The organism is Salmonella sp. 2020_1395, from assembly GCF_043848115.1.
Classification (GTDB): domain Bacteria; phylum Pseudomonadota; class Gammaproteobacteria; order Enterobacterales; family Enterobacteriaceae; genus Salmonella; species Salmonella enterica.
The window spans coordinates 135,273-192,438 of sequence record NZ_JBCMFH010000006.1 but is presented as its reverse complement, the minus strand read 5'-3'; the positions used below and the strand labels follow the sequence as shown (position 1 = coordinate 192,438).

53 protein-coding genes and 2 pseudogenes (1 of these 55 running past the window's edge) are annotated in these 57,166 nt (G+C 52.5%); 29 read left to right on the top strand and 26 right to left on the bottom strand.

Annotated features, from left to right (window positions below; genetic code table 11):
• The 3 genes and pseudogenes from lpfA to ACH0WD_RS11945 all read right to left on the bottom strand — a co-directional run.
• Positions 1 to 119, bottom strand: the 5' portion of a protein-coding gene (gene lpfA / locus ACH0WD_RS11955; protein ID WP_001747709.1) for a long polar fimbria major subunit LpfA. 406 nt of this gene lie to the left of the window's left edge; only the first 119 of its 525 coding nucleotides appear in the window; its start codon is at positions 117 to 119; its stop codon lies beyond the left edge, outside the window.
• Between the two features lie 360 nt (positions 120 to 479).
• Positions 480 to 593 (bottom strand): annotated as a pseudogene (locus tag ACH0WD_RS11950) (hypothetical protein); the annotation flags it as partial.
• A 44-nt stretch (positions 594 to 637) separates the two neighbouring features.
• A complete protein-coding gene (locus ACH0WD_RS11945) occupies positions 638 to 1,342 on the bottom strand; it encodes an autotransporter outer membrane beta-barrel domain-containing protein (RefSeq protein ID WP_000637073.1) in 705 nt (234 codons plus the stop codon).
• A 156-nt stretch (positions 1,343 to 1,498) separates the two neighbouring features.
• Between ACH0WD_RS11945 and tag the strand changes: the two genes are divergently transcribed.
• Together tag and ACH0WD_RS11935 are read left to right on the top strand one after the other, a co-directional pair.
• The gene (gene tag, locus ACH0WD_RS11940; RefSeq protein ID WP_001188421.1) at positions 1,499 to 2,080 is read left to right on the top strand and encodes a DNA-3-methyladenine glycosylase I; all 582 of its coding nucleotides are present in this window, start codon (positions 1,499 to 1,501) and stop codon (positions 2,078 to 2,080) included.
• On the top strand, positions 2,058 to 2,498 hold the full coding sequence (locus ACH0WD_RS11935; protein WP_000619902.1) for an N-acetyltransferase: 441 nt from the start codon (positions 2,058 to 2,060) through the stop codon (positions 2,496 to 2,498). The genes tag and ACH0WD_RS11935 overlap by 23 nt, the downstream gene beginning before the upstream one ends.
• On the opposite strand, the gene ACH0WD_RS11930 is transcribed toward ACH0WD_RS11935, so the two are convergent.
• Positions 2,467 to 4,800 carry a molybdopterin guanine dinucleotide-containing S/N-oxide reductase gene (locus ACH0WD_RS11930; RefSeq protein ID WP_000148467.1) on the bottom strand — a complete coding sequence of 778 codons (2,334 nt, stop codon included), beginning with the start codon at positions 4,798 to 4,800 and terminating at the stop codon, positions 2,467 to 2,469. The genes ACH0WD_RS11935 and ACH0WD_RS11930 overlap by 32 nt on opposite strands.
• 152 nt (positions 4,801 to 4,952) lie before the next feature.
• On the opposite strand from ACH0WD_RS11930, the gene ACH0WD_RS11925 reads away from it, so the two are divergent.
• Both ACH0WD_RS11925 and ghrB read left to right on the top strand, forming a co-directional pair.
• Positions 4,953 to 5,615: an OmpA family lipoprotein gene (locus ACH0WD_RS11925; protein WP_000747548.1), complete on the top strand. Its 663-nt coding sequence runs from the start codon at positions 4,953 to 4,955 to the stop codon at positions 5,613 to 5,615.
• A 229-nt stretch (positions 5,616 to 5,844) separates the two neighbouring features.
• A complete protein-coding gene (gene ghrB / locus ACH0WD_RS11920) occupies positions 5,845 to 6,819 on the top strand; it encodes a glyoxylate/hydroxypyruvate reductase GhrB (RefSeq protein ID WP_000804680.1) in 975 nt (324 codons plus the stop codon).
• A 49-nt stretch (positions 6,820 to 6,868) separates the two neighbouring features.
• Here ghrB and ACH0WD_RS11915 read toward each other — a convergent pair whose 3' ends face one another.
• Positions 6,869 to 7,579, bottom strand: a complete 711-nt coding sequence (locus ACH0WD_RS11915) for a DUF3053 domain-containing protein (protein WP_000190524.1) — start codon at positions 7,577 to 7,579, stop codon at positions 6,869 to 6,871.
• 438 nt (positions 7,580 to 8,017) lie between these two features.
• Here ACH0WD_RS11915 and ACH0WD_RS11910 point away from each other — a divergent pair, with 438 nt between their 5' ends.
• The 3 genes from ACH0WD_RS11910 (at position 8,018) to cueP (ending at position 9,522) form a co-directional block, all read left to right on the top strand.
• Positions 8,018 to 8,308: an HTH-type transcriptional regulator gene (locus tag ACH0WD_RS11910; protein WP_000455790.1), complete on the top strand. Its 291-nt coding sequence runs from the start codon at positions 8,018 to 8,020 to the stop codon at positions 8,306 to 8,308.
• 287 nt (positions 8,309 to 8,595) lie between these two features.
• Positions 8,596 to 8,808: an RNA chaperone/antiterminator CspA gene (gene cspA / locus ACH0WD_RS11905; protein ID WP_000014594.1), complete on the top strand. Its 213-nt coding sequence runs from the start codon at positions 8,596 to 8,598 to the stop codon at positions 8,806 to 8,808.
• Between the two features lie 174 nt (positions 8,809 to 8,982).
• Complete coding sequence (gene cueP / locus ACH0WD_RS11900) at positions 8,983 to 9,522, top strand: copper-binding periplasmic metallochaperone CueP (protein ID WP_000047148.1); 540 nt, start codon at positions 8,983 to 8,985, stop codon at positions 9,520 to 9,522.
• Positions 9,523 to 9,893: 371 nt separating this feature from the next.
• On the opposite strand, the gene ACH0WD_RS11895 is transcribed toward cueP, so the two are convergent.
• The 7 genes and pseudogenes from ACH0WD_RS11895 to ACH0WD_RS11865 form a co-directional block, all read right to left on the bottom strand.
• Positions 9,894 to 10,379: a GNAT family N-acetyltransferase gene (locus tag ACH0WD_RS11895; RefSeq protein ID WP_000533909.1), complete on the bottom strand. Its 486-nt coding sequence runs from the start codon at positions 10,377 to 10,379 to the stop codon at positions 9,894 to 9,896.
• Complete coding sequence (locus ACH0WD_RS11890) at positions 10,367 to 10,654, bottom strand: DUF1778 domain-containing protein (RefSeq protein WP_000965888.1); 288 nt, start codon at positions 10,652 to 10,654, stop codon at positions 10,367 to 10,369. The genes ACH0WD_RS11895 and ACH0WD_RS11890 overlap by 13 nt, the downstream gene beginning before the upstream one ends.
• A 177-nt stretch (positions 10,655 to 10,831) precedes the next feature.
• Entirely contained in the window at positions 10,832 to 11,299 is a 468-nt protein-coding gene (locus ACH0WD_RS11885; protein ID WP_000702451.1) for a GNAT family N-acetyltransferase, read from the bottom strand.
• Between the two features lie 141 nt (positions 11,300 to 11,440).
• Positions 11,441 to 11,872 (bottom strand): annotated as a pseudogene (locus ACH0WD_RS11880) (transposase); the annotation flags it as partial.
• A 461-nt stretch (positions 11,873 to 12,333) separates the two neighbouring features.
• A complete protein-coding gene (gene glyS, locus ACH0WD_RS11875) occupies positions 12,334 to 14,403 on the bottom strand; it encodes a glycine--tRNA ligase subunit beta (protein WP_001291732.1) in 2,070 nt (689 codons plus the stop codon).
• A gap of 9 nt (positions 14,404 to 14,412) precedes the next feature.
• Positions 14,413 to 15,324: a glycine--tRNA ligase subunit alpha gene (gene glyQ, locus ACH0WD_RS11870; protein WP_001168551.1), complete on the bottom strand. Its 912-nt coding sequence runs from the start codon at positions 15,322 to 15,324 to the stop codon at positions 14,413 to 14,415.
• A gap of 138 nt (positions 15,325 to 15,462) precedes the next feature.
• Positions 15,463 to 15,765, bottom strand: coding sequence for a YsaB family lipoprotein (locus ACH0WD_RS11865; protein ID WP_000605592.1), 303 nt, complete (start codon positions 15,763 to 15,765; stop codon positions 15,463 to 15,465).
• Between the two features lie 165 nt (positions 15,766 to 15,930).
• Here ACH0WD_RS11865 and ACH0WD_RS11860 point away from each other — a divergent pair, with 165 nt between their 5' ends.
• Complete coding sequence (locus ACH0WD_RS11860) at positions 15,931 to 16,926, top strand: acyltransferase (protein WP_001182572.1); 996 nt, start codon at positions 15,931 to 15,933, stop codon at positions 16,924 to 16,926.
• Positions 16,927 to 16,948: 22 nt separating this feature from the next.
• Here the strand turns inward: ACH0WD_RS11860 and ACH0WD_RS11855 are convergent, their stop codons facing one another.
• The 3 genes from ACH0WD_RS11855 to xylA form a co-directional block, all read right to left on the bottom strand.
• Positions 16,949 to 17,302, bottom strand: a complete 354-nt coding sequence (locus tag ACH0WD_RS11855; protein WP_000340935.1) for a YiaA/YiaB family protein — start codon at positions 17,300 to 17,302, stop codon at positions 16,949 to 16,951.
• A gap of 174 nt (positions 17,303 to 17,476) precedes the next feature.
• Complete coding sequence (gene xylB / locus ACH0WD_RS11850) at positions 17,477 to 18,931, bottom strand: xylulokinase (protein ID WP_000275306.1); 1,455 nt, start codon at positions 18,929 to 18,931, stop codon at positions 17,477 to 17,479.
• A gap of 99 nt (positions 18,932 to 19,030) precedes the next feature.
• Positions 19,031 to 20,353: a xylose isomerase gene (gene xylA, locus ACH0WD_RS11845; protein ID WP_001149561.1), complete on the bottom strand. Its 1,323-nt coding sequence runs from the start codon at positions 20,351 to 20,353 to the stop codon at positions 19,031 to 19,033.
• 362 nt (positions 20,354 to 20,715) lie between these two features.
• Between xylA and xylR the strand changes: the two genes are divergently transcribed.
• Entirely contained in the window at positions 20,716 to 21,894 is a 1,179-nt protein-coding gene (gene xylR, locus ACH0WD_RS11840) for a D-xylose utilization transcriptional activator XylR (RefSeq protein ID WP_000459824.1), read from the top strand.
• 60 nt (positions 21,895 to 21,954) lie between these two features.
• On the opposite strand, the gene ACH0WD_RS11835 is transcribed toward xylR, so the two are convergent.
• Positions 21,955 to 22,779 carry a protein bax gene (locus tag ACH0WD_RS11835; protein ID WP_001575119.1) on the bottom strand — a complete coding sequence of 275 codons (825 nt, stop codon included), beginning with the start codon at positions 22,777 to 22,779 and terminating at the stop codon, positions 21,955 to 21,957.
• A 315-nt stretch (positions 22,780 to 23,094) separates the two neighbouring features.
• Between ACH0WD_RS11835 and ACH0WD_RS11830 the strand changes: the two genes are divergently transcribed.
• Entirely contained in the window at positions 23,095 to 25,122 is a 2,028-nt protein-coding gene (locus ACH0WD_RS11830; RefSeq protein ID WP_000761309.1) for an alpha-amylase, read from the top strand.
• A 174-nt stretch (positions 25,123 to 25,296) separates the two neighbouring features.
• Positions 25,297 to 26,547: a valine--pyruvate transaminase gene (gene avtA / locus ACH0WD_RS11825; protein ID WP_000144377.1), complete on the top strand. Its 1,251-nt coding sequence runs from the start codon at positions 25,297 to 25,299 to the stop codon at positions 26,545 to 26,547.
• A 36-nt stretch (positions 26,548 to 26,583) separates the two neighbouring features.
• Here the strand turns inward: avtA and ACH0WD_RS11820 are convergent, their stop codons facing one another.
• Together ACH0WD_RS11820 and yiaJ are read right to left on the bottom strand one after the other, a co-directional pair.
• Entirely contained in the window at positions 26,584 to 27,057 is a 474-nt protein-coding gene (locus tag ACH0WD_RS11820; RefSeq protein ID WP_001078818.1) for a 4Fe-4S dicluster domain-containing protein, read from the bottom strand.
• 116 nt (positions 27,058 to 27,173) lie between these two features.
• Complete coding sequence (gene yiaJ, locus ACH0WD_RS11815; protein ID WP_000081338.1) at positions 27,174 to 27,974, bottom strand: IclR family transcriptional regulator YiaJ; 801 nt, start codon at positions 27,972 to 27,974, stop codon at positions 27,174 to 27,176.
• Positions 27,975 to 28,203: 229 nt separating this feature from the next.
• Here yiaJ and yiaK point away from each other — a divergent pair, with 229 nt between their 5' ends.
• From yiaK to araD, 10 genes are all read left to right on the top strand, one after another.
• Entirely contained in the window at positions 28,204 to 29,202 is a 999-nt protein-coding gene (gene yiaK, locus ACH0WD_RS11810; RefSeq protein ID WP_000869008.1) for a 3-dehydro-L-gulonate 2-dehydrogenase, read from the top strand.
• 11 nt (positions 29,203 to 29,213) lie between these two features.
• The gene (locus ACH0WD_RS11805; protein ID WP_000576100.1) at positions 29,214 to 29,678 is read left to right on the top strand and encodes a YhcH/YjgK/YiaL family protein; all 465 of its coding nucleotides are present in this window, start codon (positions 29,214 to 29,216) and stop codon (positions 29,676 to 29,678) included.
• Positions 29,679 to 29,701: 23 nt separating this feature from the next.
• Complete coding sequence (locus tag ACH0WD_RS11800) at positions 29,702 to 30,634, top strand: DUF4862 family protein (RefSeq protein WP_000794991.1); 933 nt, start codon at positions 29,702 to 29,704, stop codon at positions 30,632 to 30,634.
• 138 nt (positions 30,635 to 30,772) lie between these two features.
• Positions 30,773 to 31,246: a 2,3-diketo-L-gulonate TRAP transporter small permease YiaM gene (yiaM, locus tag ACH0WD_RS11795; RefSeq protein ID WP_000832316.1), complete on the top strand. Its 474-nt coding sequence runs from the start codon at positions 30,773 to 30,775 to the stop codon at positions 31,244 to 31,246.
• Between the two features lie 2 nt (positions 31,247 to 31,248).
• Positions 31,249 to 32,526 carry a 2,3-diketo-L-gulonate TRAP transporter large permease YiaN gene (gene yiaN / locus ACH0WD_RS11790; protein WP_000301823.1) on the top strand — a complete coding sequence of 426 codons (1,278 nt, stop codon included), beginning with the start codon at positions 31,249 to 31,251 and terminating at the stop codon, positions 32,524 to 32,526.
• Positions 32,527 to 32,537: 11 nt separating this feature from the next.
• Positions 32,538 to 33,524, top strand: a complete 987-nt coding sequence (gene yiaO, locus ACH0WD_RS11785; protein ID WP_000766337.1) for a 2,3-diketo-L-gulonate TRAP transporter substrate-binding protein YiaO — start codon at positions 32,538 to 32,540, stop codon at positions 33,522 to 33,524.
• 3 nt (positions 33,525 to 33,527) lie between these two features.
• Positions 33,528 to 35,024, top strand: coding sequence for an FGGY-family carbohydrate kinase (locus ACH0WD_RS11780; RefSeq protein ID WP_000074089.1), 1,497 nt, complete (start codon positions 33,528 to 33,530; stop codon positions 35,022 to 35,024).
• Positions 35,021 to 35,683, top strand: coding sequence for a 3-keto-L-gulonate-6-phosphate decarboxylase UlaD (gene ulaD, locus ACH0WD_RS11775; RefSeq protein WP_000089525.1), 663 nt, complete (start codon positions 35,021 to 35,023; stop codon positions 35,681 to 35,683). The genes ACH0WD_RS11780 and ulaD overlap by 4 nt, the downstream gene beginning before the upstream one ends.
• Entirely contained in the window at positions 35,676 to 36,536 is an 861-nt protein-coding gene (locus ACH0WD_RS11770; RefSeq protein ID WP_001244036.1) for an L-ribulose-5-phosphate 3-epimerase, read from the top strand. Before ulaD ends, ACH0WD_RS11770 begins: the two co-directional genes overlap by 8 nt.
• Positions 36,530 to 37,225 (top strand): L-ribulose-5-phosphate 4-epimerase, encoded by a 696-nt coding sequence (gene araD / locus ACH0WD_RS11765; RefSeq protein ID WP_000893168.1) that lies wholly within the window; start codon positions 36,530 to 36,532, stop codon positions 37,223 to 37,225. The genes ACH0WD_RS11770 and araD overlap by 7 nt, the downstream gene beginning before the upstream one ends.
• A gap of 160 nt (positions 37,226 to 37,385) precedes the next feature.
• Here the strand turns inward: araD and ACH0WD_RS11760 are convergent, their stop codons facing one another.
• Complete coding sequence (locus ACH0WD_RS11760; RefSeq protein ID WP_000891808.1) at positions 37,386 to 38,201, bottom strand: helix-turn-helix domain-containing protein; 816 nt, start codon at positions 38,199 to 38,201, stop codon at positions 37,386 to 37,388.
• Between the two features lie 263 nt (positions 38,202 to 38,464).
• On the opposite strand from ACH0WD_RS11760, the gene ACH0WD_RS11755 reads away from it, so the two are divergent.
• Positions 38,465 to 40,420 (top strand): glycoside hydrolase family 127 protein, encoded by a 1,956-nt coding sequence (locus ACH0WD_RS11755; protein WP_001101516.1) that lies wholly within the window; start codon positions 38,465 to 38,467, stop codon positions 40,418 to 40,420.
• A gap of 173 nt (positions 40,421 to 40,593) precedes the next feature.
• On the opposite strand, the gene aldB is transcribed toward ACH0WD_RS11755, so the two are convergent.
• The gene (aldB, locus tag ACH0WD_RS11750) at positions 40,594 to 42,132 is read right to left on the bottom strand and encodes an aldehyde dehydrogenase AldB (RefSeq protein WP_000183988.1); all 1,539 of its coding nucleotides are present in this window, start codon (positions 42,130 to 42,132) and stop codon (positions 40,594 to 40,596) included.
• Between the two features lie 168 nt (positions 42,133 to 42,300).
• On the opposite strand from aldB, the gene ACH0WD_RS11745 reads away from it, so the two are divergent.
• Positions 42,301 to 43,182, top strand: coding sequence for an ROK family protein (locus tag ACH0WD_RS11745; protein ID WP_001188281.1), 882 nt, complete (start codon positions 42,301 to 42,303; stop codon positions 43,180 to 43,182).
• Between the two features lie 274 nt (positions 43,183 to 43,456).
• Here ACH0WD_RS11745 and selB read toward each other — a convergent pair whose 3' ends face one another.
• From selB to ACH0WD_RS11720, 5 genes are all read right to left on the bottom strand, one after another.
• Positions 43,457 to 45,307 (bottom strand): selenocysteine-specific translation elongation factor, encoded by a 1,851-nt coding sequence (selB, locus tag ACH0WD_RS11740; protein WP_000582395.1) that lies wholly within the window; start codon positions 45,305 to 45,307, stop codon positions 43,457 to 43,459.
• Positions 45,304 to 46,695, bottom strand: coding sequence for an L-seryl-tRNA(Sec) selenium transferase (gene selA / locus ACH0WD_RS11735; RefSeq protein ID WP_000200188.1), 1,392 nt, complete (start codon positions 46,693 to 46,695; stop codon positions 45,304 to 45,306). Before selA ends, selB begins: the two co-directional genes overlap by 4 nt.
• A gap of 98 nt (positions 46,696 to 46,793) precedes the next feature.
• Complete coding sequence (locus tag ACH0WD_RS11730) at positions 46,794 to 47,402, bottom strand: glutathione S-transferase (protein WP_000766677.1); 609 nt, start codon at positions 47,400 to 47,402, stop codon at positions 46,794 to 46,796.
• Positions 47,403 to 47,499: 97 nt separating this feature from the next.
• The gene (locus ACH0WD_RS11725) at positions 47,500 to 48,636 is read right to left on the bottom strand and encodes an HlyD family secretion protein (protein ID WP_000364909.1); all 1,137 of its coding nucleotides are present in this window, start codon (positions 48,634 to 48,636) and stop codon (positions 47,500 to 47,502) included.
• Positions 48,637 to 48,638: 2 nt separating this feature from the next.
• Positions 48,639 to 49,001, bottom strand: coding sequence for a DUF3302 domain-containing protein (locus ACH0WD_RS11720; RefSeq protein WP_000479643.1), 363 nt, complete (start codon positions 48,999 to 49,001; stop codon positions 48,639 to 48,641).
• 533 nt (positions 49,002 to 49,534) lie between these two features.
• Between ACH0WD_RS11720 and mtlA the strand changes: the two genes are divergently transcribed.
• The 3 genes from mtlA to mtlR all read left to right on the top strand — a co-directional run bounded on the left by mtlA (position 49,535) and on the right by mtlR (position 53,417).
• Entirely contained in the window at positions 49,535 to 51,451 is a 1,917-nt protein-coding gene (gene mtlA / locus ACH0WD_RS11715; protein WP_000093287.1) for a PTS mannitol transporter subunit IICBA, read from the top strand.
• A gap of 230 nt (positions 51,452 to 51,681) precedes the next feature.
• A complete protein-coding gene (mtlD, locus tag ACH0WD_RS11710) occupies positions 51,682 to 52,830 on the top strand; it encodes a mannitol-1-phosphate 5-dehydrogenase (protein WP_000645395.1) in 1,149 nt (382 codons plus the stop codon).
• Positions 52,827 to 53,417, top strand: coding sequence for a mannitol operon repressor MtlR (gene mtlR / locus ACH0WD_RS11705; RefSeq protein WP_000193201.1), 591 nt, complete (start codon positions 52,827 to 52,829; stop codon positions 53,415 to 53,417). Before mtlD ends, mtlR begins: the two co-directional genes overlap by 4 nt.
• 9 nt (positions 53,418 to 53,426) lie before the next feature.
• Here the strand turns inward: mtlR and ACH0WD_RS11700 are convergent, their stop codons facing one another.
• Positions 53,427 to 53,636, bottom strand: a complete 210-nt coding sequence (locus ACH0WD_RS11700; RefSeq protein ID WP_001062558.1) for a hypothetical protein — start codon at positions 53,634 to 53,636, stop codon at positions 53,427 to 53,429.
• A 290-nt stretch (positions 53,637 to 53,926) separates the two neighbouring features.
• Here ACH0WD_RS11700 and ACH0WD_RS11695 point away from each other — a divergent pair, with 290 nt between their 5' ends.
• The 3 genes from ACH0WD_RS11695 to ACH0WD_RS11685 all read left to right on the top strand — a co-directional run.
• A complete protein-coding gene (locus ACH0WD_RS11695) occupies positions 53,927 to 54,289 on the top strand; it encodes a YibL family ribosome-associated protein (protein ID WP_000665687.1) in 363 nt (120 codons plus the stop codon).
• A gap of 487 nt (positions 54,290 to 54,776) precedes the next feature.
• Positions 54,777 to 55,460, top strand: coding sequence for a DUF3251 domain-containing protein (locus ACH0WD_RS11690; protein ID WP_000549449.1), 684 nt, complete (start codon positions 54,777 to 54,779; stop codon positions 55,458 to 55,460).
• Positions 55,461 to 55,503: 43 nt separating this feature from the next.
• Positions 55,504 to 57,166, top strand: a 1,663-nt coding sequence (locus ACH0WD_RS11685; RefSeq protein ID WP_264128365.1) for an ESPR-type extended signal peptide-containing protein, incomplete at its 3' end; no start/stop codon positions are given.

Genomic DNA, 57,166 nt, shown 5'->3' with positions numbered 1-57,166 from the left:
ACGCATGGCGCGTCAACGATTTCACCGGTGAATTTAATGGTGCCGTCACCAGATTCAGCAGCGAAAGCAGAAGTGGAAACTACAGCGAGAGCAGACAGAGCAAAAACAACTTTTTTCATTAAAAACTCCATTTATGACGGTAGATAACAGAACGCATCCTTAGGGTTATCTGCATTCTGTGAGGAAATGGAGTGTATAGAGATGGGTATTAGATACTATAATTAGTATATATAAAAATATTTTTTAGTTAAGCTTAAAAAAAATGTAAATCAATACGTTACAAATGTAACGTACATAAATGTAAATTTTTATTAAGAATAAATTAATATAAATAATATATTATTTCTTCCTATTCATAAATAAGTTAAATGCATTCCTTATTTATTAGACGTTTTTTTAACTCCAATTGATTAGGTATTTGTGCTAAATAAAAATAAAGAGCACCAAATGGGTGCGCTGTACGCCTGGTGTTGCATGTGTTACGCAGACGCTTCGCTAACCCTCTCCCGCTGCGGCTGGCGAATAGTGGTGGAAACTGCCAGCGAGATGATTAACAGCGCAAAGATAACGTAGAAGGTTAGCACCCTACTTCCGCCACAAGATCTGTTATCACAGCGTTTCGATGGTAGTTTTTAAGTTAAAACCTGGCGCTCACCCCCAGGGTATACAAATAATCGCTATCCGTAGCGCTATTTTCCGCCTGGGAAAACGCCGCATACGCCGCCATGTGCGGGTTAAGTAACACGTCCGCGCCTACGGTGACATCCAGCCAGTTTCCCGCCTGATTTCCTGCGGTCATACGACTCAACCCGGACTGCGCTTTCCAGATATTTTCCCCAAACTGTTGGTTATAGCTAATTTGCGCCCAGGGACGGACATCGCCGAACTGCGAGTTTACCCGCCAGCCTAACGTACTGACGCTGGCGTGCCATAACGGATCGGTAAGCGCTAATGTCGTCGCGCTATCGCCATATTCGTTATACATTGATGACGTCGAACCGTCGTAATGCAACGCCGCGACCGGCCCAGTGGTCACACGTCGGGAAAGCGGAAAATTCCAGCCCATACTGATACCGCTGGTCGCATCAAGCGGGGTTTCATCCGCCAGGCTAAGCACCGGACCCACCGTATTTTGCGTAGACTGAATACGTTCGGCCAGTATGTCGTTGTAATTCGGTTGGTGATCGCTGTCCCAGGTATAGCGTTCCGTCGTATGCCCCGGAGCCGCTTCAGCGATATATTCTTGTTGCCAGGCATACGTGGTATTGATAAAAAACGAGCAGGCCATAAGGCCCGCCAGACAACGCAATGTCCGGCGACCACGGCGTTTTCTTACAATCATCAACGCGACTCCAGAGTAGAGCCGAATTCGGCGATATTATTGTCATTGAATGAAGGATGTCGGGCATCAGCCCTGTATTAACTATTGTCCTTTTAGCAGGCCCGTCAAGGCGGGTTGAAGGAAATTTTCGCGGTAACCACAATAACGAGGAAGTCTATGCAGCGTTGCGACTGGGTCAGCCAGGACCCCCTTTATATTGCCTATCATGATAACGAGTGGGGCGTACCGGAAACTGACAGCAGAAAGCTGTTTGAAATGATCTGTCTTGAAGGTCAACAGGCCGGTTTATCCTGGATCACCGTGCTTAAAAAGAGGGAGAACTACCGCGCCTGTTTTCATCAGTTTGACCCGGTACGCATCGCAGCTATGCAGGAGGAGGAGGTTGAACGCCTGCTGCAGAACACGGGCATCATACGACATCGCGGTAAAATTCAGGCCATTATCAGTAACGCCCGCGCCTGGCTTGCGATGGAGCAAAACGGCGAGTCTTTCGCCGATTTTGTCTGGTCATTCGTTGATGGCCAGCCGCAGATCACCCAGGCGGCCAGCCTGGATAAGATCCCCACCTCAACACCTGCGTCCGATGCGCTTGCTAAGGCATTGAAAAAACGCGGTTTCAAGTTTGTCGGTACGACTATCTGTTACTCCTTTATGCAGGCGTGCGGACTGGTCAACGACCATATTACCGGCTGTTTTTGCCATCCGGGAGAAAAACATGATTCGCAAATCCCAGAGTGAAGACATGGCGTCTATTCTGGCGCTGTGGATGAAAAGTACTATTTATGCCCATCCCTTTATCGAAGAACGTTACTGGCACGAGAGCGAAGCAATTGTACGCGACGTCTATTTACCCGCCGCACAAACCTGGGTATGGGAGGAAAATGGACAACTGAAAGGCTTCGTCAGCGTACTGGAAGCCCGTTTTGTCGGGGCGCTGTTTGTCGCCCCCGACGCGTTAAGACACGGCATTGGCAAAGCGCTTCTGGAATATGTCCAGCAACGTTTTCCTCTGCTGAGCCTTGAGGTTTACCAGAAAAATCAATCCGCCGTAAACTTCTACCATGCGCTTGGTTTTCGTATTGAAGATAGCGCCTGGCAGGAGGATACCGCCCACCCCACCTGGATTATGAGTTGGCAGGCGGATCAAACGCCGTAAGCGGTAGCGCCGGGCCGGTATATTTCTCAAACCAGACCAGCGCGGTGTTGCCCGCACAACCGTTCCCCAGCCGGGAACTGGGAAGATCTTTTGTCAGGACGTTTACCGCGCCGTTTTTGCATATGCCGCCTGCGGTAGGTTCAGGGTCCGGCCATGCGCCTTCGTGAATACAGATCACGCCAGGCCGAATTCCGTCGGTAACGACCGCGCCCGCCAGAACCTGCCCGCGATGATTCCAGACGCGTACCGTATCGCCATCGACGATTCCGCGCGTTGTCGCATCCTGCGGATGAATCGTCACCGGTTCGCGTCCGGCTACCGCATACCGCTCCCGTAATGAACTGTAGTTGAGCTGGCTATGCAGACGGTGTGCCGGATGCGCGGAAAGTAGCTGAACCTGCCCCGCATCGGCGTTCCCGTGCCACTCATCCGGCACCAGCCACATCGGATGACCGGGACAATCCGCGTAACCATAGCTGGCAATGCGCGCAGAATAGATTTCGATTTTGCCGCTGGCCGTTTTTAGCGGATGGTTATCAGGATCGCGGCGAAAATCCGCAAAGCGCACAAACTGCGCGTTGGCGGGATTTTCCGGCATCTCCAGTAAACGGTTAGCCTGCCAGAATGCGGCAAACGGCGGCAGCGTCACCCCCTGGCTGGCGCCACGCTGGGCGGCAATATTGTAGAAAGTCTCCAGCCACGCCAGCTCACTTTTTCCTTCGGTGAACCGAGCGTAACCGCCGGCTTCCCACCGTTCGCTCAGTTCAGCAAAAACGTCAAAATCATTCCGCGCCTCCCACCGGGGCGACACGACCTGCTTCATCGGCGCCAAATGTTGATTGCTATAGTCGCCGGTCATGGTTAAATCGTTGCGCTCATAGCTGGTGGTCGCAGGCAGAACAATATCCGCGTGTTTCGCGGCGGCCGTCCAGAAACATTCCGAGATAACGACCAGTTCCGGTTTTTGCCACGCGCGAATCAGACGGTTGGTATCCTGATGATGAGTAAAGTTCGCGCCGCCCGCCCACCAGATAAAACGAATATCCGGGAAGCGGCGATCCATCCCATTGTGTTGGTAAAACCCACCGGGGTTTTCCAGCGCCTCGACAATACGCGCCACCGGTATTTTATCTACCGCATCGACCCCGCCAGGGATGCTTCCCTGCATCGAGGCTAACACGGCGGCGCGGCGCGTCGGGTTTCCGCCGTTAGCAAAATGATAAGAAAAACCAAACCCGCCGCCAGGCGTACCAATTTGCCCCAGCATTGCGGCCAGCGTAACGATCATCCAGTGCTTTTGCTCGCCGAACTGCTGACGCTGCATTCCCCAACCGGCCATCAACATGGTGGTGTTATGATGAAATATTTCCGCCAGTTCACGAATTTTCACCGCAGAAACGCCGCAAATTTCCGCCGCCCATTCCGCTGTTTTGGCCGTACCGTCGGTCGTGCCCAAAAGATAGTCGGCGAAGCGGTCATAACCCGTCGTGCAGCGGGCAAGGAACGCTTCATCCTGCCAACCGTTTTCCACCAGCGTATGGGCGATTCCCAACATTAACGCCACATCGGTGCCCATATGTGGGGCGATCCACTCCATCTTATCGCCAAAAAAGTCGACGCTTTCCGATCGCATCGGATCGATGCAGATCAGGCGTTTGCCGCTTTGTCGCAGCGCCGCAAAATAGTCGAGCCCCTGCTCATCCGAGGCGTTCCAGGCAATTTTCAGAGTATTCAGCGGGTTCGCGCTCCAGAGCACCACCACATCGCTGTGTTCCAGCACCACCGGCCAGCTAGTCTGCTGCTGGTAAACCTCGTTACCACCCACCACATAAGGCATGATAACCTGCGCCGCGCCGGTGGAATAATCGCCAAGATGGCCGGTATACCCTCCCGCCAGCGCCATGTAACGCTGCAATAGCGTAGCCGCTTTATGCAATACGCCGTTCGAACGCCAACCGTAGGAGCCAGCGAAGATGGACGATGGCCCATAACTTTCGCGAATACGTTTGTGCTGAGCGTGGATCAGATCCAGCGCGTCATCCCAACTTACGCGAACAAACTCATCCTGCCCGCGTATGCCTTGCGGCTTATCGGGAGAAGCCAGGAACCCTTTACGCACCATCGGGAAGCGAACCCGCGTTTTACTGTGCACCTGGTCATGCACAACGGTTTGCAGGGAGTTCTGGTGTGCCGTCGGGAGTTCGCCATACGAGGCAAAAATGCGTTCTCCGTCGGTTTCAACGCGGACTGGCCCCCAGTGTGCGGCGGTCAATACCGAATGACGCGATGGTGCGTGGGTCAAGGTTCGCTCCTGAATTATTGGGATTATTTATTTTGCCGATCAATGTTACTTACAAATTTCAGAGTTTTCCCTGGAATTTTCTTCATGTGCAGACGTCATAATCAACCGCCACGGTCGCTGTGGTAAAAATAAAAAAGTGATAAGGATTTAAGATGAAAAAACGTGTATTTGTGATTGCTGCCATCGTGAGCGGCGCCCTGGCAGTATCTGGCTGCACAACAAACCCTTACACCGGCGAACGCGAAGCAGGTAAATCCGGCATTGGTGCGGGTATTGGATCGCTGGTCGGCGCAGGCATCGGCGCACTCTCCTCCTCCAAAAAAGATCGCGGTAAAGGCGCGCTGATTGGCGCGGCGGCTGGCGCGGCGCTGGGCGGCGGCGTGGGTTACTACATGGACGTACAGGAAGCGAAACTGCGTGACAAAATGCGGGGCACAGGCGTTAGCGTGACGCGAAGCGGCGATAATATCATTCTGAATATGCCGAATAATGTCACCTTCGACAGCAGCAGCGCGACGCTGAAACCGGCAGGCGCTAACACGCTGACCGGCGTGGCGATGGTGCTGAAAGAGTATCCCAAGACCGCCGTCAATGTGGTGGGCTACACCGACAGTACCGGTAGCCACGATCTGAATATGCGTCTGTCGCAGCAGCGTGCTGACTCCGTCGCCAGCTCGCTGATCACCCAGGGCGTCGACGCCAGCCGTATCCGTACCAGCGGAATGGGGCCGGCGAACCCGATCGCCAGCAACAGTACGGCAGAAGGTAAGGCGCAAAACCGCCGCGTCGAAATTACCTTGAGTCCATTGCAGTAAACTACCGTACCGGGTAAGGCGGTATGCTTTACCCGGCCTGCATTACTCCCTCGCCATTCCTTCTCCAGACCGGATACATCGCACATTACTCGGTATTCATTCATTATTTACCACGACACGGCTGCCGACAGCGGGGAAATTGGCTGGTCGATGATGGCTAAACGGGTTAATAATAAGCCTGTTCCGGTTGGCGCATGCCGCGCTTACCTTTTGATTTACGGAGAGTCGCATGAAGCCGTCCATCATTCTCTACAAAACCCTGCCTGATGATTTGCTGCATCGCCTGGAGGCGCATTTTACCGTCACCCAGGTACCGAACCTGCATCCGGAAACGGTCGCGCGACACGCGCAGGCATTTGCCAGCGCGCAAGGCCTTCTGGGCGCCAGCGAAACCGTTAACCGCGCGCTGCTGGAAAAAATGCCGGCGCTACGCGCGGCGTCGACCATCTCGGTGGGATACGATAATGTCGAGGTGGACGCCCTCACTGCCCGCAAAATAGTCCTGATGCACACGCCTGCCGTTTTGACGGAAACCGTTGCCGATACGGTGATGGCGTTGATGCTGACCACTGCCCGCCGCGTGGTAGACGTCGCAGAACGGGTTAAGGCGGGTGAATGGACGGAAAGCATTGGCCCGGCGTGGTTTGGCATCGATGTGCATCACAAAACACTCGGTATCGTTGGGATGGGGCGTATCGGGATGGCGCTGGCGCAGCGAGCGCACTTTGGGTTTACCATGCCGGTTCTCTATCACGCTCGTCGGCGGCATCAGGAGGCGGAAGACCGGTTTAACGCCCGCTACTGCGATCTGGATACGCTGTTGCAGGAGGCTGATTTTGTCTGCGTGATCCTGCCGCTAACGGCAGAAACGCGACATCTGTTTGGCGCAACACAGTTTGCCAGAATGAAATCGTCCGCCATTTTTATTAATGCCGGACGCGGCCCGGTGGTCGATGAAAACGCGCTGATTGCCGCGCTGCAAAACGGTGAAATATATGCGGCAGGTCTGGATGTCTTTGAACAGGAACCGCTATCTGTGGATTCGCCCCTGCTGAACATGTCCAATGTCGTCGCGGTACCGCATATTGGCTCGGCAACGCATGAGACGCGCTACAACATGATGGCCTGTGCGGTGGATAATTTGATTGATGCGCTGCAGGGAAAAATAGAGAAGAACTGCGTCAACCCGCAGGCGGCGGGATAACGCTACAGGCCCGATAAGCGCTGGCTTGCGCTTATCGGGCAGACTGTCATTACTGGGTTGCGTTTACCGCCGCCGTCCAGGCCTGATTAAACGCCTGATGCTGCGAGGCCAACGGCCCAATCAGCGCATTATATTGGCTGGCCTGCTGTGAGGTCGGGAACTGAATGCCGTTCGCGACAAAGCTCACCTGTTCGCCCTGTTGCGCAATATAATCGCCCACTTGTACCAACTGCTGCGTAAAGATCTGCGCCGCCGGGATCAGCGGCTGCAAAGCATCTGCCGGCACGGTGACTACTTTTTTGTAGACCTGATCAAACACAGGTTTCAGGTCATCGGCCTGCTTTAACGCGCCATGCGCGGCATCAGCCTGCAGTTTTGCATTCTGCAACTGTTGCGCCAGCACGCCTAACGAACCATTTGCCTGCCGCAGCGGCTCGCGTTGCGTCATATAATCCTGCGGAACGCGGATGGCGTTAACGCTATCGACCACCGGGCGCAGACCGGAATCCATCGCCTGGTTTACCTGCTGCGAGTAGCCATACAGTATCGCGTAATCAGACACGAACGGACCAAACTGTTTTTTCTGATCGGCCGTCAGCGTTGGTAAACGCTCTCCGCTACGCATTGCTGTATTCTGCAGGAAATCGACAAACGCTTTGCGCTGATCGCCTTCTTTATCAAAACACCCGCTCAGGCTAAACACCATTAATAACGCCACAACAGGCGCAAACCAGCGAGAGCAGGACTTACCTGTCGCCATTGTTAATACTCCTTTCACCCAAAAATGCGCACAACGACACCTGCGTGCCTGACGGCTTACAAGGATAGTCCAGGTCAGGCTTGCAGGATACCCTTTCCACGCGATCTTGTAGCGGAAAATTATGTTTATCTGCATCAATGCTTAATTTGTTATTTTATTGTTAATTTTTGGCCTGACACTGCGATAAAAAACGCGGCAAGAAAGCTTTCCAGCGGGGGATGTAATATTTTTTTAATCTTTACAATTATTTTCTGAAAGACGGATATACCTTCCTGGATCAAATTGTTAGCGTCCTAAAAGTCGCGTAGCGTAAGGCATCGAAACGAATCGATAGCGCTTCCTGGCGGCGCGTCGCCCCCCACCCGCAAATTTCCCGACTATTCTTAAGAGGCTTCGATGCACTTCACGATCCCGCTGTGTGATTTACAGGAGTTCTCAATGGAATATAAAGATCCGATGTTTGAGCTGCTGAGCAGCCTGGAACAAATTGTTTTTAAAGATGAAACGCGAAAGATCACCCTGACGCAAAAACCCAATCCTTTTACCGAATTTGAACAGTTACGGAGAGGGACGGGACTAAAAACAGATGAATTCGCCAGAGCGCTGGGCGTAACGGTTGCCATGGTTCAGGAATGGGAATCGAAACGCGAAAAACCCACGCCAGCAGAGCTTAAATTGATGCGCCTGATACAGGCGAACCCACGCTTAAGTAAGCAATTGATGGAGTAATTTTTACCCCTTTCTGTTTTAACGGTCCTGCGCAAGGACCGTTTTCCCCGCCCGATTACTGGCCTGGAGAAATAAAGTAAAATAAAAGTTGCATCGCCCGGCATTACATGAGTTAATGTGCTCAACGGTTTGACGTACAGACCATTAAAGCAGTTTAGTAAGGCAAGTCCCTTCAAGAGTTATCCATTAGATACCCCTCGTAGTGCGCATTTCCTTAACGCTTAAAAAATCTGTAAAGCACGCCATAACGCCGAAAGGCACACTTATTTTTTAAAAGGTAATACACTATGTCCGGTAAAATGACTGGTATCGTAAAATGGTTCAACGCTGATAAAGGCTTCGGCTTTATTACTCCTGATGACGGTTCTAAAGACGTGTTCGTACACTTCTCCGCTATTCAGAACGATGGTTACAAATCTCTGGACGAAGGTCAGAAAGTTTCCTTCACCATCGAAAGCGGCGCTAAAGGCCCGGCAGCTGGCAACGTAACCAGCCTGTAAGCTTAAAAAGCTCAGAATTTTGAATCCCTGCCTGATGGCGGGGATTTTTTTTTATTCCAATTCCCCCTCTCCCCCCAGCATAACTTTGCATTACTTTACCCTGTGTCCCTTTGACCTTTCCCTTAGGGGAACCCCTATAGTAGGTAAGGAGATTGTTCACAAGGAATTGAAGTTATGTCGAAATCATCATGGTTATTACTTTTGGGTTTATGCGCCAGCGGCTCCGCGCTTGCGGCATCCTCAGAATCCGCTTTTCTGGCGCAACATGGGCTGGCGGGAAAAACGGTTGAGCAGATCGTGGATACGATTGATCAGACGCCGCAGAGCCGTCCTTTGCCTTACTCCGCGTCGATTACCAGTACCGAACTCAAATTATCTGACGGAGAGCAGATTTATACGCTGCCGTTAGGCGACAAATTCTATCTCTCTTTTGCGCCCTATGAATGGCGGACACACCCCTGTTTTAACCACAGCCTTTCCGGCTGTCAGGGAGAAATGCCGAATAAACCGTTCACTGTAAAAGTGACAGACAGTAAAGGCGCTGTCATCGTACAAAAAGAGATGCAAAGCTATCGAAACGGATTTATCGGTGTTTGGCTACCGCGCAATATGGAAGGGACGCTCGAAGTAAGCTACAACGGTAAAACGGCGTCACATGCCATTGCCACCAGAGATGACAGCCAGACCTGTCTGACGGAATTACCATTACGTTAAAAAAATGCCCGATAACATAATGGGTTATCGGGCCTATAAAACGCCAACAAGATAAAATTAACAGAGTGCCTTGAGAATGCATAACGCCACAAGAATGGCAGAGGTGGGCTCACTTTGTACTGACCCCAAAAACCTGGACAGATTAACCGAGGCATCAGAGAAAGAGTCCATTTAATACATGGGCTCTTTTTTGTTTCTGGCTATAACTAAATAACATTGTCCGCAATCGAATTATCCATTCCGTTGCTTTCTTGTATCACGCGGATTCCTGTCTCATCAATATTTTGTTCGTCGTATTCTTCCTGAATTTAACCTTAGACGTTCTATCAAATTATCGCTTATAGCGATTTGAACATAACAGTCTTTGCATTCTATTGAGGGAGCCTAAGGAACAATGTTCGCTGCTGAGTTTGTGATGATTTGAAACCATGGTGAATGTAGAAATTTTTGGCTTCTTCGGTAAGTGCATGAACCATGATTGCACGTACACCAATATTCTCGGCAACCCGATAGCAACGAAGCACTGCATCATGAAGTAAATCAGCCCCAAGCCCTTTTCCATGGAATGAGAGATCGACAGCAAGACGGGCAAGTATAATGACAGGGATGGGATCTGGCATGTTACGCCGAAGGTTGCCTGTCGCTTCTGTATGGTTGACGCTACCGGTGGCCAGAGAGTAAAAACCGGCTACTTGCTTCGTGTCTTTCTTGCACACCACAAATGTTCTGGCCGCTCCGAGAGCCTGGTTTTTGAGGCCCTTTTGCTTCAACCAGTCATCAAGCACAGCTTCACCGCTGACGAACTCAGCTACCTGATGAAAAGCGGACAAAGGTTCTGGTGCTGTTACACGTCCCACTGAGGTTTCCTTGCCAGCAGTTTTTCGATAACGGGATCATCTGCGACCGGTGCATCAAGCAGATTGATGAACTCCTCATATTGCTCATCGTTAAAGTTAAATATACGGCGGTCAAGGATCACATTCTCGGCAGCCCGGCAGGCCGTTTCCAGAATGAAATCTGTACGTGACTTGTGAAGGATTTCCGCAGCTGCATCAATGAGCGCCCGCTGCGATTCCTTAGCTCTAAGGTTAAGTTGAACATCTGATTTCATGAGACACCCTTTGTATAGCATTTGCTTTACAATGATAGCACAATCACCATGTATAGCAAACGGTATACATCAAGTCGTCGTTTTTCATTTTTTGAATACTGATGTCCGCTTTGTGCCAGAAGCGGGCGTTGCTCATTGTAGCGGTTTACTGAGTTCAACAAGGCAAAAGAACAATGCTGCCTTTCTGCAGGCTGACTATTATTTCGCCAAACATTTCCTCATCAGAGCATTTTGTAATGTCACTCCACGGCAAATAGGAAAGCCTCGCTCCACTATATGAAAGCCGTGTCGTAGAAAGAACACTTCCGCAGCCTTACTTACATTTGAAGTAATTTCACTAATTCCACGCTGTCTGGCTTCCTCATGAATGCAATTCATCAGTAGTGTCCCTACCCCCTGTCTTGAATAGGTTCCTGATACAAAGAAATGATCAATGTATCCATTTGGTTGAACATCTGCATATCCAGCTATTTCACCATCCAGCTCTACAACAAAAGGTTGTAATTCCTTAATGTGATTGGCCCATCGCTCCAGGTCGATATCTGCTGGGGCCCAAGCATCAATTTGTTCACGTGTGTAGTAGTGCGATGCGATCGTATGTACAGATGAGAAAAAAACTCTGAATAACGATATTTCATCCCCATTACTGAACCTTCTGATTTTCATAAAACCTCATTGTGAGAGTTACTTGTAGAACAACACTAATTTTTGTGAAATAGGGCGTCCGTTCCTCGCTCATAGCAGACATTTGCGTGAGCGTATCTACCGACGTTCAGGTTTCCTGATAGCATCCCTGTACAGACCTTGTTAATTTCTGCCTGGATAGCTCTTTAGGCGGTATTCAACCGGGCTGAGTCCGTTAAATCTAAGGCTAATTCGTCGGGGATTGTAGTATCGTATGTAATCCTCAATAGCTATCTTAAGTTCATCAATATCCTTAAATTTACTGGTGTAAAAACTTTCTGATTTTAAAGTGCCGAAAAAAAATTCTGCACAGGCATTATCAAGGCAGTTGCCTTTGCGGGACATACTTTGGATGATGCCAAACTCTCGTAACTGATACTGGTACCATCAATGACGGTATTGCCAGCCCTGATCTGAATGAAGAACCGGATTGGTACCCGCATCAAGTCTGGCAAATGCCTTCATGAGTATGTCATCGATCATCGGCATGGTTGAACGTTCTGAAATACTGCAGGAGATCACTTCGTTATTGAAGAGATCAATAATGGGTGCAATGCACTTTTGATTTATATACCCTTCATACTTCAAGTTGCTTATGTGTTGGCTACGGATTACTCGGCCCATCCATGGGCCTCGCCCTGACGGGCCGTCGCACGCGACGTTCAAATCTGCTCCCGGCAGATTTGTCGCTCACCCCAGTCACATAGTTATCTATGCTCCTGGGGACTCACTCCCTTGCCGCCTTTAAGCAACTCGAATTATTTTGGGTATAGTCAGGTGGGGCTTTTCTCTGTCTGCCTTTTGGTGAATACCTGAGACAAACAGTCTCAAGCACCCGCAGCTATTCTAACGCCAATATCCGTACCGCCAGCGTTAATGTATTCCTGAAATATTTCTTGCCAATCAATAGAAATAACCGCGTCTATGAGTTACAGAATTATTAGCGAATCGACTGATACTATTTATGTTATAAAAAAACCTGCCCGAAAGCAGGTTTTTTTTAATTAACTGAACGCTTATTGTAGTAACGAAATATCCGCAACCTGCAGGAACAGTTCGCGTAGTTTCGACAACAGCGTCAGGCGGTTGATACGGATATCTTTCTCTTCCGCGTTAACCATGACATTTTCGAAGAATTCATCCACTGGCGCGCGCAGAGCAGCCAGCTCAATCAACGCTTCCTGATAACGACCATCGGCAAAGTACGGCTGAAGCTTATCACGCAGCACAACCAGATGTCTGGCCAACTCAATTTCCGCCGCTTCTTTCAGTACGGAGGCGTGGACGATATCGTTCAGCGGCTCAGTGGCTTTCGCCAGGATGTTGGAGACGCGCTTGTTCGCCGCCGCCAGCGCAGAGGCTTCTTCCAGGGTACGGAAGTGCGATACCGCTTTCATACGAGCATCGAAATCTGCCGGACGGGTCGGACGACGCGCCAGTACCGCCTGGATGGTGTCGACGGTGTAACCTTCATCCTGATACCAGGCGCGGAAGCGACCCAGCATAAAGTCGATCACATCATCGACTACGTTGGCATTGGTCAGCTTGTCGCCATACAGACGCGCCGCTTCTTCAGTCAGCGTTTGCAGATCAAGGTTGAGGTTCTTCTCAACGATAATACGCAGCACGCCCAGCGCGGCACGACGCAGCGCAAACGGGTCTTTGTCGCCTTTCGGATGCTGGCCAATACCGAAGATACCCGCCAGAGTGTCCATCTTATCGGCGATCGCCAACGCGCAGGCCACCGGGTTAGACGGCAGGTCATCACCGGCAAAGCGTGGCTGATACTGCTCGTTCAGCGCCACGGCCACATCTTCCGCTTCACCATCATGGCGCGCGTAGTGCATCCCCATCACGCCCTGGGTGTCGGTGAACTCGAAGACCATGTTGGTCATCAGGTCGCACTTGGAGAGCAGGCCCGCACGAGTGGCGTGGTTGACGTCAGCGCCAATCTGACCGGCAATCCAGCCCGCCAGCGCCTGAATACGGTCGGTCTTGTCGCGCAGCGTGCCCAGTTGTTGCTGGAACAGCACGGTTTGCAGACGCGGCAGATGGTCTTCCAGACGTTTTTTACGGTCGGTATTGAAGAAGAATTCAGCATCTGCCAGACGCGGACGCACCACTTTCTCGTTACCGGAGATAATCTGGGTCGGATCTTTCGACTCGATGTTGGCGACGAAGATAAAGTTCGGCAGCAGCTTGCCCGCGTTGTCATAAACCGGGAAATACTTCTGGTCGCCCTTCATGGTGTACACCAGCGCTTCGGCAGGCACGGCGAGGAATTTCTCTTCGAATTTCGCCGTCAATACCACCGGCCATTCCACCAGCGAGGCCACTTCTTCCAGCAGGCTTTCGCTCAGGTCGGCATTACCGCCAATCTTGCGTGCCGCTTCTTCGGCGTCCGCTTTGATTTTGGCTTTACGCGCTTCGTAATCGGCAATGACTTTACCGCGCTCCAGCAGAATTTGCGGGTACTGGTCAGCATTGTCGATAGTGAACTCAGGCTCACCCATAAAGCGATGGCCGCGAATGACGCGGTCAGACTGAATGCCCAGGATGATCGCCGGAATCACTTTATCGCCCAGCAGCAGGGTCACGGTGTGCACCGGACGCACGAAGTGTACGTCAGACGCGCCCCAGCGCATCAGTTTCGGGATCGGTAGTTTCGCCAGCGAGGTGGCTACCATGTTCGGCACCAGCGCTTCGGTACTTTCGCCCTTCACGTGGGCGCGATACAGCAGCCATTCGCCTTTGTCGGTCTTCAGACGCTCGGCCTGATCAACGGTGATCCCGCAGCCGCGCGCCCAGCCTTCTGCCGCTTTGCTCGGTTTGCCTTCGGCGTCAAACGCCTGAGCAATCGCCGGACCACGTTTTTCGACTTCGCGATCGGGCTGAGATTCAGCAAGATTCGCCACTTTCAGCGCCAGACGGCGCGGGGCGGCAAACCATTCAACGTTACCGTGCGCGAGGCCGGCGTTATCCAGCTCCGCAGTGAAGTTCGCAGCAAAGGACTCAGCCAAACTGCGCAGTGCTTTTGGTGGCAGCTCTTCAGTGCCGATTTCCACCAGAAAAGTTTTCTCAGACATGGCCGCCTCTTACTTGTCTTTGTTGCACATCGGGAAGCCGAGGGCTTCACGGGAAGCATAATAAGCCTCTGCCACTGCTTTGGTCAGGGTGCGAATACGCAAAATGTAGCGCTGACGTTCGGTGACGGAGATAGCTTTACGCGCATCCAGCAGGTTGAAGCTATGGGCGGCTTTCAGAATACGCTCGTAGGCCGGCAGCGGCAGCGGGTTTTCCAGTGCCAGCAGCTGCTGGGCTTCTTTCTCATACTGCTCGAAGCAGGTGAATAAGAAATCCACATCGGCGTATTCAAAGTTATAGGTGGACTGCTCCACTTCGTTTTGATGGAACACGTCACCGTAGGTGGTTTTACCCAGCGGGCCATCGCTCCAGACCAGGTCGTAAACGCTGTCCACGCCCTGGATATACATCGCCAGACGTTCCAGACCGTAGGTGATTTCACCGGTCACCGGCTTGCACTCCAGGCCGCCGACCTGCTGGAAGTAGGTGAACTGCGTCACTTCCATGCCATTCAGCCACACTTCCCAGCCGAGTCCCCAGGCGCCCAGCGTCGGGTTCTCCCAGTTATCTTCCACGAAACGGATATCGTGAATGGTCGGGTCCATACCCAGCTCTTTCAGAGAACCGAGATACAGCTCCTGAATGTTGTCCGGAGACGGCTTAATCACTACCTGGAACTGATAGTAGTGCTGTAAGCGGTTCGGGTTTTCGCCGTAGCGGCCATCGGTCGGACGACGAGAAGGCTGCACATAGGCAGTCGCCATCGGCTCTGGCCCCAGCGCGCGCAGGCAGGTCATTGGATGAGAAGTTCCCGCGCCGACTTCCATGTCCAATGGTTGAACAATGGTGCAGCCCTGGCGAGCCCAGTAATCCTGTAAGGTCAGGATCAAGCCCTGGAAGGTCCTGGTATCAAACTTTTGCATATTATTTCGTGCTGGATACGTGTGGATTTAAAGGAAGGAGCCAGTATACCCGCTGGATGCGAGATATACAGTATGAAACCGGTTTGTTTAGCGAAAATTGCCGGATTTCGCGGCATCACACCTCACCAGGCGCGGCTTTTACCGCATAGAAAGATGTAAAAACTGCCCATCTGCATCAAAAGAGCAGACAAAACTCTCTTTACGGAAGGTATTACCACGCATCTCATAGCTCCCCTGAAACTGTTCGAAGCCGGTAACAGCAATTTTCTGTGCGCCAGTGTTGTAACGCTGCGCCGCCTGAGCTTTACACAATGCTTCCATATCCAGCGTGCGTGTTGGGCTCACTTTACTCTGCTGGGCTTTTTGCGTCGGTGGCGGTGTCGCTGTGCATCCCACCAGAGCGATGGCTATCATCACAGTACAGAAATACTTCATTATCATTTTTATTACCGTCTGGTTTGCTGGTCAGTCTTATTATTAAGGTTTGTGGGTAACAGAAACATTGTGCGAATCTCCTTACGCCATCACAAGATGTAGCGTAGAAAGTCGGATTTTTCCAGTGAGCCACCGCGCTGGAACTCTATTCAAACGGAAGCTGAGGAACTGATGCAGCCTAAAATTAACTGGATTGATAACCTGCGAGGGATCGCCTGTTTAATGGTAGTGATGATCCATACTACAACGTGGTACATCACCAACGCCCACAGCGTCAGCCCGCTAAACTGGGATATTGCGAATGTCCTGAATTCGGCTTCGCGCGTTAGCGTTCCCCTGTTTTTTATGATTTCAGGCTATCTTTTTTTTGGCGAGCGCTGCGCGCAACCGCGGCATTTTTTACGTATCGCCCTGTGCCTTATCTTTTACAGCGTTGTCGCCCTGGCTTACATTTCACTTTTTACTTCGATCAACGTCGAGCTTTCGCTAAAAAATGCGCTGCAAAAACCCGTGTTTTACCACCTGTGGTTTTTCTTTGCGATTGCGGTGATCTACCTGGTATCGCCATTAATCCAGGTAAAAAACGTGAGCGGCAAAATGCTCCTGATGCTGATGGTGATCATTGGTATTATTGCTAACCCAAATACTGTGCCGCAAAAAATCGGCGGCGTTGAATGGTTGCCCATCAATCTGTATATCAGCGGCGACACGTTCTACTACATTCTCTACGGCATCCTGGGCCGCGCCATTGGAATGATGGAGACGCAAAAGCCATCGCTGACGCTTATCTGCACTGCCCTGTTCATCATCGCGGTATTTGTTATTTCTCGCGGCACATTGCATGAATTACGCTGGCGCGGAAATTTTGCCGATACCTGGTATCTGTATTGCGGTCCCATGGTGTTTATTTGCGCCGTCTCACTGTTCACGGTAGTTAAAAATAAGCTGAATGCGCGGACGTTACCTGGACTGGGGCTTATCTCCCGCCACTCGTTGGGTATTTATGGTTTCCACGCGCTGATTATCCATGCGCTACGTACTAATGGTCTGGAGTTAAAGCGTTGGCCGCCGTTAGACATCGTGTGGGTTTTTGCCGCGACGGTGACAGGAAGCCTGCTACTTTCCATGCTGTTACAGCGTATTGATAAACGGAAATGGGTTAGCTAAACGACAATGATGGCTCCGGCCATCATTCATCATCACTGTAGGAAGCGTAAAGATCGGTTCCATATATACTGACCCCCAGCGCCACCAGACACAGTATTTTCAGCGCGCCCGCCAGCGCCAGGTTAAATACGCCGACCGCGACCATGCCGATGCCAAGCAACAGCAAAGATTTGCAACGAGAAAGCAAGCGGCCATTTCCCGTGTGTTCCTGGCGAATTAAGACTGGAAAACCACACATGACGATTGCCGCAAAAAAATATCCCTTTTCGCTTAATGTATGACAGCCTGGCCACAGTCCCACCAGGTATACCACTGCACCGACAACTAACATTCCCAGGCCGAATATCCGTTTCCTGCGCGCAACGTGATCGTCCATCTCACTCTCCTTGTGGTTGTGTGAGACACATTAAGCGAAGAAATAGCGATGAAAAAGGCGCCTGCTCAGCAATAATATAAAAATCAGAAAACACACATACTTACTTCTATATAATTCAATAGAATTAATATTTACGGGAAATGCCTTTCAGCCAAAACCGAAAGGCATTCTGACTTATGACATCAACGGCAACAGCTGCTGATAGAGTCGACGGAAGGTTTCACGACGTTGTTGATAAACCGCATGACGCTGCGCATCGGGATAATGCGCCTGCTCCAGCGGCAACTGCGGCAATACATCGGCGAGCGGAGTCTGTTTATTCACCGCAATTTGCGCCAGACGCGCCGCGCCCAGCGCTGGCCCCACATCGCCGCCAGTACGATAATCAAGCTGTAGCCCGCTAATATCAGATAGCATCTGACGCCAGTATTCGCTGCGCGCCCCGCCGCCGATAAGCGTCACGCTGGCGGGTTTGACGCCGCAGGCGTGAACCACATCCATGCCATCCGCCAGAGCATATCCCACGCCTTCCAGTACCGCCCGCGCCAGTTCCGCCGGGCCATGCTGATGGGTTAAACCAAAGAAAACGCCTTTTGCCTGCGGATTATTGTGCGGCGTGCGCTCGCCGGACAGGTACGGCAAAAACCAGATCGGATCGGTATGCTCATCCGCCAGCTGCGCGGCGGCAATCAGTGTCGGGACGTTCTTCTGCCCGGTGAGTTTAGCCGCCCAGTCCAGACAAGAGGCGGCGCTCAACATTACAGACATTAAATGCCAGCGTTCCGGCAGCGCATGGCAAAAACTGTGTACTGCGCTCTCCGGTTTACTCAGAAAGCCGTCGCTGACGGCAAAATAGACGCCCGATGTTCCGAGTGAGAGCATCGCCTGTCCGGCATCGATCATTCCTACGCCGACCGCGCCAGCCGCATTGTCGCCGCCGCCCGCCACCACAGGTACTGCTGGCATTCCCCATGCGCTGGCTACCTCTGGCAGCAACGTTCCGGTAATGTCACTACCTTCAAATAACGCTGGCATCTGCTGTCGGGTTAAATGACAGGCGTTGAGCATAACGTCGCTCCAGTCGCGCTTTTTCACGTCCAGCCACATCGTTCCTGCCGCATCCGACATATCGCTGGCAAAGACGCCCGTCATTCGCAGCCGCAGAAAATCTTTCGGCAGCAGAACTTTGTCTATCTGGCGGAAAATATCCGGTTCGTGGCGCTGCACCCAGACTAATTTGGGCGCGGTAAAACCGGGCATCATCAGATTACCGGTTATCGCACGCGACTGCGGCACCTGTTTTTCCAGCCAGGCGCACTCTTCGCTACAGCGTCCGTCATTCCATAAAATCGCTGGTCGCAGAACCTGCTGACGGCTATCAAGCAATGTCGCGCCATGCATTTGTCCGGCGATGCCCAACGCCCGGACGCCACTTAACGACTGTTGCCGACCTAAACCTTTAACCGCACGATCCGTCGCCTGCCACCACTGCTCTGGTTCCTGCTCCGACCATAAGGGATGCGGACGCAATACGGTCAGTTTTTCAGTATGCGTAGCCAGCACATCGCCCTGCTCATTCAACAGGATAGCTTTTACACCCGATGTACCAAGATCGATCCCGATATACATAGTGTGGGTTCCTTTACTGAAAGCGCCCGGCAGCGCTACGCTTACCGGGCTAATCACGACTACAGGCCGGGCTAACGCGGAGTCGCCCGGTAGATAGGGTTATTTATCAAACAGATAACGGTTAACCAGATTTTCTAACAGCTCCTGATGACCGCTTTGATGTACTGGCGCCAGATTATGCTGCTCCGCATACTGCGCCAGTTCGCCTAAGGAGAGTTGTCCTTTCAGAATCTGCTGACCCAGCTCGCCATTCCAACCGGCATAGCGCTTCGCCACGCGTTTATCCAGCTCGCCGTCTTCAACCATACGCGCGGCGATTTTCAGCGACAACGCCATCGTATCCATCGCGCCGATATGACCGTAGAACAGATCGTATTTATCGGTGCTCTGGCGACGAACTTTGGCGTCGAAGTTGAGACCGCCCGTCGTGAATCCGCCCGCTTTCAGGATTTCGTACATCACCAGCGCGTTCTCTTCAACGCTAATCGGGAACTGATCGGTATCCCAGCCCAGTTGCGCATCGCCACGATTGGCGTCAACGGAGCCAAAAATACCCAGCGCGATAGCGGTCGCGATTTCATGGTGGAACGAATGGCCCGCCAGCGTCGCGTGGTTCGCCTCAATGTTCACTTTGATCTCTTTTTCCAGGCCGAACTGTTTGAGGAAGCCATAGACCGTTGCAACGTCATAATCATACTGATGTTTTGTCGGTTCCTGCGGTTTCGGTTCAATCAGCAGCGTGCCCTGGAAACCCATTTTATGTTTGTGCTCGACCACCATTTGCATAAAGCGGCCAATCTGTTCGCGTTCCTGGCGCAGATCGGTATTCAGCAACGTTTCATAACCTTCGCGCCCGCCCCACAGGACGTAATTTTCGCCGCCCAGTTTATGCGTGGCGTTCATTGCCGTAACCACTTGCGTCGCTGCCCAGCTAAAGACTTCTGGATCCGGGTTAGTGGCGGCGCCTGCGCCATAGCGCGGGTTGGTAAAGCAGTTCGCCGTTCCCCACAGCAGTTTTACGCCGCTCTGTTCCTGTTTCGCCGCCAGCACATCCACCATCTGCGCGAAGTTGTTTTTATATTCTTTCAACGACGCGCCTTCCGGCGACACATCCACGTCATGGAAGCAATAAAAAGGCACATTCAGTTTGTGGAAAAATTCAAACGCCACGTCCGCTTTGCGTTTCGCCAGCTCCAGCGCTTCGCCCGGTTGCTGCCACGGACGATTAAACGCGCCTACACCAAACATATCCGCGCCGTTCCAGCAGAAGGTATGCCAGTAACAGGCCGCGAAACGCAGGTGATCTTCCATACGTTTACCTAAAACCAGCTCGTCGGGATTGTAATGACGAAATGCCAGCGGGTTAGTCGATTGAGGGCCTTCATAGCGAACACGATCGAGTTGGTCAAAATAAGCCTGCATAGTGAGCTCCATAATCAGATAAGACGGCAAGTAAACGACATAACGTCATACTGGAATTTCCTGATTTATTGCTCAATTACGTTATTTCACACCGCTATTAAGAGAATCCCCAAATGTGCTCTGGCTCTCAAAAAAACGCTGAAAACCACAGAAGAAAAAAGCGATCGCGATCGAATCCTGGCAAATAAACAAAAAACCGTAATATATAGATAAGAAATGACAATTGTCATCCGCCGTTTGCTGTGATGAATTTCGCATAACGTTTCAGGCGCAAAATAATTTGTCATCATTCGCCAGACCGTTATGTCAGCCGTTTTGATAGTATCCATGAGTCCAGGTTCACTTTTGCAGGATATATCCTCATGTTTGATAAACGTCACCGCATCACTCTGTTATTTAACGCGAATAAAGCCTATGACCGTCAGGTAGTGGAGGGGGTGGGTGAATATTTACAAGCCTCGCAATCCGAATGGGATATATTTATTGAGGAAGATTTCCGTGCCCGTATCGATAACATTAAAGAGTGGTTAGGCGACGGCGTTATTGCCGATTACGATGATGACGATATCGCGCAATTATTAGCCGATGTCGACGTACCCATTGTCGGGGTCGGCGGTTCTTACCATCTTGCTGAAAATTATCCCGCCGTTCATTACATCGCCACCGATAATCATGCGCTCGTTGAAAGCGCTTTCCTGCATTTAAAAGAAAAAGGCGTTAACCGCTTCGCGTTTTACGGTTTGCCCGACTCCAGCCGCAAACATTGGGCGGCGGAACGGGAATACGCCTTTCGCCAGCTGGTCGCCGAGGAAAAATACCGCGGCGTAGTCTATCAGGGGCTGGAAACCGCGCCGGAAAACTGGCAGCACGCGCAAAATCGCCTCGCCGACTGGCTTCAGACGCTGCCGCCGCAAACCGGCATCATTGCCGTAACGGATGCCCGCGCCCGCCACGTATTGCAGGCCTGCGAACACCTGCATATTCCGGTGCCGGAAAAACTTTGCGTTATCGGTATTGATAACGAAGAGTTAACCCGTTATCTGTCGCGCGTCGCGCTTTCCTCCGTCGCGCAGGGGGCGCGGCAAATGGGCTATCAGGCGGCGAAGCTGCTGCACCGTTTGCTGGCGCGCGAAGAGATGCCGTTACAGCGCATTCTGGTGCCGCCGGTGCGCGTCATTGCGCGCCGCTCGACAGACTATCGCTCCCTGACCGATCCGGCGGTTATCCAGGCGATGCACTTTATTCGTAACCATGCCTGTAAGGGCATTAAAGTCGAGCAGGTGCTGGATGCGGTTGGGATTTCACGTTCAAACCTGGAAAAACGTTTTAAGGAAGAAGTTGGCGAGACGATACATGCGCTGATCCACGCCGAAAAGCTGGAAAAAGCGCGTAGTTTGTTGATTTCTACCACGTTGGCGATAAACGAAATTTCGCAAATGTGCGGCTACCCGTCACTGCAATATTTCTATTCGGTGTTTAAAAAGGAGTACGTCACTACGCCTAAGGAGTATCGCGACCAGCATAGTGAAGCGTTGTTGTAGTTTATCCAGCCTACAGACGCCTTATAAGCCGGATAGCGTAACGCCATCCGGCACACAGAATTACATATGCGCGGCGATCAGACGCTGGTTGTCCTGGTACATCGCGAACAAGTAGTTGTTATAGCGCGACCCCTGGGTAGAGTAACCCTTCAGCTTATGAATCATCGCCGTGGCGGTGACTTCCTGATCCGCCTTACGCAGTTGGGCGCGCGACTTGCGGAAAGAGGAATAAGCCGGATGCGTGTTCAGGTTGGCGACATACGCGCTCACCGACTCCTCAACCGACGCGAATTGCGAGTAACCTTTCACCTTACCCGGCGTATTGGTACAACGCCCTTTCGTACACTTCATGCCGAACAGGTTGTTGTTGCTACGCGCCAGTTTAGAGGTTCCCCAGCCGCTTTCCGCCGCCGCCATCGTCGCCACCATGCTGGTTGGGATAATGTCGACGCGCTCCAGCAACGTATTCCACGGAATACGACGCGTGTTGCCGGACCAGCTCACTTTATAGCGCTTCGCGATATCTTTCATACGCGCGCGCTCAGACGGCGACCAGCGGTTCTGGTACTGTTTTGAGATCAGCCAATTACGGTCCGCGGTAATCGCGGCATTTTGGCTGGTGATGTAAGGCATAACGGTCCGGAGAAACGCTTTTTTTCTGGGGGTTCCGGAAGGGTATTTTCGCAAATCAGGAAGTGAACTGCTCTTTGCACTATTGCGAGAATACTCTTGTTTACTGCTAACCTGTTTATAACTTGTCTCAGTTATGTGGGACTTTTGACTCGTTTGTGTTGCGTGCGTCTTTGCCAGCACCTCACCCGAAAATGCGATGGTGAGTAACATAAGAATCATTGCCCCATATCGTCGCATGGGAGTCAATATCATTAGGTCTCCTGGTCGGATTGATACATTCCAACACCTTTTATTTTTCACGAAGTTGAGGTTTGAACCCCAAATTCTAGCAAAAATAGGCTTAAAAAGCACCTCAGGGAATAGTCTTAATCCGAAACTATGTCAACTATTAACGATAACAGGCAGCAATAATGCCAATAAAATGTGGTGCTTATCGCAAATAGAGGCGTTTTTTTGCGCCTCGTCGCTCACCCTCGCGCCTCCTCCTGCGCGACTCTCTGCTGAGGAGGAGTTCATTCGCCTAAAAACCAGGCAAGCTGATGAATATTGCCCACAAAGGATAGCGTGATGAAACTTGCCGCCTTCGCTCTGACGCTGATACCCGGTATCGCGATCGCCTCATCATGGACCTCACCCGGTTTTCCAACGTTCTCGACGCAGGAAACCGGACGCTTTACCAGCCATGCTGCATTAACAAAAGGTACACGCGCGTTAACGCTCCATATTGACCAGCAGTGCTGGCAGCCCTCCGGCGCCATAAAACTCAACCAAATGTTGTCGTTAAAACCCTGCGAAGGCGCGCCACCGCAATGGCGTTTGTTTAAAGATGGCGACTATACGATAACGGTAGATACCCGCTCCGGTACGCCGACCCTGTTGTTATCGATAAAAACTGAACCTGAACGCACCGCGCAGCTCGCCTACCAGTGTCCCGTCTGGGATGGTTCGCCGCTCACGCTGGATGTTCGCCAGACCTTTCCGGAAGGGACGGTAGTGCGCGATTATTACAGTGGTCAAACCGATACCGTCCAAAACGGGCAAATCACGCTGCAACCTGCCGACAGCCACGGGCTTTTATTGCTGGAACGCGCGGAAACCCATGCGTCAGCGCCTTTTAACTGGCGCAACGCCACCGTTTATTTTGTGCTTACGGATCGCTTTCGCAATGGCGATCCAACCAATGACCACAGCTATGGTCGCCATAAGGATGGTATGCAAGAGATTGGCACTTTCCACGGCGGCGATTTACGCGGGTTGACGAGTCAACTGGACTATCTACAGCAATTAGGCGTGAACGCCTTGTGGATAAGCTCGCCGTTTGAACAGATCCACGGCTGGGTCGGCGGCGGAACAAAAGGCGATTTTCCTCATTACGCCTATCACGGCTATTACACTCAGGACTGGACGACGCTGGATGCCAATATGGGCAGCGAAGCCGATCTCCGCGCGCTGGTCGACGGCGCGCACCAGCGCGGCATCCGTATTTTATTTGACGTAGTAATGAATCATGCCGGTTACGCCACGCTGGCGGATATGCAGGAGTATCAGTTCGGCGCGCTCTATTTATCCGGCGCGGAACGGCAAAAAATTCTCGGCGATCGCTGGACAAACTGGCGACCCGCCGCCGGACAAAGCTGGCACAGCTTTAACGACTACATCAACTTCAGCGACAGCGCCGCCTGGGAAAAATGGTGGGGAAAAAAGTGGATTCGTACCGATATTGGCGACTACGACAGTCCGGGATTTGACGATTTAACCCTGTCGCTGGCCTTCCTGCCGGATATAAAAACGGAATCTACCACGCCTTCCGGCCTACCCGTGTTCTATGCCAACAAATCCGATACTAAAGCAAAGTTCATTGAAGGCTATACGCCACGGGATTATCTGACTCACTGGTTAAGCCAGTGGGTGCATGATTACGGCATTGACGGGTTCCGGGTCGATACTGCCAAAAACGTTGAGCTTCCTGCCTGGCAACAGCTAAAAACCCAGGCCAGCGCGGCGTTACATGAATGGAAGCAGGCCAATCCGGACAAAGCGCTGGATAATAGCCCGTTCTGGATGACTGGCGAAGCGTGGGGCCACGGCGTCATGAAAAGTGATTATTATCGCTATGGTTTCGACGCGATGATCAATTTTGATTATCAGGAGCAGGCGGCGAAAGCGGTCGATTGCCTGGCGGAAATGGGGCCAGTCTGGCAGCAGATGGCGGATAAAATGCAGGATTTCAACGTATTAAGTTACCTCTCCTCGCATGATACGCGCCTTTTCCGTGAGGGCGGTGATAAGGCGGCGGAACTGCTGCTGCTTTCGCCGGGCGCGGTGCAGATCTTTTACGGCGATGAATCCGCTCGTCCCTTCGGCCCCACCGGCTCCGACCCGCTGCAAGGCACCCGTTCAGATATGAACTGGCAGGACGTGAGCGGAAAGTCAGCCGCAGCCGTCGCGCACTGGCAGCGTATTAGCCAGTTCCGCGCCAGACATCCCGCCATCGGCGCAGGCCAACAAACCACGCTGACGCTAAAACACGGGTACGGTTTTGTACGCCAGTACGGCGACGATACGGTGATGGTCGTCTGGGCGGGCCGCCGCTAATCGTGGTGCTACCGGTCCCCCTCGCGCACCGGTAGCCCCTTCAAAATAAAAAACTAACCTGATAAAAATTTGTAGCATAAAACATCAATACTACCGCCTGACCCTCATTTGCGCCCCGCCATTTGTAGCGTTATGGTTATCCACTTTGACAGACAGTTCGATAGATCACCCGTTATGACATTTTCACTTTTCGGCGATAAATTTACCCGCCATTCAGGCATTACCCGCCTGATGGAGGATCTCAACGACGGCTTACGCACGCCAGGCGCCATCATGCTTGGCGGCGGTAACCCGGCACATATCCCTGCAATGCAGGATTATTTCCAGACGCTACTGACAGATATGGTAGAAAGCGGCAAAGCCGCTGATGCGCTTTGTAATTATGACGGTCCCCAGGGAAAAACGGCGCTACTGAATGCACTGGCCGTACTGCTACGTGAAACGCTGGGATGGGATATCGAACCACAGAATATTGCGCTGACAAATGGCAGTCAGAGCGCGTTTTTCTACTTATTTAATCTCTTCGCCGGACGTCGCGCCGACGGCAGTGCGAAAAAGGTACTATTCCCGCTTGCGCCGGAATACATCGGCTATGCGGATTCCGGTCTGGAAGACGACCTCTTCGTTTCGGCGCGCCCGAATATTGAACTGCTGCCGGAAGGCCAGTTTAAGTATCACGTCGATTTTGAGCATCTGCACATCGGCGAAGAAACGGGGATGATTTGCGTCTCGCGCCCGACCAACCCAACCGGTAACGTTATCACCGACGAAGAGCTGATGAAGCTGGACAGACTGGCGAATCAGCACAACATCCCACTGGTGATTGATAACGCTTACGGTGTACCGTTTCCGGGCATTATCTTTAGCGAGGCGCGCCCGCTGTGGAACCCCAATATTATCCTATGCATGAGCCTCTCGAAGCTGGGGCTGCCCGGTTCCCGCTGCGGGATTATCATCGCCAATGATAAGACGATTACCGCCATTGCCAACATGAACGGCATCATCAGCCTTGCGCCCGGCGGCATGGGTCCGGCGATGATGTGCGAAATGATTAAGCGTAACGATCTGCTGCGGCTGTCGGAAACGGTTATCAAACCTTTCTACTATCAGCGCGTTCAACAGACGATCGCGATCATTCGTCGCTATTTATCCGAAGAACGCTGCCTGATTCATAAACCGGAAGGCGCAATATTTTTGTGGCTGTGGTTTAAAGATCTGCCGATTACCACCGAGCTACTCTATCAACGCTTGAAAGCGCGCGGCGTGCTGATGGTGCCGGGCCACTATTTCTTTCCCGGACTGGATAAACCCTGGCCGCACACACACCAGTGTATGCGGATGAACTACGTGCCTGAACCGGACAAAATCGAGGCGGGCGTAAAAATTCTGGCAGAAGAGATAGAACGCGCCTGGCGTGAAGGCTGACGGCTATTCCGGCCATCATGCAGGCCGGAACGACATTCAGAAAGGTTGAGAATAGAGGCGCTGGCGCTGCACGTGTGTTGCGTCAACGCACTGTAACGCACTGGTCGGGCAGGCTTCCACGCACGCCGGCCCCGCTTCCCGATGCCAGCAAAGATCGCATTTAATCGCCTGCGCGCCTGACGCGGACGCCACCACGGTCATCGCACCAAACGGGCAAGCCAGCATACAGCTTTTACAACCAATGCAGCGCGATGGCGTCACGAAGATATGCCCCCGATCACGGCGAATCGCCTGTACCGGGCAGACATTCGCGCACGGCGCGTCCTCACACTGATGGCAGACCGTGGCCGTGGTGAAGCTATCCTCTTTTATCACCCGGATACGCGGCACAAAGTCCGCCGTCGTCACCGCCGCGCTATTCTGCTGTTCCTGGTGCGACACTACGCAGGCGACCTCGCAGGTACGACACCCGATACACGCCGACGCATCCGCCATAATAAACCGGTTCATTGTTCTCCCCCTGCGTTAAAACGCCAGAATGCCAGAGAGCCATTCCCCGCCGCTTTGATCCCACTACGCAAACGGACAAATTTTGTCAGATGCCTGATAAAACCTGGCGAGCTGTCTTATTCGCGAACGGTAAATCCCAGCTCATTAGAGATAGCCTGTGCGGTTTCACGCAACGGTTTGAGCAGATTTTTCTCGCCGATCTGTTTTAGCCGTGACGTCGACAGTGAAATAGAAATGGCGTAAGGCACCCGATGGTGAATATCAAACACAGGCACAGCAATACAGGAGACGCCCAGTTCATTTTCTTCGCGATCCATCGCCATGCTGGTTTCACGAATTTGCGCCAGCTCATCGTACATTGCTGGTAAATCGGTAATGGTATTACGAGTCAGCGGCTGGATCTGATCTTTATGGCTTTCCCAGTAAGACGCCACATAATCCGGCTGACCAAACGCCATATAAATTTTCCCCATCGCCGAGCAGTACAGCGGCATATGCTGGCCAATGTAGGCACGCGTGCGCAGCATACCGGTGGTCGGTTCCAGCTTATAAATCAGGATAGCGTGGTCATCTTCACGGCTGGAAAAATTCACCGTCTCGCCGGTGGCCAGGTTGAGCGCCTCAAGGTGCGGTGCCGCAACGTGGATGATATTCAGCGATGACAGGGCTTTTTGGCCGACGGCAATAAACTTTGTCGTCAGACGGTAGCTTCCGGCCGCCGGCGCTGGCGTCACGTATCCGCAGGATTGAAGCCCCTGCAACAACCGATGGACGGTACTCTTGTTCAACCCCGCCAGCTCCGACAGGTGCGCCAGCGGGCAACCGTTCGGGTAGTTACTCAAAATTTCTATCAACATCAGGCCACGAAACAGGCTCTGACTCCCCGCAGGCTTCTCTTTATCGTTGTTCTGGCTCATCAGAAAACTCTCTCCTTTCTTGGGCGATCAGATGGTAGCTCAAAGTGTGTTGCAGTTCACGATATCAGCATAAAAAACATAACCAGATGATTTTAATCGTTTTTAAAAACCTTCTCTGGCGTTGCCATGTCAATTTTTGATCTATATATTTGGAACTACATTTCGCATTATGAAATTTATCGACAAAAAAACATACTAAAATTTCTAACAATCGACCAGGAGAACAGGGATGAAAGTAACTTTCGAAGAGTTAAAAGGGGCCTTCTACCGCGTCTTGCGGTCGCGGAATATTGCGGAAGATACCGCCGACGCCTGCGCGGAAATGTTCGCTCGCACCACCGAGTCCGGTGTCTATTCCCACGGCGTGAACCGCTTTCCCCGCTTTATTCAGCAACTGGATAACGGCGACATTATTCCTGATGCTAAACCGCAGCGGGTTACCAGCCTCGGCGCCATCGAACAGTGGGATGCTCAGCGCGCTATCGGCAACCTGACGGCGAAAAAGATGATGGACCGGGCCATCGAGCTGGCTTCCGATCATGGTATTGGCCTGGTGGCGTTACGTAATGCTAACCACTGGATGCGCGGCGGCAGCTACGGCTGGCAGGCGGCGGAAAAAGGCTATATCGGCATTTGCTGGACCAACTCCATCGCCGTCATGCCGCCGTGGGGCGCGAAAGAGTGCCGTATCGGTACCAATCCGCTGATCGTCGCCATCCCGTCTACGCCGATCACGATGGTAGATATGTCGATGTCGATGTTCTCTTACGGCATGCTGGAGGTTAACCGTCTGGCGGGCCGCGAACTGCCGGTGGACGGCGGTTTCGACGATAACGGTCAGTTGACCAAAGAACCGGGCGTGATCGAGAAAAATCGCCGCATTTTACCGATGGGTTACTGGAAAGGATCTGGTCTGTCGATTGTGCTGGACATGATTGCCACCCTGCTTTCCAACGGCTCTTCCGTTGCCGAAGTGACCCAGGAAAACAGCGATGAATATGGCGTTTCGCAGATCTTCATCGCCATAGAAGTGGATAAGCTGATCGATGGCGCAACCCGCGATGCCAAACTGCAGCGGATTATGGATTTCATCACCACTGCTGAACGCGCCGACGACAACGTCGCGATTCGGCTGCCCGGCCACGAATTTACCAAATTGCTGGATGACAACCGCCGTCACGGTATCACCATTGACGACAGCGTCTGGGCCAAAATTCAGGCGCTGTAAGGAGCCACATCATGATTTTTGGACATATTGCGCAGCCTAATCCGTGCCGGCTACCGTCGGCCATAGAGCAGGCGCTCGATTTCCTGCGCAATACGGACTTTCGCACGCTGGAACCTGGCGTAGTGGAAATCGACGGCAAAAATATCTTCGCGCAGATTATCGATATGACCACCCGCGATGCTGCTGAAAATCGTCCGGAGGTTCATCGCCGCTATCTGGATATTCAGTTTCTGGCATGGGGCGAAGAGAAAATTGGGGTTGCCATTGATACCGGTAATAATCAAATCAGCGAGTCATTATTAGAACAGCGCGATATTATTTTTTATCACGACAGTGAACATGAATCATTCATTGAAATGATACCGGGAAGTTATGCCCTGTTTTTCCCGCAGGATGTTCATCGTCCAGGTTGTAATAAAAGCATTGCTACGCCGATACGGAAAATAGTCGTAAAAGTCGCCATAGACGTTTTATAAAATAGAGTTTACTGGAGCACAAAATGAAAAATAATACCGGTTATATTATCGGTGCGTACCCTTGTGCACCCTCATTTCACCAGAAGAGTGAAGAGGAAGAGACGGAATTCTGGCGGCAACTCTCTGATACTCCGGATATCCGGGGGCTGGAGCAGCCTTGTCTTGAACATCTTCACCCGCTCGGCGACGAGTGGTTATTGCGCCATACACCGGGAAACTGGCAAATCGTGGTCACCGCGATAATGGAAACCATGCGCCGCCGTAGCGAAAACGGCGGTTTTGGATTAGCGTCCAGTGACGAGAAACAGCGTAAATCCTGCGTGGAATACTACCGTCATCTTTATCAGAAGATCAATAAAATCAATGGGAACAATACCGGCAAAGTCATAGCCCTTGAGCTTCATGCCGCTCCTCTGGCGGGCAATCCGAACGTGGCGCAGGCAACCGACGCCTTTGCGCGCTCATTAAAAGAGATTGCCAACTGGGACTGGTCCTGTGACCTGGTGCTTGAACACTGCGACGCGATGACCGGCCCCGCACCGCGCAAAGGATTCTTACCGTTGGTAAACGTACTGGAAACTATTGCCGACTATGACATAAGCGTCTGTATTAACTGGGCGCGCTCGGCTATTGAAGGGCGGGATACCTCTCTACCGCTGATCCACACGCAGCAGGCCAAACAGGCTGGAAAACTCGGGGCGCTGATGTTCTCCGGTACAACGCTGGATGGAGAATACGGCGAATGGCAGGACCTCCATGCTCCGTTTGCACCTTTCTGTCCACAAAGCCTGATGACGGAGAAACATGTTCAAGAACTGATTACCGCCGCAGCTCCCGAACTGTTGCAGTTTACCGGTATTAAATTGTTGGAAATCAATGCCAGCGCCGATATTAATCACCGCATAAATATATTACGCGATGGTATTAACATGATGAAAAAGGCCACACGCCGCTAACCTGAATTAAACATCATCACCTTAATTCTCGGCCTGCAACTCAACGTTGCGCTGACCTAATATAAACCAAACATAAGAAATTAAGTTCCACTATTCAGCATCGAAAGAAATAAGTTTCTATAACCTGATGGAGTCGTTATGAAGCGGGTACTTGAGGGCATACTTGCGGTATTAATTGCCGTACTTTCCTGCATTGTATTTATTAACGTTATTTTACGTTACGGTTTTGAGAGCAGTATTTTGTCGGTAGATGAACTATCACGTTATCTATTTGTATGGCTGACGTTTATTGGCGCCATCGTTGCATTTATGGATAACGCTCACGTTCAGGTCACTTTTGTGGTGGAAAAACTTTCGCCAGCGAATCAGCGTCGTCTCTCGCTGCTGACGCATTCGCTAATTTTATTGTTATGCCTCGCATTAGGCTGGGGCAGCCTGCAAAAAGCGTTGCAGGACTGGAGCGATCACTCGCCAATCCTCGGTTTACCGATCGGCCTGATGTATATCGCCTGTCTGCCCACAAGCGTTGCCATCGCGTTAATCGAGCTGCGTCGGCTTTATCACTTAATAACGCGTAACGATTCCTTTCAACAACCACAGCAAGGAGCCTAATCATGGCCGTGGTGATATTTCTCTGCTGCCTGCTCGGCGGGATCGCGATAGGTTTACCCATCGCCTGGTCGCTGCTGCTTTGCGGCGCTGCTCTGATGGCATACCTGGATATGTTTGACGTGCAGATTATGGCGCAAACCCTGGTTAACGGCGCGGACAGTTTCTCCCTGCTGGCCATTCCCTTTTTTGTTTTGGCCGGTGAAATCATGAACGCGGGCGGCCTGTCAAAGCGAATTGTCGACCTGCCGATGAAGCTGGTCGGCCATAAGCCCGGCGGCCTGGGCTACGTGGGCGTTATTGCGGCAATGATTATGGCCAGCCTTTCCGGCTCTGCGGTAGCAGATACCGCTGCGGTCGCCGCGCTGCTGGTGCCGATGATGCGCTCCGCAAACTATCCGATCAACCGCTCCGTTGGGTTAATCGCTTCCGGCGGGATCATTGCGCCAATTATTCCCCCCTCGATTCCTTTTATTATCTTCGGCGTTTCCAGCGGCTTGTCGATCAGCAAGCTGTTTATGGCCGGGATCGCACCGGGCATCATGATGGGCGCGGCGCTTATGCTCACCTGGTGGTGGCAGGCCGGGCGATTAAATCTCCCTTCTCAGCCTAAAGCAACACCGCGTGAAATCTGGCAATCATTGGTTTCAGGTATCTGGGCGCTGTTTTTACCGGTGATTATCATCGGCGGCTTCCGTTCCGGACTTTTCACGCCAACGGAGGCAGGGGCGGTTGCCGCCTTTTACGCCCTCTTTGTCGCCGTGGTTATCTATCGGGAATTAACGTTTTCCAGTCTCTACCACGTGCTGGTCAATGCCGCCAAAACGACGTCAGTCGTCATGTTTCTGGTGGCCGCGGCCCAGGTATCCGCCTGGCTGATTACGATCGCGGAATTACCCATGATGGTGTCAGATTTGCTGCAGCCGCTGGTCGACTCTCCGCGACTCTTATTTATCGTCATTATGATCTCAATTATGGTCGTCGGTATGGTGATGGATTTGACGCCAACGGTGTTAATTCTTACCCCTGTATTATTGCCATTAGTTAAAGAAGCCAATATTGACCCGATTTATTTCGGCGTCATGTTCATTATTAACTGCTCTATTGGATTAATCACACCGCCCGTTGGCAACGTCCTCAACGTTATTTCCGGGGTAGCAAAATTGAGATTTGATGACGCGGTAAGAGGCGTATTCCCTTACGTTGTCGTACTGATGTCGCTGCTGGTTTTATTTATTTTTATTCCCGAGCTAATTATCACACCGCTTAAATGGATTAATTAAAGGATAATATTATGAAATTACACGTTATTGCTCGTTCATTATTGATAGCTGGTCTGACGGTTTTCAGCGTGTCGTCTCTGGCGGCGCAATCTTTACGTTTTGGTTATGAAACACCGCAAACTGACTCCCAACATATTGCCGCGAAAAAATTTAACGAACTATTAAAAGAAAAAACTAACGGCGAATTAACGCTAAAACTCTTTCCTGACAGCACATTAGGTAACGCCCAGGCAATGATCAGCGGGGTGCGCGGCGGAACCATTGATATGGAAATGTCCGGTTCGAACAATTTCACCGGCCTGGCCCCTGTATTCAACTTACTTGATGTCCCCTTCCTGTTTCGCGATACCGCGCATGCGCATAAAACGCTCGACGGCAAAGTCGGCGATGAACTGAAAAAATCACTCGATTCAAAAGGGTTAAAAGTGCTGGCCTACTGGGAAAACGGCTGGCGCGACGTCACCAACTCCCGCGCGCCGGTAAAAACGCCGGGCGATTTGAAAGGCTTAAAAATCCGCACTAACAACAGCCCAATGAATATCGCGGCCTTTAAAATCTTCGGCGCGAACCCTATTCCGATGCCATTCTCCGAAGTCTATACCGGCCTCGAAACCCGTACGATTGATGCCCAGGAACACCCTATCAACGTCGTGTGGTCAGCGAAATTCTATGAGGTACAGAAATACCTCTCCCTCACTCATCACGCCTATTCGCCTCTGCTGCTGGTGATCAATAAAGCCAAATTCGACGCTTTAAGCCCGCAGTTCCAGGAGGCACTGCTGAGTTCCGCCAAAGAAGCGGGTGACTATCAGCGCAAACTGGTCGCCGAAGATCAGCAAAAAATTATCGATGGCATGAAAGAAGCCGGAGTTGAAGTCCTGACCGATATCGACCGTAAAGCCTTCAGCGATGCGCTGGGCAGCCAGGTGCGCGATATGTTCCTGAAAGACAACCCGCAGGGCGCCGATCTCCTGAAAGCCGTGGACGAGGTGCAATAAGTCATGAGCAACTACTGGCTGGGGTTAGATTGTGGTGGGAGTTGGCTAAAAGCCGGGTTGTACGATGGCGCAGGCCGGGAAGTAGCGGTGCAACGCCTGCCGCTGCACGCTTTAAGCCCGCAGCCAGGCTGGGTTGAACGCGATATGACCGAACTGTGGCAACAGTGCGGCTCGGTCATCAGCAAACTGCTGACGCACACGGGGGTGAGCGGCTCACAAATCCGCGGTCTGGGTATTTCCGCTCAGGGTAAGGGCCTGTTCCTGTTAGATAAAAGCGATCGGCCATTAGGTAAAGCGATACTCTCTTCCGACCGTCGCGCCATGGAAATTGTCCAGCGCTGGCAAAAAGAAGCGGTTCCGCAAAAACTCTACCCGCTGACCCGGCAAACCCTGTGGACCGGGCATCCAGTCTCCCTTTTACGCTGGGTAAAAGAGAATGAGCCGCAGCGCTACGCGCAGATAGGCTGTGTCATGATGACGCATGACTATCTACGCTGGTGCTTAACCGGCGTTAAAGGCTGTGAGGAGAGCAACATCTCCGAGTCCAACCTCTACAACATGACCACAGGCCGGTACGACTCACGTCTGACCGAATGGCTGGGCATCAGTGAAATCGATAGCACGCTGCCCCCCGTGATGGGTTCAGCCGAAATATGCGGGGAGATCACCGCTCAGGCAGCCGCCATCACCGGTCTGGCGGTGGGCACCCCCGTCGTCGGCGGCCTGTTTGATGTGGTTTCCACCGCCCTTTGCGCCGGTATTGAGGATGAATCAACCCTCAATGCGGTGATGGGCACCTGGGCCGTCACCAGCGGCATCGCTCACGGCCTGAGCGACCATGAGGCCCACCCTTACGTCTATGGCCGCTACGTCAATGACGGGCAGTATATCGTTCACGAAGCCAGCCCGACCTCCTCCGGCAACCTTGAATGGTTTACCGCCCAGTGGGGCGACCTCTCTTTTGACGAGATCAACCAGGCGGTCGCCAGCCTGCCGAAAGCCGGTAGCGACCTCTTTTTTCTGCCGTTTCTCTACGGCAGCAATGCCGGGCTGGAGATGACCTGCGGCTTTTACGGCATGCAGGCGCTGCACACCCGCGCCCATCTGCTGCAGGCGATTTATGAAGGCGTGGTCTTCAGCCATATGACCCACCTCAACCGCATGCGTGAACGCTTTACCGACGTTTGCGCCCTGCGCGTTACCGGCGGCCCGGCCCACTCCGACGTCTGGATGCAGATGCTGGCGGACGTCAGCGGTTTACGCATTGAGCTGCCGCAGGTGGAGGAGACCGGCTGCTTCGGCGCGGCGCTGGCTGCCCGCGTCGGCACCGGCGTATATCGCGATTTCCGCGAGGCCCAACGCGACCTGCAGCACCCGGTGCGCACGCTGCTGCCGGACATGACCGCGCACGCCCTCTACCAGCGCAAATACCGCCAATACCAGGATTTGATTGAAGCACTACAGGGCTATCACGCCCGTATTAAGGAGCACGCATTATGAGCCGACCATTACTGCAACTGGCGCTCGACCACACCAGTCTGGAAGCAGCCCAACGCGATGTCGCCCTGCTACAGGATCATGTCGATATCGTTGAGGCCGGAACCATCCTTTGTTTAACCGAAGGCCTTAGCGCGGTGAAAGCCCTGCGAGCGCAGTGCCCGGAAAAAATCATCGTCGCCGACTGGAAAGTGGCCGATGCCGGAGAAACCCTGGCGCAGCAGGCGTTTGGCGCTGGCGCTAACTGGATGACTATCATCTGCGCTGCGCCGCTCGCGACCGTCGAGAAAGGCCATGCCGTCGCGCAATCCTGTGGCGGTGAAATTCAAATGGAACTGTTCGGCAACTGGACGCTGGACGACGCCCAAGACTGGTATCGCGTCGGCGTGCGTCAGGCGATTTACCACCGCGGACGCGACGCGCAGGCCAGCGGACAGCAGTGGGGCGAGGCGGACCTGGCGCGTATGAAGGCGTTGTCCGACATTGGCCTTGAACTATCGATTACCGGCGGCATTACCCCAGCGGATCTGCCGCTGTTCCGCGACATTAACGTTAAGGCATTTATCGCCGGACGTGCGCTGGCAGGTGCCGCCCATCCGGCGCAGGTCGCCGCCGAATTCCACGCCCAAATTGACGCCATTTGGGGAGAAAAGCATGCGTAATCATCCATTAGGTATTTACGAGAAAGCACTGGCGAAAGATCTCAGTTGGCCAGAGCGGCTGGTGCTGGCAAAAAGCTGCGGTTTTGATTTTGTTGAGATGTCGGTGGATGAAACCGACGAACGTCTCTCACGCCTGGAGTGGACCTCGGCCCAACGCGCTTCGCTGGTGAACGCGATGCTGGAAAGCGGCGTCGCCATCCCGTCGATGTGCCTCTCCGCCCATCGTCGCTTCCCTTTTGGCAGCCGCGACGAAGCGGTACGCCAGCGGGCGCGTGAAATCATGACCAAAGCCATTCGCCTGGCGCGCGATCTCGGTATCCGCACCATTCAGCTAGCAGGTTACGACGTCTATTACGAAGAACACGACGAAGGCACCCAGCAACGTTTCGCCGAAGGGCTGGCGTGGGCGGTGGAACAGGCCGCAGCGGCGCAGGTGATGCTGGCGGTGGAGATCATGGATACCGCGTTTATGAACTCCATCAGCAAGTGGAAAAAGTGGGACGAGATGCTTTCGTCACCGTGGTTCACCGTTTATCCAGACGTCGGCAACCTCAGCGCCTGGGGGAACGACGTGACCGCCGAGCTGAAGCTGGGTATCGACCGTATCGCCGCTATCCACCTGAAAGACACGCTGCCGGTGACCGGTGACAGCCCCGGCCAGTTCCGCGACGTGCCGTTTGGCGAAGGATGCGTTGATTTTGTCGGCATCTTCAAAACGCTGCATGAGCTGAATTATCGCGGTTCATTTCTGATTGAGATGTGGACAGAGAAATCCAGTGAGCCGGTGCTGGAAATTATCCAGGCCCGACGCTGGATTGAATCACGGATGCAGGAAGGAGGTTTCACATGTTAGAGCAACTGAAAGCCGAGGTGCTGGCGGCCAACCTGGCGCTTCCGGCGCACGGGCTGGTCACCTTTACCTGGGGCAACGTCAGCGCGGTCGATGAGACGCGCAAGCTAATGGTCATTAAGCCTTCCGGCGTCGAATATGAGGTGATGACCGCCGACGATATGGTGGTGGTAGAGATCGCCAACGGTAAGGTCGTTGAAGGCAACAAAAAACCGTCGTCCGATACCGCGACCCATCTGGCGCTCTATCGCCGCTATCCGCAGATCGGCGGGATCGTTCATACCCATTCCCGCCATGCGACGATCTGGTCGCAGGCCGGGCTCGATCTGCCCGCCTGGGGCACCACCCACGCCGACTATTTCTATGGCGCGATCCCCTGTACCCGACTGATGACCGTTGAGGAAATTAACGGCGAGTACGAGTATCAGACCGGCGAGGTGATTATTAAAACCTTTGAAGAGCGCGGTCTGGATCCGGCGCAAATCCCGGCGGTATTGGTTCATTCGCACGGCCCGTTTGCCTGGGGTAAAAATGCCGCCGATGCCGTCCACAACGCCGTGGTGCTTGAGGAGTGTGCCTATATGGGGCTGTTCTCGCGCCAGCTGGCCCCGCAGTTGCCGGATATGCAGCCTGAACTGCTCGATAAACACTATCTGCGTAAACACGGCGCGAATGCCTATTACGGGCAGTAATGCCGGCAGCCACAGCCTGTGTCAGATGGCGGCTGCGCCTTATCCGGCCTACAAGATTTGCAATATCAATACGTTGTGATGAACTCTTGTAGGCCCGATAAGCAAAGCGCCATCGGGCATTCAGTTTGCAACCGCGTTGTCAGAGGGCCAAAGATTATACTCAAGAATTAACGTGTTCCTTACTGTAGCGCCGCTTCCAGGCGGTAGGCGTCAGGCCGGTGTGCTTACGGAAGATCTGGCGAAAGTAACCAACGTCATTAAAACCGCACCGCTCCGCCACCTCTTTTAACGAACGCGCGTCGCTAATCAGCAACTTTTCCGCCTCGCGCACCCGCTGGCGGTGGATGGCTTCAGTTAGCGTAAGGTGAAATACCCGCCGATAAACACGTCCCAGATAATCCACATTGCAATGCAGTTCTTTCGCCAGAACCGAGCTGGAAAGCGGCAGGTGATAGTGCGTTCGAATCAACTGCTGTACTTTCCAGGCCAGCGACACGCCAGCGGCCTCGGCGTTTTCATTCTGCCGGGCGTCAACGGTGAGCTGCTGCAAAATCAGCAGCACGATGAACTCCAGCGCCGGGCTGCGCTGGTGCTTTTCCTGCTCGTTCATAAACTGGCGAAAAAGCGCAATCAGCGCCTGCGGATCGGCAACCTGGGTATGCTGCGGCACGGAAAGATGCGTCAGCCAGCGCGGGTCGCTGTCCGGCGCTTTGACCTCAAAATGGAGCCAGTAAAATTTAAGATCGGCGGGAAACTCCTCAACGCCAATATGGCGGCGATGCGGCCAAAGCAACAGGCTTTCCCCGGCTTCGACACAGAAAACACATTCTTCTTCCTGAATTTTCAGGCAGCCTTTTTCCACAAATATAATTTCCCACGATTGCAGACGCCTGGCAGGATGACGCCCAATGCCGCGAGAAATAAATAATCCGCCGTTTTGGACTTTAATCGGTAATGTTATGGATAATTCGAGCATTAATATGTCATTTCCCGCTCATTCAGCACCGTATTTCATATTAGCTTTTGATTATTAACTAAAAATAGTCATTTCACTCGATCCATCTCACATTTTTAAATACGGGTCGGAATCGTCATCTTTTTTTACTCTTTTATCGCCTTGTCGCTCACCGCTATCCGGGCAAAATGAATCAAGTCATAACGCGAAAATAAAAATTACTGCCATAAAATACCCCGTCAGCGAGGAATATCTATGACCTCTACAGCCTTAAGGAGCACGAAATGAACGTACTGGAAGTCGATCTGCATAAACTGACGGTCAGCGATCCGTTCCTCGGACAGTATCAACAACTGGTTCGCGATGTGGTTATTCCTTACCAGTGGGATGCGTTAAACGATCGTATTCCAGAGGCTGAACCCAGCCATGCCATTGAAAATTTCCGCATTGCCGCAGGCCAGCAGACGGGCGACTTTTACGGCATGGTCTTTCAGGACAGCGACGTGGCGAAATGGCTGGAAGCGGTTGCCTGGTCACTGTGCCAGAAGCCCGATCCCGCGCTTGAGAAAACCGCCGATGAGGTGATTGAACTGGTGGCCGCCGCGCAGTGTGACGATGGCTATCTCAATACGTACTTTACGGCAAAAGCCCCGCAAGAACGCTGGAGCAACCTGGCGGAGTGCCATGAGCTTTATTGCGCCGGGCATCTGATTGAAGCGGGCGTCGCCTTCTTTCAGGCCACCGGCAAGCGTCGGCTGCTAGACGTCGTTTGTCGCCTGGCCGATCATATCGACAGCACTTTCGGCCCTGGCGAAAATCAGCTGCACGGCTATCCGGGCCACCCGGAAATTGAGCTGGCGCTGATGCGTCTGTATGAGGTAACAGAGCAGCCGCGCTATATGACGCTGGCAAGCTACTTTATCGGGCAGCGCGGCACCCAACCGCACTTCTACGACGAAGAGTACGAAAAACGCGGCCAAACCTCTTACTGGCATACCTACGGCCCGGCGTGGATGGTCAAAGACAAAGCCTACAGCCAGGCGCATCTGCCAATTTCACAGCAGCAGACGGCAATCGGCCACGCGGTACGTTTTGTCTATCTGATGACTGGCGTGGCGCATCTCGCTCGCCTGAGCAACGATGAAGGCAAACGCCAGGACTGCCTGCGTCTGTGGAAAAATATGGCGCAGCGTCAGCTGTATATCACCGGAGGCATCGGTTCACAGAGCAGTGGCGAAGCCTTTAGCAGCGATTACGATTTACCGAATGATTCGGTCTATGCGGAAAGCTGCGCTTCAATCGGCCTGATGATGTTCGCCCGCCGGATGCTGGAAATGGAAGCCGATAGCCAGTACGCCGACGTGATGGAGCGCGCGCTGTACAATACCGTCCTCGGCGGTATGGCGCTGGATGGCAAGCATTTCTTCTACGTCAACCCACTGGAAGTGCATCCAAAATCGTTAAAATTCAACCATATTTACGATCACGTTAAGCCCATCCGCCAGCGCTGGTTTGGCTGCGCCTGCTGCCCGCCGAACATCGCCCGCGTGCTCACCTCCCTTGGTCACTACATCTACACGCCGCGTGCGGATGCGCTGTACATCAATATGTACGTGGGTAACAGCATGGAAATACCGGTTGAAAATGGCGCGCTCAAACTGCGAATCAGCGGGAACTACCCGTGGCATGAGCAGGTGAAGATCGCCATCGACTCTGTGCAGCCGGTACGTCACACGCTGGCGCTACGTCTGCCGGACTGGTGCCCTGAGGCAAAAGTGACGCTCAACGGGCTGGAAGTGGAGCAGGATATTCGCAAAGGTTATCTGCATATCCGTCGGACCTGGCAGGAGGGCGATACGATAACCCTGACGCTGCCGATGCCGGTTCGCCGCGTGTATGGCAATCCGCTGGCGCGTCACGTCGCCGGTAAGGTCGCCATTCAGCGCGGGCCGCTGGTCTATTGCCTTGAGCAGGCCGATAACGGCGAAGAACTGCATAATCTGTGGTTACCGAAAGAGAGTGAGTTCCGGGTCTTTGAGGGCAAAGGGCTTTTTGCGCATAAGATGCTGATTCAGGCTGAAGGCGAGAAGCAAAGCGCCCCAGATGCGCAGCATCAGGCGTTGTGGCACTACGATAACGCGCCGTCATCGCGCCAGCCGCAGACGCTAACGTTCATTCCGTGGTTTAGCTGGGCCAACCGTGGCGAGGGCGAAATGCGGATTTGGGTTAACGAGCGGTAATACTGTGCCGGATGGCGGCTGCGCCTTATTCGGCCTACAAGATTTGCAATATCAGTATATTGCGATGAATTTTTGTAGGCCTGATAAGCGAAGCGCCATCAGACATGACCACCAGGCTAATATCAACGCGGTAGGCCCGATAAGCGCAGCGCCATCGGGCATTACCTCTTGCGTCAGAACAGCCCCAGCGGCTTATCGGAATAGCTCACCAGCAGGCACTTGGTTTGCTGGTAGTGTTCCAGCATCATCTTATGCGTTTCGCGCCCGATGCCCGACTGCTTATAGCCGCCGAACGCCGCATGTGCCGGATAGGCGTGATAGCAGTTGGTCCATACGCGCCCGGCCTGAATGCCGCGCCCCATCTTATAGGCCAGATTGCCGTTGCGGCTCCAGACGCCAGCGCCCAGGCCGTATTGGGTATCGTTAGCGATTTCCAGCGCCTCCTCCATGGTTTTAAAGGTGGTTACCGCCAGCACCGGGCCAAAGATCTCCTCCTGAAAGACGCGCATATTATTCTTACCAAACAGAATGGTAGGCTCAAGGTAATAGCCCTCTTTAAGTTCGCCATCCAGCTCCTTGCGTCGCCCACCGGTCAGAATATCGGCCCCCTCTTTTTTACCGATATCGATATAATTGAGGATAGTCTCAAGCTGGCCGTGAGAGACCTGCGCCCCCATCTGTGTACCGCTATCTAGCGGGTTCCCGCTGCGAATGCTCTCTACCCGGCGAATAGCGCGCTCCATAAAGCGCTCATAGATGGACTCCTGGACCAGCGCACGGCTTGGACAGGTACACACCTCGCCCTGGTTAAAGGCAAACAGGGCAAATCCCTCCAGCGCTTTATCAAAGAACGCATCTTCCTCATCCATCACGTCGGCGAAGAAGATATTGGGCGACTTGCCGCCTAACTCCAGCGTCACTGGAATAATATTCTGCGTGGCGTACTGCATGATCTGTTGACCCACTTCCGTCGAACCGGTAAACGCCACCTTCGCGATACGTTTCGAGGTCGCCAGATATTCGCCGATCTCGCCGCCCGCGCCGTTCACGACGTTGACGACGCCCGGCGGTAACAGATCGCCAATGACTTCCATTAACAGCAGAACGGAAAGCGGCGTCAGGCGTGCCGGTTTAAGCACCACGCAGTTACCCGCCGCCAGCGCTGGCGCCATTTTCCAGCTTGCCATCAACAACGGAAAGTTCCACGGGATTATCTGTCCCACGACGCCAAGCGGTTCATGAAAATGGTAGGCCACGGTTTCGCTATCAACTTCGCTGATCCCGCCCTCCTGCGCACGTATACAGGAGGCGAAATAGCGGAAATGATCGATCGCCAGCGGTACGTCGGCGGCGCTGGTTTCACGAATCGGTTTACCGTTATCCCAGGTTTCCGCTGTCGCCAACAGTTCGAGGTTTTGTTCCATCCGATCGGCGATCTTAAACAAGATAGCGGCACGGTCTTGTACTGACGTATGCGCCCACTTATCTTTCGCCTTATGCGCGGCGTCGAGCGCTAAATCGATATCTTTTTTACCGGAGGAAGCGACTTCACATAGCGGCTGGCCGGTCACTGGCGTCAGGTTTTGATAATATTCGCCGTCGGCGGGCGCAACCCAGTCACCGCCAATAAAATTGTCATAGCGGGCTTTTAACTTCAGTGGGTACCCGTATTCACCTGGCTGAATACGTGTTGAAGGGGGATTGTTCGTCATGACCAACTCCTTATTGTAAAGGTACTCCACAAGGGTAGACGGTACTGGTGAATTTTTCGCCAATGGTTTCCCGCTTTACGACAGCAATCACGAATTACTTTCCTTTACGTTTCTCCGTCTGGTTTTAGCCATACTAAACAGGTGCCTGTTTAACGTACGGAGAACACTATGCAGCAATATATCGGCATTGATGTGGGAGGAACTCACGTCAAATATGGCGTGATTAACAGTGACGGCGAAGAATTAACCCATTATCAATTCGATACGCCAGAGGACGCCTCCACGTTTACCCGCAAATGGCAGGATGTGGTGGCGCGTTGCCAACAGGACTATGACATTGCGGCAATCGGGGTCAGTTTCCCCGGCCATATTAATCCCCATAACGGTCATGCGGCAAAAGCGGGCGCGCTGGCTTACCTGGATGACGTCAACCTGATGGAGTTGTTCAGCGGGCTGACCGATCTGCCGCTGGTCGTGGAGAACGACGCGAACTGCGCGGCGCTGGGCGAAATGTGGCGAGGCGCCGGGCAGCATTATGACAATCTGGTCTGTATCACCATTGGAACCGGCATTGGCGGCGGTATTATCGTCGGACGAGAACTGTATCGCGGCGCGCATTTTCACGCCGGTGAATTCGGCGTCATGCCGGTCGGGAATAATGGCGAAAGTATGCATAAAATCGCGTCAACCAGCGGATTAATGGCGTCATGCCGCCAGGCGCTGGCGCTGCCTGCCGAAGAGATGCCGCCTGCGGATGTGATCTTCGAACGAATGGCGACCGATGTTCATCTGCGTGAGGCGGTCAATGACTGGGCGCGTTATCTTTCACGCGGCGTTTACAGCGTGATCTCTATGTTTGATCCGGGCGTGGTGCTGATCGGCGGAGGAATAAGCGAACAGGAAAAGCTCTACCCGCTCCTGACGCGGCATCTTGAAACGTTTGAAATGTGGGAGGCGCTCCAGGTGCCGATTCAGCCCTGCCAACTGGGAAATCAGGCGGGCAGGCTGGGCGCCGTCTGGCTGGCGCAGCAAAAGCTCGATCGAAGCTAACGTGTTACGCCTTATCCGGCCTGCATCGTCTACGCAGGCCCGGTAAGCGTCCGCGCCACCGGGCAAAGGCGTTACATCAAATTTCCACAATCTCATCGTGAGTCGCCTGAATAAGGCGCAAAGAATATGGGTGAAATTATCCTGATAACAGGTTCACGCTGGCTATTTTAAGAAGCCAGAAAAATAAAAAGCACATCAGGTTCATTTCCTGATGTGCTTTTTATAAAGCAACGCAATAATTGTATTGCTTCATTTGTTATTTAATTTAACCATTTCATTCTTTTTGCGGAAATAATAACGCATCACGTAATAAATGATCATTCCCACGACGTCGTGTAAATCCAATCCGGTCAAAATATTCAAGGATCTGAATGGCCAGTTTCCGCCCTACATTCAGCCTGTCGCGAAAATCCGCCGCACACGTTGATCCTCTCTCTTGATCCAGCTCGCGGATCATATTGGCGAAAGCGACTATCCGATCGTTACGATAGTACCGATCTTTTACGATCGCGGTAATGATGCCTTGCTGTGCCGCCTGCCGCAGCACCAGCCGCATCAATTGTTCTTCCGTTCCGGTCTCTTTCGCCAGATCGCGTACCCACCAGGGCTCATCGCCAAATAGCGGTTCAACTTTTTGCCAGACGGCCTGCTGCTCATCGCTAAATCCTGCTTTATGATCCGGCAGATGCAACCAACCGTGATGGCTATGAATCAGGCCGTCGTCGCGCATCCGCTCGATCAGCATCAGGACCAGCGCTTCATCCTCCATTGGCAGGGCCATGCGGCGTAAACGCTCGCGTCCCGGTCCCGGTTCATCGCGGTGCTGTTCGTGGTAGGTCGCCAGCGTATCAAGAATCTTACGCTGCCAGCGGGCGGCGACGGGCGCGCTTAACAGATTGTCTCCGGCCTGGATAAAACCATGTTGCTCAATAAGCTGACGCATACCGACAGGATTAAGCTGACGCGCCCAACCGAAATCCGGCAGGTTGACGGCGCCGCGTTCCAGATGAATGGCCAACGCCGCGCTATCGTCCTGCGCGGCGGCAAGCGTTGAAAGCCAGTGCAAATAATCTGGCTTACGTTTACCGCGACGCGGCGCCTTAAGCGTCACCACGCGTGCGCCGGCAAGGGTGGCGCGTGCGGAAATATCACGCAGCACCAGTCTGTCATTATCGGCCAGCCACAACGGCGTATCAAAGATCAGCTCGGCCAGCCCGCCTTCCAGCAAAGAGACGCGACCGGTCACATGGCTGGCGGCATGGTGAATATGTAGCGGCTGCCATTGGGAAAGCGGCGCATGAAGCGCCAGAGAAACGATCACCCGGGAAAAAGCCTCCCCCACCGGCGCATCGGAAAGCAGCCAGTCGCCGCGGTTAAGCTGCTCCTTCTCCGCATCGCCCGCAATATTGAGCGCAATACGTTGCCCGGCATACGCATGGTCAGTGGGCTGATTTTGCGCGTGTAGACTTCGTACGCGCATCGGCGTATTAACGCCGGTTAACCATAGCGTATCGCCCACGTTTACCTCTCCGCTCAGCGCCGTTCCGGTCACCACCAGTCCCGCCCCTTTCACCGTAAACGCACGGTCGATAGCCAGACGGAAACGATGCTGCGCGGCGTGCGAACGTGCAGGAAGCTGCTGTAAATGAGCGCGAAGTTCTGCAATACCGCGCCCTTCATTGGCGGCGGTGACAAATAAAACGGTATCGGCGAAGCCATAGTTGTCGAGCGCCGCCAGTACCTCTTCACGTACTTCACCGATACGCGCCTCGTCCACGCGATCGGCTTTGGTCAGCGCGACGGTGAGCTGGAGATTGCCCGTCAGTTGCAGGATCTGTAAATGCTCGCGCGTTTGCGCCATGACGCCGTCATCACAGGCGACCACCAGCAAAGCGTGATCAATACCGCCTACGCCCGCCAGCATGTTAGAGAGGAATTTTTCATGTCCAGGCACATCGATAAAGCCCAGCACACGACCATCCGGCTGCGGCCAATAGGCGTAGCCCAGATCGATAGTCATCCCGCGTTTTTTCTCTTCCGGCAGGCGATCGGCATTGACTCCGGTAATCGCCTGGAGCAACGTCGTTTTACCGTGGTCTACGTGTCCGGCAGTTGCAATAATCATTTCAGCATCATCTCCATAAACCGGCTTTCGTCTTCAAGACAGCGCATATCCAGCCATAAACGGCCATCATAAATTCGGCCAATGACCGGTACAGGCAGCGTGCGCCAGCGGGCCGCCAGTGCCTCCAGCCGGCTACCACGCCCGTCGTGCGGGGTAAAGGTCATGGCGGCGCTGGGAAGGCGGTCTACTGGTAATGAACCGCTGCCGATTTGCGACAGGCAGGGTTTAACCTCCAGCGCAAATTCATCGCCGTAACGTGCCGCCAGCCGCGCCTGTAACCGCTGCGCTTGTTCGCGAATCGACGCTTCACTGCGGGTTAACAGACGCAGGGTGGGTAATTTCTCCGCCAACGCTTCCGGGTGCAGATACAGACGTAACGTTGCCTCCAGCGCCGCCAGTGTCATTTTATCGGCGCGCAGAGCGCGTTTCAGCGGATGGCTTTGCAGTTGGGCAATCATCGCTTTTTTGCCGACGATGATCCCGGCCTGCGGCCCGCCCAGCAACTTATCGCCGGAAAAGCTTACCAGACTGACGCCTGCGGCAATGAGCTGCTGCGGCATCGGCTCTTTGGGTAAGCCATATTGACTTAAATCCACCAGCGAACCGCTGCCCAGATCCGCCACCACCGGAATATCCAGCTCTCGCCCGATTTCCGCCAGTTCCGCTTCCTCTACCGTTTTGGTAAAGCCCTCAATGCTGTAATTACTGGTATGTACCTTCATCAACAGCCCGGTATTTTCATTTACCGCCTGACGGTAATCTTTCGCGTGCGTCCGGTTGGTGGTGCCTACTTCATGCAGCGTACAGCCCGCCTGGCGCATAACATCAGGAATACGAAACGCGCCGCCGATTTCGACCAGCTCGCCACGCGAAACCACCACCTCTTTGCCGCTGGCGGTCGCCGCCAACATCAGCAATACCGCCGCCGCATTGTTATTGACGATACAGGCGTCCTCCGCCCCGGTGATTCGGCATAACAGCGTCGCCAGCGCCCGGTCGCGATGCCCCCGCCCGGCGCCATCTAAATCGTATTCCAGCGTCACCGGCGCGCGCATCGCCTGCGTTACCGCCTCAATCGCTTCTTGCGCCTGCAATGCGCGGCCAAGATTGGTGTGCAGCACCGTCCCCGTCAGGTTAATCACCGGGCGCAGCGCGCTTTGCGCCGCATTTTCCAGCCGGAGTTTCGCCTCTTGCGCCCAGTCTGCGTACCAGTCGGGAAGCGTTTGCGTATTCCGGATGACGTCGCGCGCGTCGTCAAGCATCCGCCTAAGCAGATCAACCACCTGGGTATGGCCATACCGATCGCGCAGAGAAAGAAAAGCGCTATCGTGCAATAAGCGATCGATAGCAGGAAGCTGGCTGTAGAGTGTACGCGTTTCGCTTGTCATGAAAATGCCTGGCTGTTGGTGGCCCTCTCCTGGCGGGAGAGGGATATCGACATAAGGGGGATTGTAACGTGAGTTTGCTCAGGCGGACATAATGCGCGTCAAGCCTTTGGCGCTTCGGTGCGGGCAAAGCTTTCGCGTTGAAAAAGCGTTTCGACCAGTTTGACCAGGTGGGGGCGGCTAACACACCAGCCAGGCGCGACCCGGCGGAAGTTGAGATAGCCTACCGCACAGGCAATCGCGATAGTCGCCAGATTGACCGTATCCGTTTTTAGCGTCCCGTCGCTCAGATAACTTTCGAGCATATCCAGGCTGCGGTTGATTTTTTCCCGCTGGCGCAGCAGTTCCGTTTCCGATTGTTGCGCCGCCGGACGCGCCTGTTCGCGTACAGAAACCAACGCTGCATCCATAATGCCGTCAGCCAACGCTTCAAGCTGGCGAACTTTAAGCGCTGCCATCGGGTCACGCGGGAGCATCGCTGGCGCGATATCCAGCAGTTCAATATATTCCGCGATGATCGGCGAATCGAACCAATACTCGCCCGCATCGGTGACCAACGCGGGTACTTTACCTAACGGGTTATAGCGCGCCACCCCGCTATCCGCGTTGTAGGGAAGTTCATTCACAAATTCGAAGGTGATGCCCTTTTCCAGTAACAGAATCGAAATTTTACGCACAAAAGGGCTGGTATAGCTGCCAATGAGTTTCATGCCGGGTCCTTTTTGCCAACAAAAAAGCGGTGCCCAATGATAGTGGGGCACCGCTTAGTATGGCTCAGGTCACTGAAAATGGCAGGTGATGACCGTCTCAATGATCCAAATAAAGGTAATGCATCCAACTGGTCATGCGCAGCAGTACTTTACGCATTACCGACACGTGGGCGAAATGGTCGGAATAGACTGCGACCTGGGCATAGATACCGTCCGGCAGCGCATCCACATCGGCATTCGGATCCAGCTCAATCGTGGCCAGCACACCATCGGTACCCGGCACCACCGTTAAGGACTGTAATGCGCCCTGCGCCTGATAAGAACCACCCGGAACGACAGGAAGAATACTGGTCAGCTTGCCGGTGAAAATCTGACCAGGCAGCGCGTTAAACACCACTTCCGCTTCATCGCCTGGTTTAAGGCGCAGCAGCGAGTTCTGGCGGAATTGCGCCACGATTTGCCGTTTTTGTTCAGGAATAAACACCATTACCGGACGCAAAGGTAATGCTGCTGCGTAAGTCCCCGGACGAATTAAAATCTGCGTGGCATAACCGTTGCTGGGGGCACGAACTACCGTCTGTTCAAGATTGTATTTAGCCTCGGCAAGCTGGGCACGTAGGGACGCAACCTGAGATTGCTCACCGTTGACCATACTGTCTAATTGGCTCTGAATCTGCGTCTGTTCTGCAACCGAGCCTTTGACCAGCGCATCCTGTGCCAGATAGTTTTGCCGAGCGTTATCGATATCGCTTTCAGAGAACGGGTTAACCTTCGCCTGACTGCCTTTCAAATAGCGTTGATAATCTTTATACAGACGGTCACGTTCAGCAGATACACGGGTGGTATTGGCGACCGCTTCCGACAACTGTGCTTTCAGGTTGTCGATGTTGTGCGTAGCGGTAACCAGATCAGCCTGCAGCCTGTCGACACGCGCCTGATACCGTACCGGATCGAGCTTAAACAGCACATCACCTTTTTTAATTAGCTGATTATTTTTATCTGTTACCTCACTAACAATTCCCGTGACTTGCGGAGTGACCGGAATTGAAATAACCGCTTTTTGCGCCGTAAAAGTATACGGGTGGTTATAGTTCATTAATAAAATCAATCCCGCAACAATGAACACCCCACCTAATGCAGCGGTAGCAAGTGTCCATTGGTTTACCGGAATACGGAATATTTTAAAGATGGCCCAGGCAAAGGCCACATAGGTCAGGACTATCAACAAATCCATGATTAAATCTCCGGAAAGGTGGAGCTATCGTTTTTTTTCTCCCCATCCAGTCTTTTTTCCAACTGGGTGATTCGCGCTGCCAGCGCGGCAATCTCAGGGTCTGACTCCTTTCCGGTCGGTGTGATGTGTGACTGCATTCCCCATCCCTTTTCAGGCTGGTAGAGCGTGGCCCAGATCCACAGGAACGGCCAAATAACATGAAGAGTGAACAGGCTCACCCATCCCGCAGTATGGATGGCATCGGCATGGGGATGGTTACGTTTTTTAGCCATGTTATAGGGAATATCGTGAATGGCGATGATTCCGTAAAACAGAACCAGAAAAACGAAGATCAGCACGCCCAACGCGAAATAATTTAGAAACATGCCTGCCTCGAATTCACGCTAATTAGAGTTTTTTATGCCGGCAGCCGTATGCACCCTGGCTGATGTTTTGAACATAACTGCAGTTTGGGGTTTTCGCCATACCACAAAATAAATATTTTTTCTGGTGAGAAGTTGCTTTGTTTTGCAATAAAAAATGTCGGGGGTAGAACCTGCCGCAGATCACATCTGCTCAAATCCAGATGGAAATAATTTGCGATCCACATCACAAAAATTCAACAAACAGCAAAACCAAAAATGTGAATCAGTTCACATTTAATCCTCATTTGCAGCGAATTATTGCACTGTGATGTTTTTTTGTACCGTTATTTTGTGATTAAAATCACATTAACTAACGCCATACACCCTATATTTACGTGACGAATATCACATAAAAGACCGTCGACTGGACAGTTGAACGATTCAGTGCCAGATTGCGCAGTATCTACACTACAGGGTCCGGCTACCTCTGCCGCTACATTAACAAACCTCGGGCTTTCAGCCTGCGCGACAGCAACATAAGAAGGGGTGTTTTTATGTCATCCGATATTAAGATCAAAGTGCAAAGCTTTGGTCGATTCCTCAGCAATATGGTGATGCCTAATATCGGCGCGTTTATCGCGTGGGGTATTATCACCGCATTATTTATTCCAACAGGGTGGTTGCCTAACGAAACGCTGGCGAAACTGGTTGGTCCGATGATCACCTACCTGCTGCCGCTGCTCATCGGTTATACCGGCGGTCGTCTGGTTGGCGGCGAACGCGGCGGCGTGGTGGGCGCTATCACTACCATGGGCGTTATTGTCGGCGCGGATATGCCGATGTTCCTCGGCTCAATGATCGCCGGTCCATTAGGCGGCTACTGCATTAAGAAATTCGACAGTTGGGTAGACGGTAAGATCAAATCCGGTTTTGAGATGCTGGTGAACAACTTCTCCGCTGGCATCATCGGTATGATCCTCGCCATCCTGGCGTTCCTCGGTATTGGTCCGGCGGTTGAAGTCCTGTCCAAAATTCTGGCGGCGGGCGTTAACTTCATGGTGGCGCACGATATGCTGCCGCTGGCGTCCATTTTTGTTGAACCGGCGAAAATCCTGTTCCTCAATAACGCGATTAACCACGGCATCTTCTCACCGCTGGGTATCCAGCAGTCCCATGAGATGGGTAAATCCATCTTCTTCCTGATTGAAGCTAACCCGGGTCCGGGGATGGGCGTCCTGCTGGCGTACATGTTCTTCGGTCGCGGCAGCGCTAAACAGTCTGCGGGCGGCGCGGCAATTATCCACTTCCTGGGCGGTATCCATGAGATCTACTTCCCGTACGTGCTGATGAACCCACGCCTGATTCTGGCGGTGATTCTCGGCGGTATGACCGGCGTATTCACCCTGACCATCCTGAACGGCGGTCTGGTCTCTCCGGCATCTCCAGGTTCCATTCTGGCGGTACTGGCGATGACGCCAAAAGGCGCTTACTTCGCTAACATCGCTGCCATCGTGGCGGCAATGGCGGTTTCCTTCGTGGTGTCTGCAATTCTGCTGAAAACCAGCAAAGTGAAAGAAGAAGATGACATTGAAGCGGCCACCCGTCGTATGCATGACATGAAAGCGGAATCTAAAGGCGCCTCTCCGCTGGCGGCTGGCGACGTGACTAACGACCTGAGCCATGTGCGTAAAATCATCGTGGCTTGCGATGCCGGTATGGGTTCCAGCGCGATGGGCGCAGGGGTACTGCGTAAGAAAGTACAGGATGCGGGCCTGAGCCAGATCTCCGTCACCAACAGCGCCATTAACAATCTGCCGCCGGATGTGGATCTGGTCATTACTCACCGTGACCTTACCGAGCGCGCGATGCGTCAGGTACCGCAGGCGCAGCATATTTCGCTGACCAACTTCCTGGATAGCGGCCTGTACACCAGCCTGACCGAACGTCTGGTTGCCGCACAGCGCCACAATACTAATGAAGAGAAAGTACGCGACCATCTGAAAGACAGCTTTGAGGAGGGCGATAACAACCTGTTCAAACTGGGTGCGGAGAATATCTTCCTGGGCCGTAAAGCCGCTAACAAAGAAGAGGCGATTCGCTTTGCCGGTGAACAACTGGTGAAAGGCGGCTATGTTGAGCCGGAATACGTCGAGGCGATGCTGGACCGCGAAAAGCTGACGCCGACTTACCTCGGTGAATCCATCGCAGTACCGCACGGTACAGTAGAAGCGAAAGACCGCGTGCTGAAAACCGGCGTGGTGTTCTGCCAGTATCCGGAAGGCGTACGCTTCGGTGAAGAAGAAGACGATATTGCCCGTCTGGTCATTGGTATCGCCGCACGTAACAATGAGCACATCCAGGTCATCACCAGCCTGACCAACGCGCTGGATGATGAATCCGTAATCGAACGTCTGGCGCACACCACCAGCGTGGATGAAGTGCTGGAACTGCTGGCAGGTAAAAAAGCTTAACAGTTAAGTATCCCCAAAATAGTTCGAGCTGCAGGAAGGCGGCAACGCAGTGAATCCCCAGGAGCGTACATAAGTACGTGACTGGGGTGAGCGAGGAGAGCCAACGCATCTGCAGTTCGAAATATGAAGGCGATACCCTCTCCCTTGTGGAGAGGGTTAGGTTGAGGGGAAATCTATGCAGTCCCTCACCCCAGCCCTCTCGGGTAAAAACATTAATGAAGGTTAATACTATGAAAGCATTACATTTTGGCGCAGGTAATATCGGTCGTGGCTTTATCGGCAAACTGCTGGCTGACGCGGGGATACAACTGACGTTTGCGGATGTAAACCAGGTCGTACTCGATGCCCTGAATGCCCGTCATAGCTATCAGGTTCATGTTGTGGGTGAAAATGAGCAGGTGGATACGGTTTCCGGCGTCAACGCTGTCAGCAGCATCGGCGATGATGTTGTCGACCTGATTGCCCACGTTGATTTAATCACTACTGCCGTGGGTCCGGTTGTGCTTGAGCGTATCGCTCCGGCCATCGCTAAAGGGCTGGTAAAACGTAAGGCGCAGGGCGTGGATGCCCCGCTGAATATCATCGCCTGTGAAAATATGGTGCGCGGCACAACGCAGTTGAAAGGCCATGTGATGAACGCGCTGGCGGATGGCGATAAAGCCTGGGTTGAACAGCACGTCGGTTTTGTCGATTCCGCCGTTGACCGTATTGTGCCGCCTTCCGCTTCTGCAACCAACGATCCGCTGGAAGTGACGGTAGAAACGTTCAGCGAGTGGATTGTTGATAAAACTCAGTTCAAAGGCACACTGCCAAACATCCCGGGGATGGAGTTAACGGATAACCTGATGGCATTTGTCGAACGTAAACTCTTCACGCTGAACACAGGTCATGCTATAACCGCGTACCTCGGCAAATTAGCCGGTCATCAAACCATTCGCGACGCTATTCTCGATGAGAGTATTCGCGCGGTGGTGAAAGGCGCGATGGAAGAAAGCGGCGCGGTGCTGATCAAACGCTACGGTTTTGATGCCGACAAACATGCGGCATACATTCAGAAAATCCTCGGTCGTTTTGAAAACCCGTATCTGAAAGATGACGTCGAACGCGTAGGTCGTCAGCCGCTACGCAAACTCAGCGCGGGCGACCGTCTGATCAAACCGCTGCTTGGCACCCTGGAATATGGTCTGCCGCATGTGAATCTGGTCAAAGGGATCGCGGCGGCGATGCATTTCCGTAGTGATGAAGATCCGCAGGCGCAGGAGTTAGCGGCTCTGATTACCGAAAAAGGCCCGCAGGCCGCGCTGGCGCAAATTTCCGGGCTGGATGCCAATAGCGATGTGGTGGCGGAGGCGGTTAACGCATATAACGCGACCAAATGACGCAGAATCCGGCGCAGGTTAGCCTGCGCCCAAATAACAGATTGTCAGATATGCAGGCAATAATGGAACAAACCCAGGCCTTTGAAAATCGTGTGCTTGAGCGTCTGAATGCTGGCAAAACCGTACGGAGCTTCCTGATTACCGCCGTCGAGTTATTGACCGAGGCAGTGAATATTCTGGTGCTCCAGGTGTTTCGCAAAGACGACTATGCGGTGAAATACGCTGTGGAACCGTTGCTGGACGGCGACGGGCCGCTGGGCGATCTTTCGGTACGTCTGAAACTTATCTATGGTCTGGGCGTACTCAGCCGCACCGAATATGAAGATGCGGAGCTGTTAATGGCGCTGCGCGAAGAGCTGAATCACGACGGCAATGAGTACGCCTTTACCGACGATGAAATCCTCGGGCCGTTTGGCGAACTGCACTGCGTCATGGCGCTACCGCCGCCGCCGCATTTTGATACGTCCGACGCGGCGCTATACGCCATGCAAATTCAGCGCTACCAGCAGGCGGTGCGTTCGACGATGGTCCTCTCTCTGACCGAGCTGATTTCTAAAATCAGCTTAAAAAAGGCCTTTCAAAAGTAAATCCCGCCGTTAACCTCTTTCTTCTTCTTTTGGTCGGTACAGCCGTCGGTAATATTCCAGACGCTGCAAATAAATGGGCGCGCTCTCCGACGGCACTTCGGAAGGAACATAATCACGCGGCGGCGTTTTATTCAGGTATTCACGGAACGCCTGGCTGGACGCCATAAAATCGACGGCTTTATCAATAAGAAGTGGTACGTTCTCACCTATTTTTGCCATGATAGATCCTCCATGTGGGACCCGCGTCTGACTCCCGCGGTCGCTTATTTGAGTTTAGGATCAATTTAGCGTTGTCATTGAGGAAAATGTGCTTAATCGCTTTTCTTGCCGACAAAAGGGCGCTTCATCTTTTCTTTCGACAAAAAGGATTTTATTCTCAACGAGATAATTAAATAGTGAGCAGTGTAATACTTGCCATAATTGATTATCTTTACGTCATGAGTTGTGAAGAATCACTCACTGCGCGCATACTATAAGGTATCTATCCCATTTCTATCAGAAGCTATCCCATGAAAGAAGTCGAAAAAAACGAAATTAAACGCCTGAGCGATCGTCTTGACGCTATTCGCCACCAGCAGGCAGGTCTCTCTCTGGTTGAATCCGCCGATAAATACGCGGAGCTGGAAAAAGAAAAAGAGACGCTGGAAGCAGAAATTATCCGTCTGCGCGAAGTACACAGCCAGAAACTGAGTAAAGAAGCGCAGAAGCTGATGAACCTGCCGTTTCGCCGCGCGATCACTAAAAAAGAGCAGGCCGATATGGGCAAACTCAAAAAAAGCGTACGCGGCCTGATCGTGGTGCACCCGATGACGGCGCTGGGCCGGGAAATGGGGCTCAAAGAGATGACAGGCTTCGCGAAGAGCGAGTTCTAAACCTTCCGCATCACAGGCTCTCAGGACACCCGTTGTACGGAGGGTGTCTTGAGAGCATCGGGCTATATTCCGAATTTTTCCTGGAAGTATTTACACCGCTTATATACAAGTTCATTTTTAACGGTAGTCCCTGCTTTTTCAGGATGAAAAATTCCACTATCATGCCTGTTTGTATTTATACAATGAATTTTTTTCATCCTCTTTTCTTATATCCCGCAGAATATGATTGACCCGCAAAATTAAATAACATTATCATCCCTGAAAAAAATCCCCATACATAAACATTATAATTATATTTTTATAAAGCATTGCTATGAGTAATTGATAAACAACGTCGGGTATTTGCGCATTTCTATAGAAACAATGAATGTTTTAATTATAACCATATATTAATGGCTATTGGCAATGCTCGCAAAATGATAAGTTAGCTGTATAAATAACAGGTTAACTATTTATATCATATAAATTATTAACAAGGATATTTTATATGCACAAAAATGGAAAATTTATCCCCCTGCTTGCGTTGGGATTCACATTCTTTTTATCTGGTTGTGACTACTTTGCAGATAAACACCTTGTTGAAGAGCTGAAAAAACAACAAAAAGAACAAGAAACAAAGATAAACCTGTTAGAAAAACAACAAAAAGAACAAGAAGCAAAGATGAATTTGCTAGAAAAACAACAAGCTACGGTCATCAACACAACTCAAAAGGTCGCCGAAGTCGTTGGCCGCGTTGAACGCAAACAACGGCTATTCGACTATACAGAACTGGACCCATCACAAACGCACTATTTTATTATTAACAACGGCAATATCGGATTAGCCGGGCGTATTCTATCTATTGAACCAATAGATAATGGAAGTGTTATTCATCTTGATTTAGTTAACTTACTCAGCATTCCCGTATCAAACCTTGCGTTTAATATGACATGGGGTACGAAAAAACCTTCCGAGGCAAAAGATCTGCCTCGCTGGCGACAACTCCTGCTCAACACAAAAATGGATTCGACAATCGAACTCTTACCGGGAGCATGGACAAACGTCACGCTAACATTAAAAGGCGTATCGCCCAATAATCTTAAGTATCTAAAAATAGGTATTAATATGGAGAATGTCATATTCGACAGCATACAGCCTATTAATGATACGAAAAAGAAGCCAAAAAAATAATAGCCATTGATACAATTATTTTAGAAAAGGAAAGCACTTATTCATGAACAGAATATTTAGAGTCCTCTGGAATGCCGCTACGGGAACATTTGTTGTCACCAGCGAAACCGCAAAAAGCCGCGGCAAAAAAAGCGGCCGCAGAAAGCTGGCGGTTTCCGCACTCATCAGTCTTAGCAGCATTATGGTTTCTGCGGACGCACTGGCCAATGCTGGGAACGATACAGGGAAAGGGATCGGCACTGAGAATGGATGGATAGCCATTGGCGAAGGCGCCGAAGCTGATTCAACAATAACAACTAAAGAAAAGGTCGCAGAAGATCCGTCCAAAGGATATGTAGCGGGTGCCGGTATTGCAATAGGTTACTATAGTAAGGCATCTGGGGCTTCCAGCACTGCGTTGGGCGGATATAGCCTTGCTGAGAGTATAGGCTCAGTGGCGCTAGGGGCAGGTGCACATACCACTTCTACGGCTAAATACTCTATGGCAGTAGGTACAAACGCAGTTGCCTCAAATCTTTACGCCATCGCACTGGGAACAAATGCAAATGCCTCAGGGAAAAATTCAATAGCGCTTGGACGCGATACCGTATCATCAGCAGAAAGAAGCCTGACGGTAGGATTAGGGGCGAATGCCGCATCTCTGGATAGCATGGCTTTCGGTTACAATACATCCGTAACGTCAGATGCGGCAAATGGCATTGCCTTCGGTAGTGGGGCGGTAACCTCTGCAAAAAATTCCGTCGCGATAGGGAGCAATTCTACAGCGACCGAAGAAAACGTAGTTTCTGTAGGGAGTGATGCCCTAAAGCGCAAAATTGTCAACGTTGGTAACGGAGCCATATCAGAAAGCAGCACCGACGCCGTTAACGGCTCTCAGCTATTTGCAACCAACGCCAATGTGACGCAGAACACCACTGATATTGCTGCCAATACCGACAGCATTAACCAAAACACAACCGATATCGCCACCAACACCACCAATATCAACAGCCTGAGCGACTCCGTCACCACGCTCACCGACGATGCCCTGTTGTGGGATGCAGCCTCTGGCGCATTCAGCGCTAAGCACAACGGAAGCGACAGCAAGTTAACCAATCTGGCGGCGGGTACCCTGGCCGCAGACAGCACCGACGCCGTTAACGGCTCTCAGTTGTTTGATACAAATGAGAAAGTGGATAAGAACACTGCTGATATCGCCACCAATACCGACAGCATCAACCAAAACACTGCCGATATTACCGCTAATACCGACAGCATTAACCAGAACACAACCGATATCGCCGCCAATACGACCAGCATCAATCAGAACACCACTGATATTGCCACCAACACTACCAATATCAACAATCTGAGCGATTCCATCACCGGCCTTACCGATGATGCCCTGCTTTGGGATGCTGACACTGGCGCATTCAGCGCTAAGCACAACGGAAGCGACAGTAAAATCACCAATCTGGCGGCGGGTACCCTGGCCGCTGACAGCACCGACGCCGTTAACGGCTCTCAGTTGTTTGCCACCAATGAAAATGTGTCTCAGAACACAACCGATATCGCCGCCAATACCGACAGCATTAACCAAAACACCACTGATATTGCCACCAACACTACCAATATCAACAATCTGAGCGATTCCATCACCGGCCTTACCGATGATGCCCTGCTTTGGGATGCTGACACTGGCGCATTCAGCGCTAAGCACAACGGAA

Bases quoted from the DNA above. Each gene is read 5' to 3' on its own strand.
- ACH0WD_RS11745 (WP_001188281.1), top strand. From the start codon at position 42,301: ATGCAGCAATATATCGGCATTGATGTGGGAGGAACTCACGTCAAATAT.
- ACH0WD_RS11700 (WP_001062558.1), bottom strand. From the start codon at position 53,636: ATGGCAAAAATAGGTGAGAACGTACCACTTCTTATTGATAAAGCCGTC.
- ACH0WD_RS11755 (WP_001101516.1), top strand. From the start codon at position 38,465: ATGAACGTACTGGAAGTCGATCTGCATAAACTGACGGTCAGCGATCCG.
- mtlR (WP_000193201.1), top strand. From the start codon at position 52,827: ATGACGCAGAATCCGGCGCAGGTTAGCCTGCGCCCAAATAACAGATTG.
- mtlA (WP_000093287.1), top strand. From the start codon at position 49,535: ATGTCATCCGATATTAAGATCAAAGTGCAAAGCTTTGGTCGATTCCTC.
- yiaO (WP_000766337.1), top strand. From the start codon at position 32,538: ATGAAATTACACGTTATTGCTCGTTCATTATTGATAGCTGGTCTGACG.
- yiaN (WP_000301823.1), top strand. From the start codon at position 31,249: ATGGCCGTGGTGATATTTCTCTGCTGCCTGCTCGGCGGGATCGCGATA.
- ACH0WD_RS11910 (WP_000455790.1), top strand. From the start codon at position 8,018: ATGGAATATAAAGATCCGATGTTTGAGCTGCTGAGCAGCCTGGAACAA.
- ACH0WD_RS11770 (WP_001244036.1), top strand. From the start codon at position 35,676: ATGCGTAATCATCCATTAGGTATTTACGAGAAAGCACTGGCGAAAGAT.
- ACH0WD_RS11780 (WP_000074089.1), top strand. From the start codon at position 33,528: ATGAGCAACTACTGGCTGGGGTTAGATTGTGGTGGGAGTTGGCTAAAA.
- ACH0WD_RS11695 (WP_000665687.1), top strand. From the start codon at position 53,927: ATGAAAGAAGTCGAAAAAAACGAAATTAAACGCCTGAGCGATCGTCTT.
- ACH0WD_RS11720 (WP_000479643.1), bottom strand. From the start codon at position 49,001: ATGTTTCTAAATTATTTCGCGTTGGGCGTGCTGATCTTCGTTTTTCTG.
- ACH0WD_RS11885 (WP_000702451.1), bottom strand. From the start codon at position 11,299: ATGAAAATCAGAAGGTTCAGTAATGGGGATGAAATATCGTTATTCAGA.
- yiaK (WP_000869008.1), top strand. From the start codon at position 28,204: ATGAAAGTAACTTTCGAAGAGTTAAAAGGGGCCTTCTACCGCGTCTTG.
- glyQ (WP_001168551.1), bottom strand. From the start codon at position 15,324: ATGCAAAAGTTTGATACCAGGACCTTCCAGGGCTTGATCCTGACCTTA.
- tag (WP_001188421.1), top strand. From the start codon at position 1,499: ATGCAGCGTTGCGACTGGGTCAGCCAGGACCCCCTTTATATTGCCTAT.
- ACH0WD_RS11800 (WP_000794991.1), top strand. From the start codon at position 29,702: ATGAAAAATAATACCGGTTATATTATCGGTGCGTACCCTTGTGCACCC.
- ACH0WD_RS11805 (WP_000576100.1), top strand. From the start codon at position 29,214: ATGATTTTTGGACATATTGCGCAGCCTAATCCGTGCCGGCTACCGTCG.
- ACH0WD_RS11925 (WP_000747548.1), top strand. From the start codon at position 4,953: ATGAAAAAACGTGTATTTGTGATTGCTGCCATCGTGAGCGGCGCCCTG.
- ACH0WD_RS11725 (WP_000364909.1), bottom strand. From the start codon at position 48,636: ATGGATTTGTTGATAGTCCTGACCTATGTGGCCTTTGCCTGGGCCATC.
- ACH0WD_RS11935 (WP_000619902.1), top strand. From the start codon at position 2,058: ATGATTCGCAAATCCCAGAGTGAAGACATGGCGTCTATTCTGGCGCTG.
- xylR (WP_000459824.1), top strand. From the start codon at position 20,716: ATGTTTGATAAACGTCACCGCATCACTCTGTTATTTAACGCGAATAAA.
- ACH0WD_RS11855 (WP_000340935.1), bottom strand. From the start codon at position 17,302: ATGGACGATCACGTTGCGCGCAGGAAACGGATATTCGGCCTGGGAATG.
- cueP (WP_000047148.1), top strand. From the start codon at position 8,983: ATGTCGAAATCATCATGGTTATTACTTTTGGGTTTATGCGCCAGCGGC.
- ACH0WD_RS11730 (WP_000766677.1), bottom strand. From the start codon at position 47,402: ATGAAACTCATTGGCAGCTATACCAGCCCTTTTGTGCGTAAAATTTCG.
- ACH0WD_RS11865 (WP_000605592.1), bottom strand. From the start codon at position 15,765: ATGATAATGAAGTATTTCTGTACTGTGATGATAGCCATCGCTCTGGTG.
- yiaM (WP_000832316.1), top strand. From the start codon at position 30,773: ATGAAGCGGGTACTTGAGGGCATACTTGCGGTATTAATTGCCGTACTT.
- avtA (WP_000144377.1), top strand. From the start codon at position 25,297: ATGACATTTTCACTTTTCGGCGATAAATTTACCCGCCATTCAGGCATT.
- mtlD (WP_000645395.1), top strand. From the start codon at position 51,682: ATGAAAGCATTACATTTTGGCGCAGGTAATATCGGTCGTGGCTTTATC.
- xylA (WP_001149561.1), bottom strand. From the start codon at position 20,353: ATGCAGGCTTATTTTGACCAACTCGATCGTGTTCGCTATGAAGGCCCT.
- selB (WP_000582395.1), bottom strand. From the start codon at position 45,307: ATGATTATTGCAACTGCCGGACACGTAGACCACGGTAAAACGACGTTG.
- araD (WP_000893168.1), top strand. From the start codon at position 36,530: ATGTTAGAGCAACTGAAAGCCGAGGTGCTGGCGGCCAACCTGGCGCTT.
- ulaD (WP_000089525.1), top strand. From the start codon at position 35,021: ATGAGCCGACCATTACTGCAACTGGCGCTCGACCACACCAGTCTGGAA.
- ACH0WD_RS11820 (WP_001078818.1), bottom strand. From the start codon at position 27,057: ATGAACCGGTTTATTATGGCGGATGCGTCGGCGTGTATCGGGTGTCGT.
- cspA (WP_000014594.1), top strand. From the start codon at position 8,596: ATGTCCGGTAAAATGACTGGTATCGTAAAATGGTTCAACGCTGATAAA.
- ACH0WD_RS11915 (WP_000190524.1), bottom strand. From the start codon at position 7,579: ATGGCGACAGGTAAGTCCTGCTCTCGCTGGTTTGCGCCTGTTGTGGCG.
- ghrB (WP_000804680.1), top strand. From the start codon at position 5,845: ATGAAGCCGTCCATCATTCTCTACAAAACCCTGCCTGATGATTTGCTG.
- ACH0WD_RS11945 (WP_000637073.1), bottom strand. From the start codon at position 1,342: ATGATTGTAAGAAAACGCCGTGGTCGCCGGACATTGCGTTGTCTGGCG.
- ACH0WD_RS11690 (WP_000549449.1), top strand. From the start codon at position 54,777: ATGCACAAAAATGGAAAATTTATCCCCCTGCTTGCGTTGGGATTCACA.
- selA (WP_000200188.1), bottom strand. From the start codon at position 46,695: ATGACAAGCGAAACGCGTACACTCTACAGCCAGCTTCCTGCTATCGAT.
- glyS (WP_001291732.1), bottom strand. From the start codon at position 14,403: ATGTCTGAGAAAACTTTTCTGGTGGAAATCGGCACTGAAGAGCTGCCA.
- ACH0WD_RS11835 (WP_001575119.1), bottom strand. From the start codon at position 22,779: ATGATATTGACTCCCATGCGACGATATGGGGCAATGATTCTTATGTTA.
- aldB (WP_000183988.1), bottom strand. From the start codon at position 42,132: ATGACGAACAATCCCCCTTCAACACGTATTCAGCCAGGTGAATACGGG.
- ACH0WD_RS11890 (WP_000965888.1), bottom strand. From the start codon at position 10,654: ATGCTATACAAAGGGTGTCTCATGAAATCAGATGTTCAACTTAACCTT.
- ACH0WD_RS11830 (WP_000761309.1), top strand. From the start codon at position 23,095: ATGAAACTTGCCGCCTTCGCTCTGACGCTGATACCCGGTATCGCGATC.
- ACH0WD_RS11760 (WP_000891808.1), bottom strand. From the start codon at position 38,201: ATGCTCGAATTATCCATAACATTACCGATTAAAGTCCAAAACGGCGGA.
- yiaJ (WP_000081338.1), bottom strand. From the start codon at position 27,974: ATGAGCCAGAACAACGATAAAGAGAAGCCTGCGGGGAGTCAGAGCCTG.
- xylB (WP_000275306.1), bottom strand. From the start codon at position 18,931: ATGTATATCGGGATCGATCTTGGTACATCGGGTGTAAAAGCTATCCTG.
- ACH0WD_RS11860 (WP_001182572.1), top strand. From the start codon at position 15,931: ATGCAGCCTAAAATTAACTGGATTGATAACCTGCGAGGGATCGCCTGT.